Raw genomic sequence first — 57671 nt, 5'->3', positions numbered from 1 at the left:
ATCGCCTCCAGCCCCTCGGCGTGGCCGGGGAAGGAACGCTCCAGGACGTACGGCGGGCCTTGCCCGTTGCGGTGCGTGAGCCGTCCGCGTTCCTCCCCGACTCGCTCGACCAGCCCTCTGGCGGCGCGCGTACGGGTGTGCGGGTCCACGAGTTCGTACTTGATGGAGGAGGATCCCGTGTTCAGCACGAGAATGGGGTCGGCCATGTCCCTGAGCCTAATTCCGGCCGACTCCGGCGAGGGACTCGGTGGCGTGCTCGGGACAGGGGTCGCCGTCGTACGGCCGCCAGTCGCCCAGCGGCACCAGCCCGGGGTCGAGGAGGGTGAACCGGACCTCGGCCTCCGTGCGCGCACGCACCGGGTTGGCCGTCCGGGCGTGGACGGCCTTCCCCGCTTCCTGCGCGGGCTCCGGGACGGTGTCCGCGCAGACATGGCTGATCGCCAGATGGCTGCCGGACCCGTGGGCAGCCGCGTCTTGAACGCCTCGGCCGCCTGCCGGTCCACCGGATGGTTGTCCGTGCATGCGTGCCCGGCTGATTCCCGGTGCGTACGGCGCCAGAACGAGGCCGGATTCCGGTCATGGGAGGAATAGCTGTTATTTCAACTATTTCCGGAAGAGGCGAACCCAAGTCCATGATCACACGGGCGCGGTCCGTCCGGCGAGAAGGGATCACGCCGGGCCGCCCGCGAGAGGCCGGTGAACTTAGCGTGACCATTCGATGAACGGCCTTCCAGTGCTGGTCAGGCCGTCTTTTCCGAGCCCGCCCGACCGGGCTCCCGCCTTGGGAACGTTCCGAATTCTCCGGCGGAAAAGCGGAGCGATCTTGTCTATTGACCCGGGTGATCGCGCATGTAAGGCTTCGCTCCGAATGATCAAGCGCGGCCCCGCGAACTGCCATGAAAGGCTAGGGCTTAATGGCGCATTTATCCTCTTTCCGGACCGTCAAGAACGCCTTCCTCCATCTTGAAGTCGAGGACTCCGAGGCCGCCTCGCTGGCCTCCTGGACCGGTCACGTCCGCTACACCCCCAAGTACGGGGCGCGGAAGACCACCGCGGAAACCTGGGGACTCGAACTGGCTCCCCTGTCCTCCCTGACCGCGGGCGTCAACTCGGTCCGCGGGCGAGAGCGTGAGCGCTTCTCGCTGGCCGGCGGAGAGGTCGTCGTCTACGACTGCGAGGACCCGTCCGACGCCAGGTGGGCGGCCTGGCTCGGCCCGTGGCACATGGCCCACGGGCTCTTCTACGCCCCCGAGTGGGAGTCGGCCGACATCGTCGACATGTTCAGCCGCGTGGCGTGGCACGACACCCCCGAGGGCATGACGACCGACGGAGGCCGGCGTTTCGACGTCTCCATGGAGCTCTACGCGATCTCGATCGCGGGCGTCGGCACCATGACGGTCGAGCCGAAGCAGGCGGGGATCAACCGGATCCCCAAGTGGCGGGGCTTCGGCGCACCGTCGGGCGAGCTGTGGCGGCTGCCCGCGCCTCCCACGGACCAGGCGACGCCGTTCCTGCTGGTCACCGACACCGCGATCGTCACCCTGCACCCCTGGAACGCCCCGAGCTACAACAAGGCCGGGCTGGCCGCCCGCGCCGCGGCGGGCACCCCCGAGACCGCCGCCGACTTCCTGAACAAGGTCAAGCGCGTCGAGTGGCGGGCCTGACGTGGAACCGATGACCGCAGTGGTCATCATCCTGGCCGTCCTGGTCGCCCTGCTGTTCGCGGCGGGCGCCGGACTCTACCGCCGGGTACGCGAACTCGAACTGGCCACCTACAACGGCGTCGGCGTACGCTTCGCCGCCGCGGGCCCCGAGGCCCGGGCGAACGCGCTGGCCGTCCCCGGTGCCACGACCATGGTCATCAAGGTCAACCGTCGCTGCCCCATCTGCGACGACGTCCTGCTTGCTGCCGCCGCGATGGCGGCCGGCCTTCCCTCGGACCTGTCGTTCACCGTGTTGTCCGACGACCCCGGGTTCGACAAGTCCCTTCCCGACTCGATCCGGGTCATCAAGGACCCGGCCATCTGGCGCGCGACGAGCGTGCCGTACGCCCCGGCCCTGCTCGTCGTGGACGAGAACGGCGTCGCGGTGTTCACGGCCCCGGTGGGGTCGGGAGAGGCGCTCACGGAGATCGTCGAGCGAGCGGTAGCGAACAAGAAGGAAGTGAAGCTGTGAAGGCAGAGAAGCGGACCTCGATACTCGACCAGATACCCAGCGCCGAGGAGATGCCCGAGCAGGCGTTGCCGACGCTCGTCGGCGCCAAGCGGGAAGGCTGGAGCAGGCGGCGCGTGCTCGGCCTGGCCACCGGCGCCGCGGTGGCGACGGGGCTGGGCGTTCTCGACCTGCTGCCCTGGTCGAAGCCGCGCGGCGCGACGGCCGCCGCCTACGCCGTGTGGGAGACCTGCCACGGCTTCGCCGACGCCGGTTCCGTCTGCGTGCCCTCGTCCGCGCTCTACTCGGGCAACTGCTCCGGCTCGTGGCACCGCAACGACGGCGCGTCCGGCACCTGCTACAACCTCCGGTACACCCACAACCCCTCCAGCTGTGACGGCAACAACGCCTGGAAGTGGTACGGCGGTGGCACCACCAGCACCCGCCGCATGTGCTCCGACGGCTGGTATGAGTACCACGACTGCGGCGGCGGCAACGTCTCCCGCTTCTCCATCTGCCGCACGGCCATCTGACCCGGGTCCATGAGCGACTCCGCCACCAGAACGTCCGTCCGCCTGCTGGTGCCCGGTCTGGCACTGATCGCGGCGGCGGAGGCCCTGGTGCTGTATTCGAGGGTTGTGGGCGGGGACACGAAGGGCTTCACCTGGCTGGTGGCCGCCCTCGTCGCCGGCTTCTCCCTCTCGGGCTCCGTTTGAAGCCTGAACAGCGCCTGGGTGCTGTCCTCGTCGGTCCGGCGGGGTGCTGATGTCGCCGGCTTCATCGCCGGATTGTTCGTGGGAGCGGGCGCCGTCACGTTCGTGCTGGTGGTCCTCGGCTCCGTGCTGCGGGCTCCGTTCCCGGCAGTGGCTCTGCAGATCCTGGTCGCCGTGACCGCGATGATCTTCCTGCTGCGCGAGCTGGACGTGTTGTCCTTCCCCTTGCTCCAGAACGCGCGGCTCGTGCCGCAGTTCGTCACCAGAATTCCCTTCTGGGGCGCCGTGCAGTTCGGCGCCGAGATGGGCACGGGGATGCGCACGTACTCTCCGACGGGGCTGCCGCACATCATGGCGGTCGCGATCCTGTTCCTGGCGTCCTGGGAGGAGGCGCTCCTCGCGGGCGTCGGCTTCGCGGCGGCGCGGGCGATGATGCTCCTGACCTTCGCCCTGGCACGGGACAGGATGCAGGCGGACACGGCGTTCTCCTTCACGCTGCCGAAGATGAAGGTCCTGTTCGTCGTTCTCGCGCTGCCCATGGTGGCGTTGCTGGTGATCGGGTGACCGGGTGATCGCCTTCGTCGCCCGCTACGGGTTGGGCGTCGTCCTGGCGCTGGCGGTGCTCGGGAAGGCGCGCGACTTCGGCGCCTTCCGGAGCAGCCTGGCGACCTTCGGGCTGCATGGACGGACCGCCCAGGTGGGCGCCTTCACGGTGGTGACCGTGGAGGCGCTCGCCGCGCTGGCCGCCTTCTCCTTCCTCGCCGACGACCTGGTCGTGGGCGTGGCGGGGACGTGCCTGGGCCTGTCGTTCACGGCGGCCCAGACGTATCTCCTGGTCATGGGCGAGCAGGCGGCTCCCTGCCTGTGCTTCGGCTCGGCGGAGCGGGCCTCGGCCCGCACGTTCGGCAGGGCCGCCCTGGTCCTGCTGCTGGGGCTGGCACTGTGGGGTGCCGCGGTCTGAAGCGGAGGCGTGCGCTCATGAACCGGGCTCTCGGCGGGGCCTCGGCCGCCCTCATGATGATCGTCGGCGGGGTCGCCGCCTGTCAGGCGCGTTCCCCCGCCGAGCCGGACGCCGCGGTGATCGTGGCGTCACCGGCGTACGCCGTCGAGCCGCCCGACCAGGCGCCGACGCTGCCCTCCACCGGCCCGGTCGGCCGGGGCGCCTTGGTGTACACCGCCTGCCCGTCGCGGTGCCCCACCTTCCTGCTGCTCGCGGACGGCCGGCAGTACCTGCTGGGCGAGCGGACCGTCAGCCCGCCGGGCAACCTCACGCTCTCCCCCGACGGCCGCTGGCTCGGACGGCCCGCCGACGGCGGGTACGAGGTCAGGGACCTGCTGGGCGGCGCGGTGCACAGACTCGAACCGCCGACCGGCGGCGACGCGGACAGCGCGTACAGCCCATGGGCCTGGTCCGCGGACTCCCGGCGGCTGATCGTCGGGTACCACGCCAGCGGGGACGTCCGTTCGTATCAGGCGCTGGAGTTCCCCGGCGGCCGCACCGGCGCGCTCGACCTGCCGCGCGGGCAGGAGCCGGTCGGCCTGCTGCCCTCCGGCGAGCCGCTCCTCCTCGACGTCGCCCGTCACGACAGGCGGCCACTCAAACGCGTCACGCTGACGCAAGCGGACACCGGCCGCGCCCTCACCCTGACGTCCGGGGCTGGAGTGCTCGCCGACGCGGACCACGGGTTGACCGTCCAGGTGCGCGGCGAGCGCGTCTACACCCTGGAGTACTCCGGCGACCGGATCGCGGTCCTGGAGTTCGACGTCACGGGCAGGCAGGTGGGCCGCCTGCCGCTGCCGTCCGGCCAGTTCCCGGTCGGACCGGTGGACGGCGGCTTCGCCGTCGTCCAGGTTCCCCAGGACCAGGCCCGTGGGCGGCAGAAGCTGGGGGCCGTCTCCCCTTCGGGCCGCCGTCCGCTGTTCGACGTCCCGGGCCTGGCGGCCGTCGTCCTGCCGGGAGGAGCCCGCCACTAGCCGGCGGCTGCTCCCTACAATGGCCGGGTGAATCGGGATCGGGTCGTGAGCGGCACATGCTGAGCGCGGCGGGGCTGGGCGCGGAGGAGGAAGCCGCCTACCGGCTGCTGGTCAGGACCACCGAGGTCGAGTCCGACGCCCTGGCCGAGGAGCTGGGCGTGGCGGTCGAGGTCGCGCGGCAGGCGCTCGGCTCGCTGCTGGCCAAGGGGCTGGCGCGGGCCGTGCCGGGAGATCCGGGCCGGTTCACGGCGGTCGCGCCCGACGTCGCGCTCGCGGCCCGGCTGCACCGGCGGCAGGCCGAGATCGACCGGGCGCGCCACGTCATGGAGCAGCTCACGGGAGAGTATCTCGCGCACGCGCGGCGCCGCGAGGCGGCGCAGCTCATCGAGGTGATCACCAGCCGTACGGCCCTGCGCGAGCAGCTCCGCCTGCTCCAGGACGGCGCCCGCCACGAGGTGCTCAGCCTCTGCCGGGCCGGGCACGTGGCGATGACCTCGCAGGAGAACACCGAGGAGCTGGCGGCGCTGCGGCGCGGCGTCGGCTTCCGCGTCATCTACGAAGGGGCGTTGCTGGAGGAACCCGGCATGCTGGTCAACCTCGCCGACGGCATCACGCTGGGCGAGCAGGCCCGCGCGCTGCCCGTCCTGCCGGTACGGATGATCATCGCGGACGGCGAGCTCGGGGTGCTCCCGCTCATCCAGCACACCGACGGCCTGACCCAGCTCACCGCCGCGCTGATCAGGCCCAGCAGCCTGCTCGACGCCCTCAAGGCCCTGTTCGAGAGCCTGTGGGAGCGGGCCACGCCGATCAGCCTCACCAACCCGGGCAGCCCGCTCGACGCCGACCATCTCTACCTGCTGTCGCTGCTGGTCGCCGGCGTTCCGGACAAGTCGATCGCCACCCAGCTCAAGATCTCGCAGCGTACGGTGCAACGCAGGATCGCCTACCTGATGGAGCGGGCGGGTGCGCAGACCCGGATGCAACTGGCCTGGCACGCCGCCCGCGAGAACTGGCTCTGACCGATCAGTAGGCCTTGATCACCGTCTGGCGGACCGAGTTGCCGGCCGAGTCGGTGGCGGTGACCCGCAGCGACGGGTGCTGACGCAGGACGACCGCGGTGTAGCGTCCGCCGCCGAGCGCGACCACCGGCTGCGCCCGCCACGTCGCGCCGTCGTCGTACGACAGCTCCAGCTTCAGGTCCTTCGCGCGCGCTCCGCTGACGCCCCCCTGATGCCGTACGGCGAAGCCCACCAGACCGGGGCGCTCCGGACGCACGTCGTAGTCGATCTGCAGCAGCGGCAGCACCCCGTCGCCCGGCTTGGAGCGGAACGTCCAGGCCGTCTCGGTCGCGGTCGCCGTGGTCCACTCCTCCGAGGTGCGCCTGGTGGACAGCTCCAGCCGGTAGGCGGCCTCCTGCGGCGCGGCGGGGAACGCGCCCCAGGCGGCGTCACCCTCCGCCACCAGCTTGCCGTCCCGGTAGAACCGGGCCGACGCGGTGTCGTTGTCGACACCCGCGCGGGAGACGTGCCCGGAGGAGTCCACGAACTCGGGGATCCGGATGTCCATCGCGTCGCCCTCGCGGGTGGAGGGCTTGAGCCAGGCGGGGATCGCCGGGCGGACCACCGGGGCGTGCCAGCTCTCGCCGGTCCGCGTGCCCGGCTGGTAGGTGCGCGGCTGCTCGGTCATGCCGTCGAGCAGCCGGCCCATGTCGTCCCAGACGTACTGGTGGTTGACGAGGTGCTGCCAGTAGGAGCCGTTGGCGCTGACGTACTCGGTGCGGCGCAGCGGGGTCTTGACGATCCGCTGGGTCTCCATCTGCTGGCCGAGCGAGTACGACTGCCAGGGCCGCCAGCCGAAGCGCTGCTCCTTGGCCCAGGCGAAGCCCCCGTTGTCGGCATATGTCGTGTCGACACGGGCGGTATTTCGATCGTTCACCTCATACACGATCTTGTCCGGCACGCGCCCCTCGGAGACCTGCATGACGTCGTAGAGGTAGGGCGAGTCCATCTGCCCGGTGACCTCCAGTTTGGCGTTGCCCTTCGTCATCCGCTCCAGCATCCGCCGCCCGTCGTCGTTCGCGACCACCAGCGCCGGGATCGGCAGGTCGGCGCCGAGCGGCCGCCACCCGTGCCCGAACGCGTCGTCGGGGGACAGCACCAGGACCACGGCGGCCGCACCCGCCTTGATCGCGGCCCCGGACGGGTCGGCCCAGTCGATGTCCTCGCTGCGGATGACGGCGGCCTTGCCCTTGGACCCGGCCGCCCCGTCGGAGAGCCGCCACATGTGCCGCCCGTCCACGCCCGGCGACCTGCCCAGGAACCCCATCGGGAACGACTCCGCACCGGGCACCCGGGCGGTGAGCTTCGGCGCGACGAGCTGCCAGCGCGAGGCGAACTCGAACGACCCGTCACGTACCGGCTGGGTCGGCGAGACGTTGAGCCCCTCGATGACGTCGAAGTTCATGACGCCCTGGGAGATCTTGCGCGAGCCGAACGCGCGATAGGTGAAGTAGGTGTAGATGCCCACCTGCTCGGTGGGTTCCTTCGTCCTGATGGTGACCGGGGTGGTCTTGCGGAAGTCGAGCACCACGTCCAGGTCGCGGTCGACCTTGAGCTCGGGGATGACGACCATGCCGTCACGCGGGTGCATCCGGCCCCAGCCGCTGCCCAGGTTGAGCGACTGCGTCATGTACGTGCCCTCGGACACCTCCACCGTCAGCCCGTCCTCGGGCAGCCAGGTGAAGACGTCGTCCAGCTGCGACGCGCCGAACATCGACAGCGTGTCGGCGCCGGTCCGGTCGCCCGCGGCGTCGATGGCGGTGAAGCGGACCTTGTGCTGCGGTCCCTTCCAGGTCAGCGCCAGCGTGGTGTGCACCTGCTCCGCGCCCCCGGTGGCGGCGGCCGTGGCGGTGACCAGCCCGCCGTACCGGCCGAAGGAGAGCGCCGCCAGGTTCACCGTGACCTTGACGTCGGCGGTGCCGCCCGCCGCGACCGTCACGGACCTGGCGCTGAGCTCGGCCCCTTCGAGGGTGGCGGCCAGCTCCAGCGTGACCGGCGCGGCCGTGCCGTTGGTGTACGTGATCGTGCCCCCGGCCGTGGCCGGGCCGTCGCCCTGCTGGTGCTTGCCGAGGTCGACCACGCCGGTCGCGGTCACGCCCTGGCGCACCGCGCGGGCCACGTCCAGGCGGCCGGCGCCGGCGTCGTCGATCGGCTGGCCCGCGATGGGCTTGGCCGAGCCGACCAGCGCGTCCTTGATCTGCCTGGCCGTCCAGTCGGGGTGGCGCTGCTTGACGATCGCGGCGGCCCCGGCCACGTGTGGCGTGGCCATCGAGGTGCCGGAGGCGGCCGTGTAACGCTCGTCCACCGGCTCGCCCATGCTGGTGCCCGCCGCGCGGGCCGCGACGATGGCCACGCCGGGGGCGGTGAGGTCGGGCTTGGGCGCGTCGTCCAGGCGCGGGCCCCGGCTGGAGAACTCCGCGAGCGCGTCCTTGCCGTCGACCGCGCCGACGGTCAGCGCCGAGGTCGCCGCGCCGGGCGTGCCGATGGAGTAGGCCGCGCCGTCGTTGCCCGCCGCGACCACGAACAGCACGCCGGTGCGCTCGGTGAGGGTGTCGACGGCGAGGCTGAGCGGGTCGGTGCCGTCGGTCGCGCCGCCGCCGAGGCTCATGTTGATCACCGACGCGCCTTCGGCGGCGGCCCACTCCATGCCCTCGATGACGCCGGACAACATGCCCGAGCCGTCGTCGCCGAGCACCTTGCCGACCATCAGCTCGGCGCCGGGGGCGACGCCCTTCCTGCCGTCGCCGCCCGCGATGGTGGCGGCCACGTGCGTGCCGTGCCCGTTGCCGTCCTGGACGCTCGGCTCGCCGGTGAACACCTTGCTCTGCTTGACGCGTCCGGCCAGGTCGGGGTGGGTGGCGTCGACGCCGGTGTCCAGCACGGCGACCTTGACGCCCTTGCCGTCGAACCCGGCCTGCCACGCCTCCGGCGCGCCCACCTGCGGCACGCTGTGGTCGAGCGTGGCCTTGACCTTGGCGTCCAGCCAGATCTTCGTCACGCCCTGCGACAGGGTGGCCCGCGGCTCGTCGAGCGACTTCCACAACTGCCCGATCGTGCGCTTGTCGGCGGCGACGGCCCGGCCGTTGACGCTCTCCAGCTCGGGCGCGGTCGCGGTCTTGGGCGCGGAGCCGTCGTAGAGGAACAGCAGCGGCAGCTTGTCCGTCTTCGCGTCGTCGTACCCCTGGGCGATCAGCCGGGTGACCGAGAACAGGCTCGGGTCCAGCCGCTTGGCCGCCAGGAAGGGGACGATGTCGCTGGGCAGGACCCGCAGCTCACCGTTCTCCTCGGTGGTGCTGAACGCCATGCGTTCCCGGCCCGGCCCGGGCTTCACCTCGACCGCGCGCCGGCCCGCCTCGGCCTCCCTGACGGTCACCACGTCCCCGGTGATCAGCGTGACGCGGTGGACGCTCCCGCCGGCGGGCTCGGGCGCGGATAACGGGGAGCTCAGCAGGGCTGCGGTGGTGACTCCTGCCACCGTCACATGGGCGGACCAGTGCATGGGGGTGAAACCTCTCGTAGCAACAACTAGTGCACACGAGAGTGGGTGACGGGGTGTCCGGCGCGCCAGGTGTCGGACGTGCCGTTTGTCCGCCATGTCGCGATTACGACACCGGACACCTCCCGCCGGACCTTGACCCGGGCGGCCCCGAACGTCCTGCCCGGTATTTCCGATATGTTCTCTTTATCGTGTCTTTGCACTGTCTTGGGGAAATTCTCGGTGCGCGCAATACCGCTGATCGCGGCTCTCGTCCTGAGCCTGGCCGGCTGCGGCGCGATCCCCGGACTGCCACTCCGGCCCGCCCCCACGCCGCCGCCCGCCGCCTCACCGGCCCCGACGCCGAGCGCCGCCCCTTCCGTGAGCGGCAGCCCCACCCCCTCCGCGACCAGGGCCGCCCTCACCGTCCCCCAGGCCCGCCAGGCGCTGCGGACGTGGCTGGGCACGTACAACGCGACGCTCGGGAAGCGCAAGTGGTGGCGGTCGAACGCCCGGCTCGACGCGCTGTTCATGGAGGGCGCCCTGTACGAGGGCGTGCTCGAACGCAGCCGGGAGGACCTCGGATGGCGGCCGGCCCACAAGCCGATCAACCCGGCCGGCACCCCGGTGATCTACCTGCCCAGACCGGAGCGGCAGCCCTCGGCCGGTGACTGGTTCATCGCGCAGGCCACCTACCAGGACACCAAGGGCCACAGCCGCCCGCACGTGCTCGCGTTCTTCCGCTCCCCCGGGCAGTCCTTCAGGCTGGCCGTCGTGACGCCGCTGCACTGGGGGCAGCGGATGCCCAGGCCGCTGCTCGACGCCGACGGGTACGTCACCGACATGGACGACGCCGTGGCGGGCGCCGTGGCCGAGGAGTACCGGAACTTCTGGAACGGCGAGAAGAAGAAGGAAGGCGACTCCGGCTACCGCCTGGCCAGGAACAGCTACAGCCGCCAGGCGTTCCCCCGGGTCAACAAGGGGATGTACGTCGGTTTCGCCGGCCACGGCTCCGTCTTCGGCTTCCGATCGGCGGACGGCGGCATGTTCTTCCTCTTCGCGCTGCTCAACGACGCCAAGAGCGTCAACAACGTACTGAGCGAGGCGCTGCTCGTCCCCAAGGGCAGCAGGACCATCCAGGAGCTCGGCGGCAGCTGGTTCTCCTGACGTCGCCGCCTCAACGGGCCAGGAAGGCGTCACCTTCTCGATAGGCCACTCTAGGTAATCGCACGCCTACTTTGTGTATGCACTACCGGCCCGCAAACGTGGAGGAGTCCCCATGCCCGTCAGTCCCCTCGCCCGCCTTCTGGCCACGTCCGCAGTCGCCGTGGTGGCCGTGGCCGTCGCCCCGGCCGCCGCCTCCACGGCTCACGCCGCCCAGGCCGGCCCACCCGTGTGCCTCGACGCCACCAACAGCCGCGCCGACAACACCGTCGTCCGCCTGTGGACCTGCCTCGACCACCCCAACCAGAAGTGGGTCATCCAGAACGGCCACATCAAGGTCGAGGACACCATCGGCACCGGACGCGAAGTCTGCCTCGACGCCACCAACAGCCGCGCCAACAACACCAACGTCCGCCTCTGGACCTGTCTCAACCACCCCAACCAGAAGTGGGTCATCCAGAACGGCCACATCAAGGTCGAGGACACCATCGGCACCGGACGCGAAGTCTGCCTCGACGCCACCAACAGCCGCGCCAACAACACCAACGTCCGCCTCTGGACCTGCCTCGACCACCCCAACCAGAGGTGGGTCGTCCAAGGCGGCCAGATCAAGGTCGAGGACACCCTGACCTGACCCTGCGCCCCCGCCGACGGCGGGCGGCACGGAGGAGCAGCCGACCGGGCCCCGGCGCGGGTCCGGCGGCAAGGCTCCGACCCGGGTGCTTCGCCATGACGACGACCTGCGGCGGGCGACCGGCTCACCGGTCCGGGGAGGACCCCGTCAGCCCGTCGCGGAAGGCGATGGCCGCCGCCTCCGTGCGGGTGGTCGCGCCCAGTTTCGCCAGGATGTGGGAGACGTGCACACCCGCCGTACTCGGCGAAATGTGCAGCCGGGCGGCGATCTGCCGGTTGCTCAGCCCCTCGGCGATCAGGGTGAGCACGTCGCGTTCGCGCTCGGTGAGCCCGTCCCGGGCCGGCCTGGGCCGTCCGAGCAGGGCGATCTCGCGGGCGAGCGGCGCGGCCCCCAGGTCCTCGGCCAGCCGCCCGGCCTCCCTGAGAAGGGCCGTTCCGCCGGGCCGGTCGCCCGCCGCCAGCGCGGCCCGCGCGCCGTGGAACAGGCTCAGCGCCAGCTCGTACGGCTGCCGCAGTTCCCGCCAGGCGGCCGCCGCGCCGTCCCAGCCGTCGTCCTCGACCAGCGCGCGCAACATCACCTGCCAGCCTCGGTCGAACGGCCCCTCCACGCCGAGCCGATCATCGACGGCGACGAGTTCGGCCTGCCAGGCCGCGACCCGCTCGCCGGGCGCGCCGCGGTCGAGCCGGGCCCGCTGCACCAGGGCGCCGGCGACCAGGACCGGCCGGGCGTCGCTGCTGTAGACCCGGGTGAGCGCCGGGTCGGCCAGCGCCCGGCCCAGCAGCAGGTCGGCCCGTTCCGGGTCGCCCTGGGCGACGGCGAGCAGGCAGAACAACTGGTGGCGGGAGAACAGGCTGCCGCTCCCCGCGTGCTCGACCGCCGCGGCGGCGTCGGCGGCGGCGGCCAGGTCCCCGCGCAGCAGCGCCAGGTGCCCGGCCAGGACGCGCAGGGCCTGGCGCGACAGCGGCGGCGGATCCTGCTGGAGGCTCTCCGCCAGCAGGGCGGACGCCTCGTCCCACCGCCCGGCCAGGATCAGGCCGTGCGCGGCGTGGCGGGCGAGTTCGGCGCCGCGGCTGCGGCCCAGCCCGTACCGGCGGGCGTGGCGGATGCCGTCGCCGGCCGCCTCGACGGCACGATGCTGGTCGCCGGCCTTGGTGTGCAGCGTGGCCTCGTACATGGGGACGGTCATGAGCAGGTCGGGGCTGTCCAGCCGCTCGGCCAGCGTACGGGCCTCGGCCAGCATCCCGAGGTCGCGCGTCATGGACCCGACCCCCAGCAGCCCGCGGACGGTGACCGTCGCGTCGCCGGTACGCCGGCCGATGCCGAGCGCCTCCACGAACAGGTCGCGCGCCCTGTCCACCTCGGGCAGCAGGCCCATGGCCAGCACCCCGAGCAGCCGCCCCCGCTGGACGCCACCGGGTGCGGCGGCCAGCAGGTCCAGGGCGCGTTCCCAGTCGGAGACGCCGGTCGCGTTCAGCCGGTGCGACAGCCTGCCCCGAAGCTCCAGGAGGCGGGCGGCCCGCTCGGGTTCGCGCCGTTCGTCCACGGCGGCCAGTCCCGCGGTGGCGTGGTCGATGCCGCGGGCGTACTCGCCGCTGAGCATGGCGGCCTCGGCCGCGTCGGTCAGGACGCCGACCCGGTCGACGCCCAGCCGCGCCCGCGGGTCCCACAGTTCGAGGACCTGGTCGAGCATGCGGACCTGTTCCTGGTAGGCGTAGGACCTGCGCGCCTGCCCCGCGGCCAGGTAGGCGGCGGACAGCGCCAGCCTGCGGTCACCGGCGGCGTAGGCGTGCGCGGCCAGCTCGGCGTGGGCGTTGCCGTCGCGCAGGGCCTCGGCGTAACGCGCGTGCAGGCGTGCCCGCTCGCCGGGCAGCAGATCCTCGTAGACGGCGTGCCGGATCAGCGCATGGCGGAAGTCGTAGCCGTCCCCTGCCGTGACGATCAGGCTGCGGTCCACGAGCTCGCGCAGCAGGGCGTCCAGCTCGGTCCCGTCCTGCCCGGCGACCTCCGCCAGCAGCCGGTGGGCGACCCGCCCGCCCGCCACCGAGGCCAGGCGCAGCAGCTCACGGGCCGGGCCCGGCAGTGAACGCGGGCCGTGCAGCAGCAGGTCGCGCAGGCTGTCCGGGGTGCGCTCGCCGGCGCGCGCGAGCGCCTCGACGAACAGCGGATTGCCGTCGCTGCGTTCGTGGACGCGGAGCACGGCGTCGGCGTCCGGTTCGGCGCCGAGGATGGCGGCCAGCTGGCGGCCCACGTCCTGCCGGTCCAGGCGGTCCAGCCGCAACGCGGTGGCGCGCGGGCGGCGGGCGAGCTCGGACAGCAGCGGCCCGTCGGCGGTCTCGTGCGGCCGTTAGGTGATCAGCAGGAGCACGCCGGGCCGGGTCAGGTTCCTGGCCAGGAAGCCGAGCAGCTCGCGGGTGGCGGCGTCGGCCCAGTGCAGGTCCTCGACTGCGAGGACGACCGGCTGGTCCGCGGCCGCCCGCTCGACCAGCGTCAGGACCTCCTCGTACAGCCGGTGCTTGCCGCCCTCCGCCTCACCGGCCTCCCCCAGCTCGGGGAACCAGCGGGCCAGCTGCCGGTACGGCCCGGGCAGCACCCCCTCGACGCGGATGAGCCGGCGCAGCACCGTCACGAACGGCGCGTACAGCAGGCCGTCGCTGCCCAGCTCGGCGCAGGCGCCCTCGACCACCCGCGCCCCCGGGCCCAGCGACCGCGCGAACTCGGCGAGCAGCCGCGACTTGCCGATCCCGGCCTCCCCGGCCACCAGCGCCACCGCGGGCCCCTGCTCGACGGCGGTGTCCAGGGCCGCCACCAGGGCCGCCAGCTCCTCGCCCCGGCCGACGAACACCGGGCTGACCACACGCTCCGCCACCACCGCGCCAGCATATAAATACCTGGATCACCCGATATGCGGCGCCTGTTTACCCGGCCACCCTCGAAACATGACAGCCACCTACCCGCTGCGGACCATCGCCGCCCACGAGCTCGACACCTGGGCCCGCATGATCACCACGACGTACGGCCAGAACTGGCGCGAGGGCGGCCTCCGGAACGCCGCCGTCTCCATCGAGCCCGAACGCACGATCGCGGCCTTCGACGGCGAGGAGATCGTCGGCGGCGCGTCGATCTACGGCCGCGTCATGACGATCCCCGGCGCGGCCGTCCCCGTCGCCGGCATCACGCTCGTCGCGGTCCTGCCCACGCACCGGCGCCGCGGCATCCTCACCGCGATGATGCGCAAGCAGCTCACCGACCTGCACGAGTCGGGCGGTGAACCGATCACCGCGCTCAACGCCGCCGAGGCCACCATCTACGGCCGGTTCGGGTACGGCATCGCCAGCCACGTCGCCGAGATCCAGGCGGACAAGAGGCTCATGGCCCTGCGGCCCGGCACGGACCTCGGTGACGGGAGGATCCGTCTGCTCGGCCGCCAGGAGGCCCGCCCGCTGCTGGAGAAGGTCTACGACACCGTCCGCCGCGGCGCGGTCGGCTGGGTGGACCGCACGGAGAAGTTCTGGCAGGCGCGCCTGGCGGACGGCGAACGCGTCCGCGACGGCGGGACGGAGCTGCGCTTCGCCGTCCACGCCGAGCCCGGCGGCGAGGTCACCGGCTACGTCCTCTACCGCTCCAGGCAGGCGCTGGTGCAGGTCATCGAGGTCGCGGCCACCACCAGGCAGTCCTACGCCGCCCTGTGGCGCTACCTGATCGACCTCGACGCGCACTCCGGCCTCACCTACGACGGCGCCGTCGACGAACCGCTGAAGCACCTGCTGACCGACCCGCGCGCCGCCCGCACCGCCTTGATCGACAACCTCTGGGTCCGCCTGGTGGACGTCGACCGGGCTCTGACGGCACGCCGCTACTCGACCCCGCTGGACCTCGTCCTGGAGGTCCAGGACCCGTTCTGCCCGTGGAACGCCGGACGCCACCACCTGCGGGCCGACGGCGACTCCGTCACCTGCGAACGCACCGAGGCCCGGCCCGACCTGCGGCTGACCTCCGCCGAACTCGGCGCGGCCTATCTGGGCGGCACCACCCTGTCGTCCCTGGCCGCCACCGGCCGGGTCGAGGAACTGCGCCCCGGCGCGGTCATCGCCGCCTCGCTCGCCTTCCGCGGCGAGCGCGCGCCCTTCCACCCCTCGGGCTGGGCCTTCCCCGCCTTCTGAAGGGGCCGCCAGGTGGGTGCGGCGGCTTCCGAGGCCGCGCGGCGGTGAGGGGGAGCGGCCAGAATCGAGGCATGCCCGATGCCACGCTTCTCCCGGCCGTCGTCTCCGCACTCGGTGGCGTGATCGGCGCCCTCAGCGCCCTGGGCGGCGTCACCCTGACCAACCGCGCCGCCGCCCGCAAGGAGGAGCGGGAGGCCCGCCGCCGCCGCGAGGAGCAGCGGGAACAGCAGCGCGACGAAGCCTGCGCCAACCTGCTGGGCGGCGCCCGGAAGCTCCGGCTGCAGATCGAGGTCGCCGCCCACCGCCCCTGGGAGGACATGAACCAGCGGCTGGCCGCCATCGAGACCCAGGCGGCCCTGCTCGGCGACCTCGCCGCCCGCGTCGCCGTGCTCTCCCCCGGCCCGGCCGCCACCGCCGCCCGCAGGCTCGCCGACGCCACCTACGAACAGGCCAGCCGCGCCGCCCAGGCGACGAAGCTGACCTACGACGTCGAGGGCCAGTTCCTGAAGGGGGAGATGGTCGGGCCGCTGGCCTTCGAGGAGCTGGACGCGAGCTGGGAGGCCTTCAACCGGGCGACGTCGGACCGGGAACCGTCGGATCAGAAGGCGCTGGACCCGCCGCCCAGGAGCTGAAGCGCCGCCTGGTGCTGGTGGGGCGCCAGCGCCGGCGCGGTGGCGGCCAGCGAGAGCCGGGCGAGGTCGGCGGCGCCGGTGCGGTTGCCGCCCAGCTCGCGGACCCGGGCGGCGTACAGGAGGGCGGGCCCGTTGCCCGAGCCGGCGGACAGCGCGGCCTGCACGTCCTCCTCGGCCTCGCCGGGCCGCCCCATGGTGCTGAGTGCGAGCGCGCGGGCGGCGCGGCCCTCCGGGCGCAGATGGCGCCCGACCTGGTTCAGGTCGCGCAGCGCCGCCTCGGGCTGGCCGAGGTCGGCGAGCATCTCCCCGCGCGTGCGCAGGGCCTCGGGGGCCCGGGAGTCGGCGTTGAGGACGTCCGTGAGCACCGTCACCCCGGCGCGTGCCTGGCCGACCAGCCACAGGACGCGGCCCAGCTCGGTCTGCAGGGCGGAGTCGGCCGGCGTGCGGTCGACGGCCGACCGCATGGTCTCCACGGCCTCGGCGTCCTTGCCCTTGGCCAGCAGCGAACGCCCGATGGCCGCCAGCAGCCGGGCCACGGCCGAGTTCTCCTGCACGGCCTCGAACAGCGCGGCCGCCGTGCGGTAGTGGTCGACGGCCTGGGCGGGATGGCGGCGCAGGTGCGCGACGTCGCCGAGCCGCGACTCGGCCACGGCCCGGATCGACAGGTCGTCCTCCTCGGCGGTGGCCAGGGCGGCGTTGGCCAGGCGTTCGGCGGCGGTGAGATCGAGCCTGGACAGCGCGGACTCGGCCGACTCCAGATACCGCTCTGGGGTGATCTCGCCGGTCTGGAGCTCGGGCACGTCCACCCGCATCAGGGGGGCGGCCAGCAGCTCGTGCCGCAGCCGGTACGCCGTGCCGCCTTTGAGCACATGTTCGTCCTCCAGGGCCCGGAGCACCGCGGCGGAGAGCTCCTCGCGCGTGATCCCGCCGGTGCGCCCGGGTGCGAAGGCGCGCTGCAACGCCGAGGTCAGCCGCAGGGCCGACACGTTGTGGTCCCTGGCGACCTCCCTGATCGCCCGCCCGCACAACAGCGTGAGCGACCGCTCGACGCCCGGCCGGGTGCGCACGTCCTGGACGGTGATGCCCGGCGTGTCGGCGGGCAACGACGCCCACAGGTCCGAACACGCCGCCTGGAGCAGCACCGGATCGACCCCGCCCGGCCCTCCCGTGCGGGAGACGATCTCCTCGGCCGCGCCTTCGGCGAACCACCGCCCGCTGCCCCGGATCGGGCCCTCCACGGCCTCCAGCGCCTGCCGCTCCGTCAGCGGCCCCAGCCGGTACGGCTCCAGAGGCCCCAGCGCGCTCTCCAGATCACCGAGACGCTCCTCGCGGATGGACACCAGCATCCGCAGATCCGGCATCTCCTCGATGACCTCGCGCATCTGGGCGAGGAAGTCGTCGCGGTGGGCGCTCAGCTGCGGCGGCCCCTCGAACACCTGCTCAACCCGGTCGACGACCACGGACCGCACGGCGTTCCCGCGCAGGAACTCGTAGATCGACAGGCCCACGAGCCGATGCGGCGGCACGGCCGGGGACCACGTGGACAGCAGCGCCAGCGCGTAGGGATTGTGCTCGGGTACGGCGCCGAGCGGGAGCGGAGGTGCGCTCAGCGGGCTCCCGACGGGCACGGCGGCGGACACGATCCTCGCGTTGATCAGCGAGGTCTTCCCCACCCCCGACGCCCCGGCGAGGACGGTGACGCGATGCCGCGCCCAATGCCGGGAGAGCTCGGCCGCCACCTCGTCCCGCCCGAAGAATTGACTGGCCTCATCCGCACGAAAGGGACGACCGCCAACATATGGATGCCTATCGACATCATGGGACATCATGCTGATGGTCATCCCGATGGCCTCATTCGAATCCGGCGGGCGGCGCCCGGTTCGGCGTACGAGGCGATTTTAGGGTGGCCGAGAGAGTGGAAATGGCGCGACCCACCGCGCGGGACGCGGACGGTGTCCTGCATGGCGGTCGCCTCCCAAACGCAGTCGGCGAACAAAACGGGTCATATGGATTGATTGAACCCAGGGAGGAATCCACTCTGGGCGATCGCCCTCTTGACCGCCTCCGCGAAGACGGACGGGTCGTCGTCCGAGAGGGCCGCGATGTCTCGTAGTGACGCCTCAGAGAGGTCGAACGAGCCCTCGCCGCCTTCCTCTGGACTCTTGTGCACACCTTCCTCCTGTGTCCCCGCCGGGCGGACGGCCGCAAAGCTCACCCGCTACAGCATCGCCCATTGGGCGATCCTTGCCTAGATAGACGTAACCTTCCGGGCGAAAGATAAATATATCAGAAGGTTATACCGAGATGTCCTTTTTGCCGACACTGGTGTGGCGGTGCGCTCCACAAGCGGGTTATTGCTACGATCGGAAGCGTGACGGGTTCGCGGGCTGCGGCCATGCCCAAAATTTGGGGCGACAAGATACCACCGCGCAATAAGAATTTCACGGGCCGAGAAGCCCTTCTTGAACAACTTCACGCTGGAATCGCCTCAGATGTCACAGCGGTCGTGCCGCACGCCCTGCACGGCATGGGCGGCGTCGGCAAGACCCAGGTGGCGGTGGAGTACGCCTGGCGCTACGCGGCCGACTACGACATCGTCTGGTGGATCGCCGCCGACCAGGCCCTTCTGGTGCCCGCCGCCCTGGCCGCCCTCGCCCCGCGGCTGGATCTCCCGCCGGTCAAGGCCGTCGGCATCGAGGACACCGCGGCCGCCGTTCTCGACGCGTTGCGCCGGGGCGAGCCCTCCGACCGCTGGCTGCTCATCTTCGACAACGCCGACCAGCCCGAAGACATCAACAGGCTGATCCCGCGCGGTCCGGGCCATGTGCTGATCACCTCGCGCAACCAGGAATGGCGCAGCGTCGTGGACACCGTCCCGGTCGACGTCTTCACCAAGGGCGAGAGCGTCCAGTTCCTCCACAAGCGGGTGTCGAACAAGTTGCAGGAGGCCGACGCCCGGCGCCTCGCCGAGGAGCTGGGGCACCTGCCGCTCGCCCTTGAGCAGGCCGGCGCGCTGCAGGCCGAGGCGGGAATGTCGGTGGAGGAGTACCTCCAGCAGCTCGCCCGGCACATGCCCGACACCCTCCAGGACCCCAAGCCGCTCGACTACCCGCGCTCGATGACGGCCGCCTGGAGACTGTCGGTCTCCCAGCTGGAGCAGCAGATGGCCGAGGCGGTCGACCTCCTGCGCTGCTGCGCCTTCTTCGGCCCCGACCCCATTCCGGTCGACGTCTTCCGCTGGGGCGCCGAAGGAGCCGGCCCGGGTCTGCAGGATCTCCTCGACAAGCCGCTGATGCGCAGCAAGGCGATCCGGGTCATCGGCCGCTACGCCCTCGCCGGGCTCGACCCGGAGAACCGCACGCTCCAGGTGCACCGGCTGATCCAGGCGCTGCTGCGCGCCGACCTGAACGACGAGGAGCAGGACCGCTTCAGGAAGGTGGTCCACCGGCTGCTGGCCAGCGCCCGGCCCGGAGACCCGGAGAACGAGGCCAACTGGCCGCGTTACAGCGAACTGGTGCGCCACATCGTGCCCTCGGAGGTGGCCTTCACCCGCGACCCCGAAGTGCGTGACTTCGCCCTGAACATGGTCCGCTACCTCTACCGGTCCGGGCAGCACCAGCTGGGCCTGTCCTTCGCCGGCGACTTCCTGCGGCAGTGGACCATCGACTCCGGCCCCGACGACCGCCATGTGATCGCCGCCCAGGCCCAGATGGGAAGCGTGCAGCGCGAGCTCGGCGACTACCCGGGGGCCTACGAGACCGACAGCGCGGCGTGGGAACGCGCGAAGCAGGTCCTCGGCGACGAGCACGAGATGTCGTTGTTCATCGCCCAGGGCCTCGGGGCCGACCTGCGCGCGCGGGGCGACTTCGCCGACGCGACCCGGCACGAGGAACAGGTCCTCCAGGCGCACGTCTCCGCCCTGGGCCGCACCCACCTCGAAGTGCTCAACGCCACCAACAACCTGGCGCTCGACTACGCCCTGATCAGCAACTACACCCGGGCCCGCTCGATGCACGAGGACGTCTACAACGCCTCCAGCAAGCGCACCGACGTGAGCAAGGTCTCGCACCTGATCTTCTGGGGCAACCTCGTCCGGGTGGTCCGGCTCTGCGGCGACTACGAGGAGGCCTGCGACCTCGCCGAGGAGGCGCACGCCTTCGGCGTCAAGGAGCTCGACGTCGAGCACTGGGTGACGCTGCGCACGGCCAAGGACTGGTCGATCGCGCTACGGCGCTCAGGCCGCTACGACGAGGCCAGCGCCCTGGCCCAGGACGTGCTCGAACGCAGCACCCGGCTGTTCGGCCCGAGCCATCCCGACACCCTGGCCGCCGCCATGAACAACGCCAACGCCATGCGCACCACCGGCCGGATCAACGCGGCGTTCGACCTGGCCGCGCAGACCATGGAGCGCTACCCGGGGGCCTACCGTCCCGAGCACCCCTACAACCACGGCTGCGCCGGCAACCTGGCCCTCATGCACCGCGTGCGCGGCGACGCCGCCAGCGCCCGCAAGCTCAACGAGCAGTGCCTGGAGGCGCTCGACGCCAGGCTCACCCGCGACCACCACTATTCCCTCACCGTCGCCATCAACCTGGCCAGCGACCTGACCGCGCTCGGCGAGCTGCCCCTCGCGCAGCGACTCGGCGACGACACCCACAAACGAACCAGGCAGCTCCTCGGGGAGAGCCACCCGCTGACCCTGGGCTGCGCCGCCAACCTCTCCGTGATCCTGCGGCGGACCGGGTCCGAGGAGGAGGCCGACGCCCTCCTGTCCAGCACGCTCGTGCACTACGACCGCGTGCTCGGCCCCAACCACCCCGACGCGGTGGTGGCCAGGGAACAACGGCAGCTCGACTTCGACTTCGACCCGCCGCCGATCTAGACCCGCGGCTCGCCGTTCGCCAGCCGCCACCGGGTGAGGTGCCGCTCGGCCTGGTGGCGGGCGTTGGCCATGGCGGGTGCGGGCACGGGCTCGCCGAGCCAGGAGAGCAGCACCCGGCCCATGCCGGTGACGAAGCGCCGGCCTGCCGGGGTGAGCAGGCCGCTGTCCATCAGCGTGTCCACCGCCTTGCTGGTGCCGTCGCGCCAGCGCGCGAACTCGGCGTCGGCGTACAGGGCTATCTGCTGGTGCCGGCGCTGTCGCCGCCAGAACCCGCTGACGCCCAGGAACGCGTACGCGCCCTGGAGCAGCGCGGCCACGGGCCGTGGATCGTCGCGCCAGGGGGCGTAGAAGCGGCTGCGGTCGTCCGGCTCGGTCAGGCGGACGACCTCCTGCAGCGCGCCGAGCTTGGCGTGCTGGACCTCGTGGGCGAGCGCGGCGGCGAGCGTCAGGCCGTCCGGTGGGGCCGACACGCCGACGGCGCCGAAGGTCTCCGACGCCGTCCCGCTCACCTGCCCTCCTCGTTCGGGTTCGCGCAGCGGAGTGACCACGCGGTAGGCGAGCCGGATCTCGTCCGCCGTGGCGGGATGGTGGGCGGTGAGGATCTGCCACGCCTCGCGCAGCGCGGCCCGCCACCAGGGGAGCTCCTCGTCCGGCAACCGGCCCGCCACGTCGGCGGCCATCCGGTGCGGGTCGAGGTCGTCGACCATCAGTTCGAGCGTGTGGCCGTTCGCGGAAGCGGTCAGCCGGCGCAGCCCCCGCCAGCCCGGGGCGTCGCCGGAGGGCATGATCACGACATCTCCGACCCGCGCCCCCTCGGGCGTGGAACGCACCGTCACCCTGTCCTCCGCCACGGACGCCACGCCCAGCGACGGGAGCACCAGGGAACCGTCATCGGTGCTCACCTCGACGGACAGCGGGGCCCGCGCCCTGATCGCCGCGGCCGCCGCCAGCGCCGCCAGGCCGTCCGGACGGGCCCGCGCCGGGTCCCGTTCCAGCTCCATCACGGTCGTCCGCAACCAGGCTCCCACGGACGGGTAGCACAACACCGCCTCGACGGCCGCGGGCGCCTTGTCCTGGACGGCGGCCAGCAGCTCGTAGGCGTCTGCGGCGTCGCGCGCGCCCGGATGGCCGGCGGTCCGGGCGCCGAGCACGACTCCGCGCAGCAGCAACAGGTGTTTACTGCGTTCGATGGCGGCCAATTGGCGCATGGCCTCGGCCCCGCCTCCGCCGGACGCCATCAACGTGAACAGCTCGTCGGATATGCGATGCCTCCTGAAGCTCATCTGAACCTTTCCAGATCGGCTGCCACGGCTTTCCTGACGTGCCCGATGAGTTTCAACAAGTCAGGGCAGTAGACGGACGGATTCGCAAAACCCCGGCCCCGGTCGTAACGATGCGCGTAATAACCGCCGCCGCAAACGCTGCGCACCCGGCAGGAACGGCATTCCGGCGCCAGCGCCCGCTCCCCGATCTGCCGGGCGGCGGCGTCGGGCAGGAGCAGCGCCTCGTCGAAGGTGTTCCTGGAGACGTGCAGCCCTGTCGCGGGCGAGTCCGGGCGCAGGGATTTGACGGTGTCGGACAGCTCGATCGCGCCGTCGGTGTCTATCACCACGACGGTCACCGGCATCAGCCCGATGGACTCGTTGACCGACCGCCCGCCGAGCAGGAGCTGGATGATCTCGCTGAACAGGCGGATCTCGGTGTCCTTCCGGGGGGCGGCGTACCAGCGGTCGAAGACGGCGACGAGCCAGTCGGCGTACGGCGTGCGCGCGGATCCGCGGACCCGCCCCGGCGGCGGGGACGACCAGTCGCCCAGGGGCAGCAGGAAGTCCATCTTCGGCGGCTCGTGGCCGAGCAGCGCCTCGTAGGTGGTGACCGGGTCGTTCGCGAGGTCGACGGTGCACAGCAGGCCGCTGAACAGGTGCGGGAACGAGCCGCGCAGCAGGGCCAGCGAGCGGGCGACGGCGTCGTGGCTGCCCTTGCCGTTGGCGTACCGGCGGTGACGGTCGTGGGCGGCCCGGTCGCCGTCCAGGCTGACCGCCACCTTGATGTCCAGCTCGTCGAACGCGCGAAGGGATCGGGCGTCTAGCCGGACGCCGTTCGTCTGCACGCGGGCGTTCACCCGGGCCGTCCCGCCGACGGCCTCGCGCACGCCGGCGACGACGGCGCACAGGCGGTCGGGGCCGGCCAGGAGCGGTTCGCCTCCGTGCAGGATCAGCTCGACCGAGCGCAGCCCGTGGGTCTCGGCGTGCTCGGCGATCCGGTGGGCCGTCCAGGCCGCCGTCGAGGTGGACATGCGCATCGGCTGGTCACGCCAGCTCTGGTCGGCCATCTCGTACACGTAGCAGTAGTCGCACGCCAGGTCGCACCTGCTGTTGACCTTGACCACGAACTCGCCGAACGGGGTGGGCGTCCATCCGCCGGCGACGAGCGCGGGCACGTTCAGCGTCGCGGGCCACTCGGGTCGGCCGTCGCGCGGCATCGATCCGGAGTCCACTGCCACGCCTCGATCAACTCCCGAAGTGAGCATCCGGCCGCCGTCGCGCATTTGACCGACGTGCATAACCACTATGAGCGGGTAAAGCTGCGCAGTCAAACGATGTCACGGTCCATCCGGCACCCCGGAATACGGTGGCGAATTTGGAAAAGGAGGGCACGGGAGCGCGATTTGGCGCGGCGAAAGTCGCCGCGAAAGGCCCGGCCCGGCGGCGGGCCCAAGGCGGCGCTCGGCACAGGAATCGATCTCACCTCGCTAGGTGACTTCAGCACATACTGTACCGACTTACTTACCGTACGTGTGCATCTCTTGCTATACCGGACACCGTGGGCCCGGATGACACCTTCGACAGCGTCCGCGCGATCGCCGACGCGATCCTGTACGAGGGGTACCTGCTGTACCCCTACCGCCGCTCCTCCGGCAAGAACCGGGTCCGGTGGCAGTTCGGCGTGCTGCTGCCGCCCGCCTGGGCGCGGGCCCGGGGGCTCATCGGCGCGGGCGTGGCGGGCTCGGCCGAGTCGTGGTGCCAGCAGACGGAGTGCCTGCTCGAAGCGGCCGGTGAGGCCGCGGTCGAGCTGCGCGTCCGGTTCTTGCACCAGCAGCGGCGGCAGGTGCAGCGCCGGGACGCCGACGGCGCCTGGCAGCCGGTCGACTCCCTGGGGGACGGCCCCGCGCTGGAGCTGAGCTTCGACGAGGCCGTGCCGCGCGAGTTCGAGCTGCGTACCGGGACGGCGGAGCTGCTCGAAGGCGAGAGGCGGATCACCGTCGAAGTGCCGGCGGGCGAGGAGATCCGGCCGCTGGACGGCGGCCGGGTCCACGTCAGCCGGTCGGCGATCCGGGCGACGGTCGTCGTCTCGGTCACCCCGTGCGCGACGGCGTCCCCGCTCCTGCGCCTGCGCTGCCGCGTCGAGAACGACGACCCGGCCACCCCGGCCGACGCCTCCCGCGAGGACGCGCTGCGCGCCTCGCTCCTGGGCTGCCACACCCTGCTCGCCACGCGCGGCGGCTCGTTCGTCTCGCTGCTCGACCCGCCGGAGTGGGCCGCGGCGGCGGCCCGCGGCTGCGTCAACGCGGGCACGTTCCCCGTGCTGGCCGGTGAGCCGGGCGGGCGGGACGTGGTGCTGTCCTCCCCGATCATCCTGTACGACCACCCGCGTGTGGCCCCCGAGAGCCCCGGCGACCTGCACGACGCCACGGAGATCGACGAGATCCTGTCACTGCGCACCCTCACGCTGACCGACGCCGAGAAGCGGGAGGCCCGCGCCACCGACGCGCGGGCCGCGGAGATCATCGACCGGGTCGACTCCATGCCGCCCGCCGCGCTGTCGCGGCTGCACGGCGCGGTCCGCTCCCGCCGTCCCGCGGCGGGCGCCCACGGCGTGACGGTCGCCGGGGTGGAGGTCTCGAAGGGCAGCCGGGTCAGGCTCCGGCCGCGACGGTCGGGCACCGACCCCCAGGACATGTTCCTCGACGGCAGGACCGGCCTGGTCGAGGACGTCCTGCAGGACGTGGACGACAGCTGGCACCTGGCCGTCACCGTCGAGGACGACCCGGGCGCCGACCTGAACCGCTGGTACGGGCGCTACCGCTACTTCACCCTCGACGAGGTCGAACCTCTGGAGACGACATGAGCATGGAGGCGACATGAGCGCCGACGGCTCCCGGAACGTGCTGGTGGCCGGCATCGGGAACGTGTTCCTGGGCGACGACGGCTTCGGCGTCGAGGTGGTCAGGCGTCTGGACCGGGCGGAGCTGCCCGTGACGGCCGACGTCGCCGACTACGGCATCCGCGGCGTGCACCTCGCCTACGAGCTGCTGGACGGCCGCTACGACACCCTGATCCTGGTCGACGCCGTCCCGCTCGACGGCCCGCCGGGGACGCTGGCCGTCATCGAGGCCGACGACCGGCCGGCCGGGGGCGACGTGGCGATCGACGGGCACGGGCTGCACCCGGACGCCGTGATCCGGCTGCTGAACCACCTCGGCGGCGGCGTCGAGCGGGTCCTGATCGTGGGCTGCCGGCCCGCGGTCCTGGACGAGGTGATGGGGCTGTCCGAACCGGTGGCCGCCGCCGTGGAGGAGGCCGTCCGCCTCGTCGCGGAGCTGGCCCGGCAGGAGGCGGCGGGAAAGATCGAGAAGGAGACCACCGATGCATGAACTGGGACTGTGCGACGCGATCGTGGAGGCCGCGCTGGGACGGGCCGGCGGACGCCGGGTGGACGCGGTGCGCGTCCGCGTCGGCGGGCACCCGGTGGACCCGCGGGTCATCGACACGGGCTTCCGCCTGGCCGCCGCGGGCACCCTCGTCCAGGACGCGACCGTCGAACTCGTCACCGCGCCGTACGTGGTGCGCTGCGCGGGATGCGAGGCCGAGCAGGAGGCCCGGACCGCCACGGACCTGCTCGCCTGCCGGAGCTGCGGCGGGATGGACGTGGAGAGCGTCACGGACGAGAGCGTCGTGGTGGAGTCGATCACGTTCGCACCGGCCCCCGGGACCGCCTGACGGGCCTGCCGGCACCGGCCGGTGAACAGGCCGCCGACGTGAAGGAGAGAGGCGACATGGCCGACCAGACCAACGGATTCGACGAGATGCACATCTTGTGGATCTCCGAGGGCATGAGCTGCGACGGCGACACCGTCTCCGTGACGGCCGCGTCCCAGCCCGCCATCGAGGACGTCGTCACCGGACTCGTGCCGGGGCTGCCGAAGGTGCATCTGCACAACAAGGTCCTGTCGCCCACCGTGGGCGGGGAGGACTTCCTGGCCCCGTTCCGGGCCGCGGCGCGCGGCGAGCTGGAGCCGTTCATCTTCGTGCTGGAGGGGTCCGTCCCCAACGAGAGGATCAACGGAGAGGGCTACTGGACGTCGTTCGGCAACGACCCGGACACGGGCGAGCCGATGACCCTCAACACCTGGATCGACCTGCTCGCGCCCAACGCCTGGGCGGTCGTCGCGATCGGGACCTGCGCCACCTACGGCGGCATCCACGCCATGGCGGGCAACCCGACCGGCGCCATGGGCCTGGCCGACTACCTGGGCTGGGACTTCCGGTCGGCCGGCGGGCTGCCCATCGTCAACGTGCCGGGCTGCCCGGTGCAGCCGGAGAACTTCATGGAGACCCTCACCTGGGTCCTGCAGCACGCGGCCGGTTCGGCGCCGCCGCCGCCGCTGGACGCGCTGCTGCGTCCCCAGTGGCTGTTCGGCAGGACCGTGCACGAGGGCTGTGACCGGGCCGCGTACTACGAGCAGGCCGACTTCGCCAAGGACTACAACTCGCCCAAGTGCCAGGTGAAGGTCGGCTGCTGGGGCCCGGTCGTCAACTGCAACGTGCCCAAGCGCGGCTGGATGAACGGCGTGGGCGGCTGCCCGAACGTCGGCGGGATCTGCATCGGCTGCACGATGCCGGGCTTCCCCGACAAGTTCATGCCGTTCATGGACATGCCGCCGGGCAGCAGCCTGTCGTCGATGCTGATCAAGCCCTACGGGGCCTTCATCCGCCGCATGCGCGGCATCACCAACAACACCGCGAACGCCGAGCCGCGCTGGCGGCACAACCGTGACGCGCTGACCAGCGGCTTCGATCCGCGGTGGCGCCCGTAAGGGCCCACGACGCCAGAGAGGACACATCAGCACATGGCCATCTCCGAGCAGGAAGCGCCCGACCGGCGACCACCGGGGGAGCTCGTCGAGATGTCGTGGGATCCCATCACACGCATCATCGGCAACCTGGGCATCTACACGAAGATCGACTTCGCCAACCGGCGGGTCGCCGAGTGCCACAGCACCTCGTCGCTGTTCCGCGGCTACTCGGTGTTCATGAAGGGCAAGGACCCCAGGGACGCGGGCTTCATCACCAGCCGGATCTGCGGCATCTGCGGTGACAACCACACCACCTGCTCGGTGTACGCCCAGAACATGGCGTACGGCATCAAGACGCCGCCGATGGCCGAATGGATCGTCAACCTCGGCGAGGCGGCCGAGTACATGTTCGACCACACGATCTTCCAGGACAACCTCGTCTTCGTGGACTTCTGCGAGGCGATGGTCAAGGAGACCAACCCGACGCTGCTGGCGCGGGCCAGGACCACCGAGGCGCCCGGGGCGGCGATCCACGGCAAGCGCACGATCGCCGACATCATGGAAGCGTTCAACCCGTTCGAGGGCGACATCTACAAGGAGGCGCTGCGGGTCAGCCGCGTCACGCGGGAGATGTTCTGCCTGATGGAGGGGCGGCACGTGCACCCGTCGACGGTCTATCCGGGCGGGGTCGGCACGATGCCGGAGCCGACGTTGTTCACCGACTACCTCTCGCGGCTGCTCGGCGTGGTGGACTTCGTCAAGAAGGCCGTCGCTCTGAACAACGACGTGTTCGACTTCTTCTACGAGGCGCTGCCCGGCTACGAGGAGGTCGGCCGCCGCCGGATCCTGCTCGGCTGCTGGGGCGCCTTCCAGGACCCGGCCGTGGTCGACTACCGCTACGAGACGATGAACGACTGGGGCAAGGCCATGTTCGTCACCCCGGGCATCGTGGTGGACGGCGAGCTGGTCACCAACAACCTCGTCGACATCAACCTCGGCATCCGCATCCTGCTCGGCAGCTCGTACTACGAGGACTGGACCGGCGAGGAGCCGTTCGTCACCCACGACCCGCTCGGCAACCCGGTCGACATGCGGCACCCGTGGAACCAGACGACCCTGCCGGCGCCGCAGAAACGCGACTTCGACGGCAACTACAGCTGGGTCATGAGCCCCCGGTGGTTCGACCGGCGCACCGGCGACCACCTGGCGCTCGACACCGGCGGCGGCGCCTTCGCCCGGCTGTACGTCACCGCCCTGTCGGGCATCGTGGACACCCCGTATGTGAAGGCGACGGGCTCGTCGGTGCAGATCTCGCTGCCGAAGGGCCGCGACCTGCCGGAGACGACCCTGGAGTGGCGCATCCCGCCCTGGTCCAACGCCCTGGAGCGCAACCGGGCCCGGGTGTACTTCGTGGCCTACGCCGCGGCCATGGCGGTGTACTTCGTCGAGCAGGCCATGGAACGCATGCGCGCCGGGGACACCAAGGTGTTCACCGACTTCGCCGTGCCGGAGGAGGGCATCGGCGTCGGGTTCCACGAGGCGGTGCGCGGCGTGCTCTCCCACCACATGGTCATCCGGGACGGGAAGATCGCCAACTACCACCCGTACCCGCCCACGCCCTGGAACGGCAGCCCGCGTGACAGCTTCGGCACGCCCGGCCCGTACGAGGACGCCGTCCAGGACATGCCGATCTTCGAGGAGAACGGCCCGGACGACTTCAAGGGCGTCGACATCATGCGCGCGGTGCGCAGCTTCGACCCCTGCCTGCCCTGCGGCGTGCACATGTACGTCGGCAAGGGACGCACGGTGAAGAAGCTGCACTCGCCGATGTTCGGCGCGAGCCATGGCTGAGCCGGACCGCCTGGACGACCAGGCGGTGGCCCGCCTGCTGGAGCGGCTGGAGGAGACCCTGGGGCGGCTGGAGGGCACGCCCGGCCCGACGGCGGAGACGGCGCTCGACGCCGTCGCGATCCTCGCCGAGGTCTACGGCGAGGCCCTGGCCCGGGTCATGGACCGGGCCCCGGCCGGGTCCGCGGTCGCCGCCGCCCTGGCCGACGACGAGCTGCTCGGCCACCTGCTGGTCCTGCACGACATCCACCCCGAGCCGCTCCGGCGGCGGGTCGAGCGCGCGCTCGACGGCCTGGCCGGCGCCCTGCGCGCCCAGGGGGTGGAGGCGCGGCTCGCCGACGTGACGGACGACGTCGCGCGGGTGCGGCTGACGGGCGGCTGCTCGTCCGGGTCGGAGCCCGTACGGCGGGCCGTCGAGCAGGCGGTGCGCGCCGTCGCGCCGGAGGTGGGGACGGTCGAGGTGAGCCGCGCCGCGCCGGTCGCCTTCGTCCCCGCCGACGCGCTGCTGGTCCGGCCCGGCGGCGCCGCGTGAGCACGTCCGCGCACGGCCGGCTGCTCAGGCGGACCGCGCGCCGCCGGGACGCGGGCGCGCGCTGCGAGCTGTGCGAGGCGCCGGTCCAGGGCGGGCACGGGCACGTCGTGGACACGCGTTCGGCGGAGGTGCTGTGCGCGTGCCGGGCGTGCGCGCTGCTGTTCGAGCCGGACGGCGACGGCCACTTCCTGCGGGTGCCCGAACGGCGGCTGCGGCTGACCGGGGTGCGGCCGGCCGACCTCGGCATCCCGGTCAGCCTGGCGTTCTTCGTGACCGCGCCCGACGGCTCGGCCACCGCGCACTACCCGAGCCCGCTGGGCGGCACCCGCAATGACCTGGACGCCGCGGCCTGGCAGGCGGTCGCCGCCCGCGCCGCGGAGCTGGGCACCATGCGGCCGATGGTCGAGGCGCTGCTCGTCAACGGCGTACGGGGGGCCGGTGAGTGCTGGCTGGTACCGATCGACGACTGCTACCGGCTGATGGCCCTGGTACGAGGTGAATGGACCGGTATGTCAGGCGGCGATCAGGTATGGGCAAAGATCGCGCAGTATTTCGCCCAGCTCGACGACGCAGGGCATCGCCGGGGGTAGGACCCGCACCATGGCACACATCAAGGTGGGCAAGCCCGACGTCGCACCCGACGCGACGGCGCACGTCAAGGGTGTCGAGCAGGGCAACCGGCCCGGCGCGTACGAGCAGCAGGCGGGACACCACCGGGACGGCACGGCCGACGCCCGGCGCTCGACGGGGATCAGCCCCAAGAAGCACGACCCGATCCTGCCCGTCATGCCCAACCTCCCGCCAGGCTGAGAAAGAGGGAACAGACATGCGGCGACCACGTACGACGCTGCTGGCCGGGCTGGCCGGGGCGGTGCTCCTGGGGATGTTCTGGAAGGAACTCCCGGCGCTGAGGCGCTACATCAAGATCAAGCAGATGTGATCCCGGAACGATGTGTCTTGGCATCCCCGGAGAGATCGTCGAGCTGCTGCCGGACCGGGCCGACCTGGCCACCGTCGAGGTCGCCGGCGTACGCCGCGCGATCAGCGTCGGCCTGCTGGACGGGCCGGTCCGGCCCGGTGACTGGGTCCTGGTGCACGTGGGCTTCGCGATGTCCAGGATCGACGAGAGCGAGGCCGCGGCGACGCTGGCGCTGCTGAACGGCCTCGGCCCCGCCTACACCGACGAGCTCCAGGCGCTCGCCGAATCCGACATCACGTGAAAGGCGCCGGCATGCGCTTCGTCGACGAGTACCGCGACGCCCGGACGGCACGGGCCCTGGCCGCGCGGATCGCGGAGCTGTGCGAGCCCGGCCGCCGCTACACCTTCATGGAGGTGTGCGGCGGGCACACCCACACGATCTACAAGCACGGCGTCGAGGACCACCTGCCGCCGAACGTGAACCTCGTCCACGGGCCCGGCTGTCCCGTCTGCGTGATCCCCATGGGACGCGTCGACGACGCGATCGCCATCGCCCGCGAACCGGACGTGATCATGACCTCGTTCGGCGACATGATGCGGGTGCCCGGCGGCGAGGGCTCCTTCCTGGACGCCAAGGCCGCCGGCGCGGACATCCGCATGGTGTACTCCCCGCTCGACGCGCTGCGGATCGCCCGCCAGAACCCCGGCCGCCGGGTCGTCTTCATGGCGATCGGCTTCGAGACCACCGCGCCGTCCACGGCGATGACCGTGCTGCGGGCCGCGGCCGAAGGGCTCGCCAACTTCTCCGTCTTCTGCAACCACGTCATGATCATTCCGGCGATCAAGGCGATCCTGGACTCGCCGGACCTGCGGCTCGACGGCTTCATCGGGCCGGGCCACGTCTCCACCGTGATCGGCTGCCGGCCGTACGCGTTCATCGCCGAGGAGCACGGCAAGCCGCTCGTCTGCTGCGGGTTCGAGCCGCTGGACGTGCTGCAGTCGATCCACATGCTGCTGCGGCAGCTCGCCGAGGGGCGGGCCGAGGTGGAGAACCAGTACACGCGGGTGGTGCCCTGGGAGGGCAACGGCCGGGCGCTGGAGGCGATCGGGAAGGTGATGGAGCTGCGCCCGTACTTCGAGTGGCGCGGCCTCGGCTTCATCTCCCACTCCGCGCTGCGCCTGCGCGACGCCTACGCGGCCCACGACGCCGAACGCATCTTCCAGGTGCCGGGCGTACGGGTGGCCGACCCGAAGGCGTGCCAGTGCGGCGAGGTGCTCAAGGGCGTGCTCAAGCCGTGGGAGTGCAAGGTGTTCGGCACCGCGTGCACGCCGGAGACGCCGATCGGCACCTGCATGGTGTCCTCCGAGGGCGCCTGCGCCGCGTACTACAACTTCGGCCGGTTCACCCGCTCGCGGGCCAAGGAGGCGACCACGGCATGACGACCGAGCGCACCGCCGGATGGGCCGAACGAGCCGTCCGCGAGGCGGGCGGGCCCGCCGGCACGGCGACCCGCGAGGAAGAGGTGCTGCTGCGCATCGAGCGTGCCCGGGGACGCCGGGCCCGGGTGCGGGAGGAGCGCATCACGCTGGCCCACGGCGCGGGCGGGAGCGCCTCGCACACGCTGGTCGAGGCCGTGTTCGTGGACGCGTTCCGCAACCCGATCCTGGAACCGCTCGGCGACGGTGCCGTGCTGGAGGTCGGCGGCGGGCGGCTGGCCTTCAGCACCGACTCCTTCGTGGTCTTCCCGCTGTTCTTCTCCGGCGGCGACATCGGCGACCTGGCCGTCAACGGCACGGTCAACGACCTGGCCGTCTGCGGGGCCCGGCCGCTGTACCTGTCGGCCGGGTTCATCCTGGAGGAGGGCTTCCCGGTCGCCGACCTGCGGCGGATCGCCGGCTCGATGGCCGCCGCCGCGGCCCGGGCCGGCGTCCATGTGGTGACCGGGGACACCAAGGTCGTGGAACGCGGCAAGGCGGACGGCTGCTACGTCACCACCGCCGGCGTGGGCGTCCTGGAGCGGGAGACGGAGCTGACGCCGTCGGCGATCAGGCCGGGCGACGCCGTCATCGTGTCGGGGCCGATCGGCGAGCACGGCGTCACCATCATGATCTCCCGTGGGGAGCTGGACATCGAGGCCGACCTGGCCTCCGACACCGCGCCGCTCAACGGCGTCGTCGCCGCGCTGCTCGACGCCGTCCCCGGGGTGCGGGTGCTGCGGGACGCCACGCGCGGAGGGGTGGCGACGGTGCTCAACGAGCTCGCCCGCGCCGCGCGGCTCGGCATCGTGCTGGAGGAGTCGGCGGTGCCGGTCCGGCCGGTGGTGAACGGCGCCTGCGAGCTGCTCGGCATCGACCCCCTGTACGTCGCCTGCGAGGGGCGGTTCGTCGCCGTGGTCGACGGCGAGCAGGCCGGGAGGGCGCTGGAGGCGCTGCGCGGCCATCCTCTCGGCGCGGAGGCCGCCGTCGTCGGCCGGGTGCGGGCCGAGGCCCCTGGGCTCGTGCTGCTCGACACGGCGTTCGGTGGCACCCGGATCGTCGACATGCTCGTCGGCGACCCGCTGCCGCGCATCTGCTGAGGTCCCGATTGTTGCGATGCGGCCCGTCCGGTGCGGCGGGGCTCATCCGGCGGGGTCGAGGGCGGCGGCGACGGCGGCCTGGCCCAGGCTGAGGCCGCCGTCGTTGGGCGGCACCCGTGAGTGCAGCAGCACCCGCAGGCCCGCCTCCCGCAGGCCCGTCTCCATCCGCTCCAGCAGGACGACGTTCTGGAAGACGCCGCCGGACAGCGCCACGTCCCGCAGCCCCGTCCGCTCGCGCAGCGCCTGCACCGCCCGCAGCAGGGCCCGGGCCAGGCCGTTGTGGAAGCGCGCGGCCACCAGCGGCGTCGGCACGCCCGCCAGCAGGTCCTCGACCGCGCCGCGGACCAGGTCGGTCCCGGACACGACCAGCTCCGGCCCGGTGGACAGCGCCGCCGGGTAGGCGGCCCGCTCGCCCGGATCGGCGAGCTGCTCCAGTTCGATCGCGGCCTGCCCCTCGAAGAGCACCCGGTCGCGCAGCCCGGCGATCGCCGCCACGGCGTCGAACAGCCGGCCCGCGCTCGACGTGACGGGCGCGTTCGTCCCGGTGCGGGCCAGCGCCGCCACCGCCGCCCACCGGTCCCGGTGCCGCCGGACGAAGGGCAGGTCCGGGGGCTCGTCGCCGTAGATCGCGTCGAGGTAGGACACGCCCATGCGCCACGGCTGCCGTACGGCCGCCGCCCCGCCGGGCATCGGCAGCGCCTCCAGGTGTCCCGCCCGCTCGAACCCCCGCAGGTCGGCGACCAGCAGCTCGCCGCCCCACAGGGTGCCGTCGGAGCCCAGGCCCAGGCCGTCCAGGGCGACGCCGATCACCGGGCCCTCCTCACCGTTGTCGGCCAGGCAGGAGGCGATGTGGGCGTGATGGTGCTGCACGCCGACGAGTTCGACGTCGTCGAGGCCGAGCGCGTACTTGGTGGACAGGTACTCCGGGTGCAGGTCGTGGGCGACGAGCCGGGGCCGGACGCCGAACAGCCGGCTCAGCCGGTCGATCCCCTCCGCGTACGAGCGCAGCGTCTCGTAGCCCTCCAGGTCGCCGATGTGCTGCGACAGGACCGCGTGGCGGCCCTTGACCAGGCAGAAGGTGTTCTTCAGCTCGCCGCCGCAGGCCAGCACGTGCCGGGACGGCGGCCGTCGCAGCGGCACGGGGGCGGGCACGTACCCGCGCGAGCGGCGTACGGGCAGCTCCCGGCCGCGGAACAGGCGCACCACCGAGTCGTCGGCCCGGACGTGGATGCGCCGGTCGTGGACGAGGAAGCCGTCGGCGATGCCGGACAGCCGTTCCAGGGCGTCGTCGTCCCGGTGCGCGATCGGCTCGTCCGACCGGTTCCCGCTGGTCAGGACCATGGGACGGCCGAGCCGTACGGCCAGGAGGTGGTGCAGCGGCGTCGCGGGCAACATCACCCCCAGCTCGCGGTTGCCCGGCGCGACCGCCTCGGCGACCGGCGCCCCGTCCCGGCGCGGCAGCAGGACGACGGGCCGCCGCGGACCGCTCAGGACGCCCTCGGCGGCCGGGCCGAGCAGGACCAGCTCGCGCGCCGCGGCCAGGTCGGCGGCCAGCACCGCGAACGGCTTGCCCTCCCTGCGCTTGCGGGCCCGCAGCGTGCCGACCGCCTCCTCGTCCCCGGCCACGGCCGCCAGGTGGTATCCGCCGACGCCCTTGACGGCCAGGATCCTGCCCTGCGCCAGCCAGAGCGCCGCCGTCCCGACCGGGTCGCCCGGTCGGGGCCGGCCGTCGGCGTCCAGCAGCCGCAGCGACGGCCCGCAGGCGGGGCAGCACACCGGCTGCGCGTGGAAGCGCCGGTCGCCGGGGTCGCGGTACTCCCGCGAGCAATGGGCGCACATCGCGAACGGGGCCATCGTGGTGTTGGGCCGGTCGTAGGGCAGGTCGGTGACGATGGTGAACCGGGGTCCGCAGTCCGTGCAGTTGGTGAAGGCGTAGCCGTGGCGGCGCGCGGCCGGGTCGGCGATCTCCGCCGCGCAGGCGTCGCACGGGGCCGTGTCCGGCGGCACGCACACCTGGCGGGCGCCCTCGCCGCGGCTGGGCACGATCCGGAAGCCCGACTCCGCGACGGGCTCGGCGTCCGCCACGGTGACGCTCTCGACCAGCGCCGCGGGCGGCGCCCGCCGTTCCAGCTCGGCGACGAAGGCCCGCAGCGCCGACGGCTCGCCCTGGGCCTCGATGAACACGCCGCGCGGATCGTTGCCCACGAACCCGGCCAGCTCGTGCCGTCCGGCCAGACCGCTGACGAAGGGCCGGAAGCCGACGCCCTGGACCAGCCCCTCGACCCGGACCCGGATGCGGCCGGGCCCCTCAGCCGTCACCGGTCAGCGCCCGCTGCACCAGCTCCCACAGGACGTGGTAGAGGGTCACCTGGGCCTCCTGGATCCGGTGCACCGACGGCGACGGCACGACGAACAGGTGATCGACCAGGCCGTCCGCGGCCATCCGTCCGCCGTCGCCGCCGGCCAGGCCGACGGTCAGCGCGCCGCGGCGGCGCGCCTCGGCCAGGGCGTGCAGCACGTTCGCCGAGCCGCCGCTGGTCGACAGGCCCACCACGACGTCGCCGGGCCCGGCGAAGGCGGCGACCTGACGGGCGAAGGCCAGGTCGTAGCCGACATCGTTGGACAGGGCGGTGACGACGGCGGCGTCCACGGCCAGGCAGGTCGCCGCGAGCGCCCGGCCGCGCGGCGGGTGGGCGAAGAGCTGGGCGAGCGCCTGCGCGTCCGTGGCGCTGCCGCCATTGCCGACGGCGAACAGCCTGCCGCCGGACTCGAAGGCCGCCGCCGTCCGCGCAGCGCAGCGCGCCAGCTCCTCGCCGTGCAGCCCGGCGACGGTCTCCCGCAGGGCGACGATCTCGTACGCCTTGTCCGCGCAGGAGCGGCGCACCTCCGCCAGGAGGGCGTCCGGGTCGGTGGGCCGGACGTACAGGAAGGGGTAGAGGGCCTCGACGCCGGTGCCTTCTGTCGTGCTCATCCGCATTCTCCTCCCACCGCGATGGCCTCCCCGGCGTGCACCAGGACGACGTCGCCCGGCCCGGCCTCGACCAGGGCCACGCTGATCTCCTGGGGACCGCCGGCGTCCGCCCGCGCGATCGCCATCCCGTCGCCGAGCAGCTCGACGACGCGCATGGGCACGGCGAGGTCGGAACAGGTCAGGCACACCGGCTCCGCCGGCTCCATCGGCTTCTCGGTCATCGGGCCTCCTCCGGCTGGTCGAGGAAGACGTGCACCAGCTCCCACAGCAGGTGGTAGACCGTCATGTGGATCTCCCGGACCACGCACGGGTCGCCGGACCGGGCGGCGAGCACGTGGTCCACGGCCGGGCTGCGGCCGATCGCGCCGCCGTCCCCGCCGCCGTCCCCGCCCACGAGCGCGACGGTCAGCAGTCCGAGCCCGCGGGCCGCCTCCAGCCCGCGCAGCACGTCCGCGCAGCCGCCGTCCCAGGAGAACCCGAGCGCCATGTCGTGTTCGGCGGCCAGCAGGCGCACCTGCTCGGCGTAGATCTCCTCGAACCCCCTGCGCGCGGCGACGGCGGTCAGCCGGGCGGCGTCGTGGCTCAGGGAGAGGGCGGGCAGGGCCCTCTTGCCGACGATGACCGGATGGACGAACTCCACGGCCACGTGCTGGGCGTCCGCCGAGGCACCGCCGTCGCCGAAGACCAGCAGCCGGCCGCCCCGTGCGAACCGCAGGGCCATGGCCCGGCAGGCCAGGGCGATCGGGGCGGCCTCCTCGGCGAGCGCCCGTCCTGGCGCGACCCGGCGCTCGAAGGCTGTCGACACAAGCGTCATCTCACCTCTCCTTGCCACGCCTCTCCCTGCCATGGGGCGGCGTCATGGGACGGCGGCCGGTGCCCCTCGTCCCACAGGGACGCGCAGGCGCGGAGGACGTCCTCCAGGTCCCGCAGCCGGATCATGGCGGCCTTCAGCTCGCTCAGGCCCGAAGCGGTGATCTCGTACCTCCTGCGCGGCGGTCCCGTACGCGAGGCGGTCCACGAGGAGACCAGGCACCGGTCGCGTTCGAGGGCGCGCAGCAGCCGGTAGACATGGCCGGGCTCCGCCCCCGCAACGCCCAGCTCCGCCAGCCGGTCGATCAGGTCGTAGCCGTGGCCGGGCCGCTGCCAGACCAGGAGAAGCAGGAGCGGGGACAACAATCCTCGCCTCTCGCCGCCTTCCATACGATCTCCCCCGCCGGCGGAACGCACACTCCAAGGGGTAGTAGAACGTGCACAGGGGGCGATTCCGTAGCTCCGCACGCCGTCCTTGCCAACTTCTGACAGAAGCCAAGCCAAGGGTTAGGTCTCCGGCGGTCGGCACCGCGCCGAGCCGACGGTCTCAGCGCCGCTGTCAGGGAGACGTCGGCCGCGAAGTAACACGAGTAGTTCAAGTAGTTCGTGCTGCGGAACGGATGATCACGGTAAGTCGGATTTGCCGTCCGACACCGTCGCCCGGGCCATTCCTTCAGTCGGAATGGATGACCCGACACCCTGGACCACCCGTCCCACCAGGGCTTTCGCGGCGTCCCGCCGCAGGACTGCGCCTGTTCGCCGTCCTCGCACTCGCGCCGACGAATAAGTGATCGGCCGTGTTTCGTCGAATCCGTCAAAACGATGAGCGCCGCCGGAATGGGGGGCGCCCCACCCTCACGGCCTCCGTCGTCGTCCGGACGCGGGACGGCGGCTGTCAGGAGGGCGCAAGGCCGGCTGTCAGCCGGATCGCCGCAGATCTGACCCTTATACCGAATCGGTCTCGACTCAATCCGTCAATAGGGACAGACACCCCTGCCGATCGGATGACCGAAACCCTGATTACGGGCATTCCATAGAGGGACAAGATCATCACGCAGAGTGGCAAAACCCCAGCATGCGCGGGGCGACGGAGATCATCCGCCCAGCGGGAGCGCCCTACCGGCCGCCGGCGGCCCCGCAGGTGACGGGTTTTTTCGATGCCCGAAACCAGGCTTCCAACGTTGGTTTAAATTTCATCCCTTGACTGACTTTCGGACAAAATAATAGGAATGGCGTGGCCTCAGCCGAGAGCCGCCCCTCGCCAGGCCGAACCCTGACGAGCGGCCCATACTTCCTGCTGCCCGCGTGACGACCTCGCCCGGAGCAGTGGACCTGCCGGGGGGGTGACTTCGCGTGGCGATGCCGGATGAACACATGCCGTCCGAGACACCGTTCGCCTCGCTGACGCGATACCCGCCCGGCGCCCGGACCCTCTTCTGCCTCCCCTACGCCGGTGGGGACGTCACCGCCTTCTGGGCGTGGCGGCAGGCGTTCGACGGCGTCCTCGACGTGCGGGTGGCGATGCTCCCCGGACGTGAGGGCCGGATCGCCGAACCCGGAGCCCTCTCCCCCGAGCTGATCGCCCGGTCCATCGCCGCCCACCAGCGCACGTCGTACTCGATCTACGGGCACAGCATGGGCGGCCGGGTCGCCTTCGAGGTGGTCCGCGAGCTGCGGCGGCTCGGCGTACGGGCGCCCGAATGCCTCTACGTCGGCGCCGCGCACCCGCCGGAGCGCCAGGAGACGCTGGGACGGTGGACGGGCCTGGGCGACGAGGACCTCCTCGACGAGGTGATCGCCCGGCTGGGCGCGCCCGCGGAGTTACGGACGCAGCCCGAGATCAAGGCCCTGCTCCTCCCCGCCCTGCGGACGGACATGGAGTGGCTGCGCCGCTACCGCTTCACCCGGCAGGAGCCCCTCGACGTCCCCATCGTCGCCTTCGCCGGCGCGCACGACCAAGAGGTCACCCACCCCACCATGCTCGGCTGGGCCCGCCACACCTCCTCGACCTTCCGCCTGCACACGCTCGACGCCGCCCACCTCTTCCTCGCCACGCACGGCGACCAGGTGGCGCGGACGATCGCGGCGGCCCCCCGGCCGAGCGTGACCGCGGACGAGGTGCACGTGTGGCTGGCCGACCTGGACGAGCTGCCCGAGATGTGCGCGGCCGTGGACGAGCTGTCGCCGCGGGAGGCGGCACGGGCGGCCAGGTTCCGGCAGGAGGACCACCGGCGCGGGTTCGTCGGCGGGTCGGTGCTGCTGCGGCGGCTGCTCGCGGAGTACGGGGTCGAGCCGGGCGTCGCGCCCGCCCGGTCCGGCGGCGTGCCGTACGCCGGGACCGAGCTCGCCTACAGCCTCAGCCGATCGGGCGGCCTGGTGCTGGTCGCGCTGACGGCGGGCCGCGAGGTGGGCGCCGACCTGGAGCGCTTCCGCCCGCCGGCCGACGAGCAGGCGTTCTTCGAGCGGGTGCTGGACGAGCGGGAGCGCGACGAGTACGCCGCGCTGCCCGAGGAACTGCGGTTGCACAGCGCGCTGCGCACCTGGACGGCCAAGGAGGCGCTGCTGAAGGCGATCGGTGACGGGCCGCGGGTGGATCCGGCGCTGTTCGGGTTCGCCGGGCAGCGTCCGGGCGCGACCTGGGTGCCCGAGGCGGCCCCAGAGGCCGCGCATACGGCGGAGTGGCAGGCGGAACGGCTGGCAGAGTGGCGGGTGACGCACCTGCCGCTGGGTCGGGCGCTCGCCGCGATCGCCGTCCGCGCGCCGCGCTTCCTGCTGCGTTTCGAGACGGTACGGCAAGGCCGGCTGGTACGGCCGGGTGTGGAGGCCGCAGGATGACACTCCTCAGCAGTCTGATCACGGCTCAGGCCGCGAGGACTCCGGACGCCCCGGCGGTCCGGCAGTGGGAGAACGTGCTCACCTACGCCGAGCTGGTCGAGCGGGCGTGGGCGCTGGCGGGACGGCTCCGCGAGCTCGGCGTCGGGCCGGAGGCGCGGGTGGGACTGTGCACCCGCCGTACACCGCTGATGCCGGTGGCGTTGCTGGCCATCCATCTGGCGGGCGGCGCGTACGTGCCGCTGGATCCCGGGCATCCGCGGCAACGGCTGGACGAGGTGCTGGAGGACGCCGGGATCGCGGTGGTCGTCGTGGACGAGCGCGGCCAGGAGCTCCTGGACGGCTGCGCCGCCGCGCTCGTGCACGCCTTCCAGCCGGGGCCGGCGGAGCGGCGGGACGGCGACGCCGTGGCGGGCAACGCGGCGTGGGTGATCTACACCTCCGGTTCCACCGGACGGCCCAAGGGCGTGGTCGTGAGCCACGCCAACGCGGTCTTCTTCGTCACCTCGACCGTCGCGCACTTCGGCCTGGACGCGAGCTGCAGCTCGATGGCCTTCTCCGCGCTGGGCTTCGACGCCTCGATCATGGACATGGTGCTCCCGCTGACCATCGGCGGCTGCGTGCAGCTGGTGCCGGACGAGGACCGCGTCGACCCGGCCCGGTTGCAGCACTTCCTGGAGGAGCACGACGTCACCTGGGGGTACCTCCCGCCCGCGCTGCTCCCGTTGGTGGACCCGAGCCGCCTGCCGTACCTGAGGGACGTGGTGACGGCGGGCGAGCCGCCCCCGCCCGAGCAGGTGGCGCGGTGGTCGGCGCACACGCGTTTCCACAACCTGTACGGCCCGACCGAGCTGACCGTCGTCGTCGTGGGCGGCGAGTTCCACGGCGTGTGGGAGCGGCCGCTGCCGATCGGCCGGCCGCTGCGCGGCTGCCGGGCCTACATCGTCGACGAGGACATGAACCCGTGCCCGCCGGGCGTCCCCGGCGAGCTGCTCATCGGCGGCCCGCAGGTCAGCCGCGGGTACCTGGGCCGTCCCGGGCTGACGGCCGAGCGGTTCGTGCCCGACCCGTTCTCGGACGAGCCGGGAGCGCGGCTGTACCGGACCGGCGATCACGTGGCGTGGCAGGAGGACGGCCAGATCGCGTTCATGGGCCGCCTGGACCGCCAGGTGAAGGTCCAGGGGCAGCGCGTGGAGATCGGTGAGGTGGAGACGACGCTGCGCGCGCATCCGCGGGTGCGGCAGGCGGTGGTGGACTTCGCGGGCGAGCTGGTCGCCTACGTGACGCCCGAGGACGCGCCCGACCTGGCCGAGCTGCGCGAGGACCTGGCGGTGCGGCTGCCGCCGTACATGCTGCCGACCAAGCTGGTACGGCTGGCCCTCCTCCCGCTGAACGCCTCGGGCAAGGTCGACCTCGCCGTCCTGCGGGCGGGGTCCCGGCGGGAGCAGGGGACGGGGACCGGGCTGGCCGGGATCTGGGCGCGGGTGCTGGAGGCGCCCGTCCCGGACGACGAGGACGACTTCTTCCAGCGCGGCGGCCACTCACTGCGGGCGATGCGCCTGGTGGCCGCGATACGCGCGGAGCTCGGCCGGGTCGTGTCGGTCCAGGACGTGTACGAGGGGAGGACCTACGGCGCGCTGCGCGCGCTCGTGGAGGGCGCGCGGCGGGCGACCACCGCCGCGCCGCCCACCGGGAGCCCGGCCGCCTTCTCCCCCGCCCAGCGCCGGATGTGGTTCGTCGAGCAACTGGCGCCCGAGTCGGCCGCGCACAACATCGCGATGGCCGAGCGGATCCGCGGCCCGCTGGACGTCGCCGCGCTCCGGCGCGCGCTGACCGCCGTCGTGGCGGCGCACGAGGCGTTGCGCTGGCGGGTGGGCTCGCGCGACGGCATCCCCGACGTGACGGTCGCGCCGCCGGATGAGGTGCCGCTGCCGGTGGACGACCTCTCCCCCGCCGACCTGGCCGCGGCGCTGCAGAAGGAGGCGCGGGAACGGTTCGACCTGGCCGCCGGGCCGCTGTTCCGGGCGCGGCTGATCCGGCTGGCGCCCGACGAGCACGTGCTCTGCCTGACCGCGCACCACCTGGTGTTCGACGGCTGGTCGCAGGACGTGCTCTACCGGGGCCTGTCCGCCGCCTACCGCGGCGAGCCGGTCGAGGTGAGCGAGCACACGTTCGCCGACTACGTGCGCTGGCTGCGCGGCAACGGCGACGCCGAGGCGCTGGGCTGGTGGCGGGAGCGCCTGCGCGACGCGCCGCTGGTGCTGGACCTGCCCAGGGACGCGGCCAGGCCGCCCGCGCAGACCTTCAACGGCGCCGCCTGCCAGGGCGAGCTGGACGCGGCACTGGCCGGCCGGGTGGCCGAGCTGGCTGCGCGGCTGGGCACCACGCCGTACGCGGTGCTGCTGGGCGCCTTCGGACGCCTGCTGGCCGGGCTGGCGGGACGTGACGACCTGGTGGTGGGGTCGGCCTACGCGGACCGGCCGCACGTCGCGTTCGAGTCGATGGTGGGGATGTGCGTGCAGGTCCTGCCGGTGCGGCTGCGCCCCCGGGGGGACTTCGCCGAGCAGGTGACGGCGTGCGCGGCCGAGCTGAACGCGGCGATCAGGCACCGGGACGTGCCGCTCGGGCAGCTCCTGGAGTCGCTGCGGCTGCCGCGCGACCTGAGCCGCAACCCGATCACTCAGGTCATGTTCAACATGTACAACTTCGCCCAGGCCCGGCTGGACCTGGCCGGTTGCGCGAGTGAGACGTTGCGCCCCGGGCTGCCGGGAGCGCTGTTCGACCTGACCATGTACGTCGGCGAGCAGCGCGGCGGTTACGCGCTGGAGCTGGTCTACAACCCCGACCTCTACACCGCCGAACGCATGGCGGCGCTGGTCGACGGCTATGTCGAGCTGCTCGACGAGCTGCTGACCGGACGGGCCGAACCCGACGCGCCCGACGAGGAGCTCCCGGCCTGGGACGGGCCGGGACTGCTGGAGCTCGTCGGCGACGCGTACGCGGGGGCACGGCGGCGGACCGAGGCGACGCTCAGGCGGGCGGGTGTCGGGCCGGGGTCCGTGGTGGCCGTCGTCGCCTCCCGGGTGCCCGAGCTGCCGGGGACCCTGCTCGGCGTGCTGGCGGCGGGCGCGCGGTGGGCGGTGATCGACTCGACGTATCCGCCTGCCGTGCAGGAGAGGCAGATCGCCGCCGCGGGAGCCCGGGCGGTGCTCCGGGACGGCGAGGTCGAGCTGCGCGAGGGCGGCGTCGAGGTGCCGGGGACCGGCTATCTGTCGATGACCTCGGGCACCACGGGCGATCCCAAGGCGGTCGTCACCGCCGACAGGCCGCTGGCCCACTTCGTCTCCTGGTACGTCCGCACCTTCGCCGTCGAGCCGCACGACCGGTTCGCGCTGCTGTCCGGGCCGGCCCACGATCCGGCGCTGCGCGACATGTTCGTCCCGGCCGCGGCGGGCGCCGAGTTGTTCGTGCCCGAGCAGGAGCTGGTGCGCGACCCGGGCAAGCTCGTCACCTGGCTGCGCGAGCACGCCATCACCGTCCTCCATCTGACGCCGCAGCTCGCGACGATGCTGGCGGACACCGGCGCCACGCTGCCCGACGTGCGGCTGGCCGGCGTGGGCGGCGACCTGTTCACCGGCGCCCAGGCGGCCCGGCTGCGCGCGCTCGTGCCCGGCGCCCGGCTCGTCGCCTTCTACGGCACGACCGAGACGCCACAGGCGCACGCCTGGCACGAGCTGACCGAGCCGTACCCGGAGATCGTGCCGATCGGGCGGCCCGTCGAGGGCAGCGAGATCATCGTGCTGGCGCCGGACGGCGGGCGGGCCGGGGTGGGCGAGCTCGGCGAGGTGGTCGTCCGCAGCCGCCACCTGGCCTCCGGCTACCTGGACCCGGCGCTGACCGGCCGGCGCTTCGCCGGTGACCGCTTCCACACCGGGGACCTCGGCCGGCGCAACCCCGACGGCACGGTCACCCCGGCGGGGCGCGGGGACGACCAGGTGAAGGTGCGCGGATTCCGGGTCGAGCTGGGCGAGGTGGAGGCCGCGCTGGCCGCCTGCCGGGACGTGCGCGCCGCCGCGGCCAGGGTCGAGGGCGGCACCCTCGTCGGCTACGTGGTGCCCGCCGGGCCGGGGGCGGCGGCGCACCGGATCTTGGAGGACCTGCGCCGCGCGCTGCCCGAGCACGCCGTCCCCACCGAGGTGGTGACGCTGCCCGCGCTGCCGCTGACGCCCAACGGCAAGGTGGACCGCGCCGCGCTGCGCGGGCGGCCGGTGGAGCAGCCGAAGGCCGTCGGCGGCCTCGACGGCCCCACGCAGAAGACGGTCGCCCAGGTGTGGCGCGCCGTGCTGGGCGTGCCACGGCTGGGCCCCGACGACAACTTCTTCGAGATCGGCGGCCATTCGCTGGCCGTGGCGGCCGTGCAGGCACGGCTGAAGGCGGCGACCGGCCGCGAGATCCCGATCACGGAGCTGTTCAGGCATCCCACCATCCGGACGCTCGCCGCCCACCTCGACGGCGCGGGCGGCAGTCCGGGACTGGACCGGGCGGCACGCCGCCTGGCTTCACGACGAGACAGGTTGAGGAACCGTAACGAGAAGGGGATTGCCCCATGACGGACGAGCCCACGGCCGAGCCGATCGCGATCATCGGCCTGTCGTGCCGGGTTCCGGGAGCGGGTGACGCGCAGCAGTTCTGGCGCAACCTCGCCGACGGCGTCGAGTCGCTGACCACGTACACCCTGGAGGAGCAACGGGCGCTGGGCACGGCGGAGAGCCTGCTGGCCGACCCGAACTTCGTGCCGGCCGCCATGGCGCTGGACGACTACGAGGGTTTCGACGCGGCGTTCTTCGGCATGTCGATCAGGGAGGCCGAGGTCCGCGATCCGCAACATCGGCTGTTCCTGGAGCTGTCGCACACGGCGTTGGAGGACGCGGGCTACGACCCGTTCCGCTACCCGGGCGAGATCGGGGTCTACGCCGGCACCGGGACGGACACGTACCAGTGGCGGAACATCCGCAGCAACTCCCAGGCCCACAAGAACGCCGGCTGGCTGGCGGTCATGGTGGGCAACCACGTCGACTACTGCGCGACGCTCACCTCCTACAAGCTCGACCTGCGCGGCCCCAGCTACACCGTGCACACGGCGTGCTCGACCGCGCTGGTGGCCTTCCACATCGCGTGCGAGGCGCTGCGCAACGGCGAATGTGACATGGCGCTGGCCGGCGCGGCCATGCTGGACCTCCCGCAGGGCGAGGGGTACATCTACGACCAGGACGGCATCGTCTCCCCCGACGGGCACACCCGCTCCTTCGACGCCGACGCCGGCGGCACGACCTGGGGCAGCGGCGGCGGCGTCCTCGTGCTGAAGCGGCTGTCGGAGGCGATCGAGGACCGCGACAACATCCGCGCGGTGGTCCTGGGCAACGCGATCAACAACGACGGCGCGGGCAAGGTCGGCTTCTCCGCGCCCAGCCTGGACGGCCAGGCCGCGGTCATCGCGCAGGCGCTGGGCGTCGGCGGCGTGGACCCGCGGACGGTGACCTACGTCGAGGCGCACGGCACCGGCACGGCGCTCGGCGACCCGATCGAGGTGGCCGCGCTGTCCAGCGTGTTCGCCCAGCACACGAGCGACACCCAGTGGTGCGGCATCGGCTCGGTCAAGAGCAACATCGGCCACCTCGGCCAGTCGGCCGGCGTGCCCAGCCTGATCAAGGCGGTGCTGTCGCTGGAGAACAAGCTGATCCCGCCGACGTTGCACTTCAAGAGCCCCAACCCGAAGATCGACTTCCCGGCGAGCCCGTTCTACGTCGTCTCCTCGCCGACGAAGTGGGAGCGCGAGGACTTCCCGCGCCGCGCGGGGGTCAGCTCGTTCGGCATCGGCGGCACGAACGCGCACGCCGTGCTGGAGGAGGCGCCGCCGCGTCCGCCGCTGCCCCGCGAGCGGCCCGCACACCTGCTGAAGCTCTCGGCCAGGACGGAGTCGGCGCTGGCCGCGGCGCGGGAACGGCTGGCCGCGCACCTGGCCGCGCACCCCGAGACGGACCTGGCCGACGCGGCCTTCACCCTGCGCGTGGGCCGCCGGGAGCTCAAGCACCGGGCCACGGTCGTCGCCACCTCACCGGGCGACGCGGTGGCCGCGCTGTCCGACCCCAAGCGGATCGTCACCGGCGCCAAGCCGAAGCGCCCCGCGCAGGTGGCCTTCCTCTTCTCCGGTCAGGGCTCCCAGTACGGCGGCATGGCCGCCGAGCTGTACCGGAACGAGCCGATCTTCCGCGAGGCGGTCGACGAGTGCGCGGCCGTCCTGGACGTGCGCGAGCAGATCTTCGCCACCGGCGAGGAGGCCGACGAGGCGCTGCGGCAGACCTCGCTCACCCAGCCCGCCCTGTTCACCGTCGAGTACGCGCTGGCCAGGCTCTGGCTGTCGCTGGGCGTCGAGCCCGCCGCGATGATCGGCCACAGCATCGGCGAGTACGCGGCGGCCACCATCGCCGGCGTCTTCACGCTGCCCGACGCGTTGCGGCTGGTCGCGGCGCGCGGCCGGCTGATCCAGGCCCTGCCGCCCGGCTCCATGCTGGCCGTGCAGCTCATGCCCGACGAGATCGCGCCGATGCTGCCCGACGACGTCTCCGTGGCCACCGTCAACGGCCCCGGCACCTGCGTCGTGTCCGGCCCGTCGGAGTCGATCAGGGAACTGGCCGAGATGCTGGAGGAGGAGGGCATCGGCTGCACGCCGCTGCGCACCTCGCACGCCTTCCACTCGGCGATGATGGAGCCGATGCTGCGCGAGTTCCGCGAACTGGTCGCGGCAGCCGGGCCGGCCGCGCCGAGCCTGCCGTTCCTGTCCAACGTGACCGGCACCTGGATCACCGCCGCCGAGGCCACCGACCCGTCCTACTGGGCCAGGCACGTGCGCGAGCCCGTCCGTTTCGGCGACTGCGTCTCGACGCTCCTGGCCGACGGCGAATGGATCATGATCGAGTGCGGGCCGGGACGGCAGTTGTCCGGCCTGGCGAGCACCCAGCTGGCCACCGGTGCGATCGCCCCGTTGCCGTCGCTGCCCGGCCCGCGCGACCGGGCCGGTGACGTCGCGGTCTTCTCGCAGGCCGTGGGCGCGCTCTGGGTCCACGGCATCGAGCTGAACGACTTCGGCGCCCCCGGCTTCCGCGTCTCGCTGCCGGGTTACCCGTGGGAGCGGCAGCGTGCCTGGATCGACCCCGATCCGCAGGGCGCCTTCACCGGTGGCGTGGCCGCCCCGCGGCAGGCCGACGGGCCGCTGCCGCCCGAGCGGTGGTACGGCGTCCCCGTCTGGCACCAGGCGCCCGTCCGTCCGGCGGCGGCGTCGCCGATCGCCCGCTGCCTGGCCTTCGTGGACGAGGACTCGGCCGCGCTGGCCGACGCGCTGCGTGCCTCGGGGGCCGAGGTGCTGGAGGTGCGGCCGGGCACCGCGTTCGGCGCCTCCGACGGAGGTTTCACGGTGCGGCCGGCCGTCCGGGAGGACTACGACGCGCTGCTCGAAGCGATCGGCGACATCCCCGAGCGGATCGTGCACGCCTGGGCCCTCACGGGCGGCGACGAGACGTGGGCCGCACAGGACCGCGGCTTCTTCGGCGTCCTGGGGCTCGTGCAGGCGCTGTCGGCGGCCCAGCCTCCGGGCGGGGTGCAGCTCGACCTGGTGACCGCGGGCACGATGGACGTCGTCGGCGCCGACCTGACCAGGCCGGAGCACGCGACGCTGGCCGCCTTCGCCCGGGTCGTCCCGCTGGAGACGCCGTGGCTGCGCGTCCGCCACATCGACGCGGCCGACGGGGACGCCGTGCGTGGTGTCGCGACCGAGCTGGGCCGCGCGGCGGAGCCCGGCGAGGCCGGCCTGCTGGCCCCCGTCGCCCTGCGCGGCGGGAAGCGGTGGCTGCTCGGGTACGAGCAGGTGGAGGTGGCGAGCGAGCCGGGCGAGCCGCGCGACGGCCAGGTGTACGTGATCACCGGCGGTCTGGGCGGCATCGGCGTCTCGCTGGCCGAGGACCTGGCGGCGCGGGCCCGCGTCAACCTCGTCCTGCTGTCCAGGACCGGCCTGCCCGCCGGCCCGCCGCGGTCGGCCCGCGAGGCGCGCGCCGCCGAGGCGATCCGCCGGATGGAGGCCGCCGGGGCACGGGTGCTGACCCTGGCCGCCGACGTGACCGATCCGGCGGACATGCGCCGGGTCAGGGACGAGACGCTCGCCGCCTTCGGCCGGGTGGACGTGCTGGTGCACGCGGCCGGCCTGCCCGGCGGCGGCATGGCCCAGGTCAAGGAGAGGGAGGCGGCCGAGGCCGTACTCCGTCCCAAGGTGCTCGGCACGCTGGCGCTCCAGGAGGCGTTCGGCGACCTGGAGCTGGAGGCCGTGGTGCTCTGCTCGTCGATCACCGCGGTGGCCGGCGGGTTCGGGCAGATCGACTACTGCGCGGCCAACAACTTCCTCGACGCGCACGCCCGCGCCGGACGAGGCTGGAACGCCGCCCAGATCGTCAGCGTGAACTGGGGCAGGTGGCTGGAAGTCGGCATGGCGGCGGAGACCGCGGCGCCCGCCGGATTCGTCGCGTTGCAGCGCGGCGACCGGATCAAGGCGATGGACCACCCGGTCCTCGACGCGCGGCACGCCGCGGACGCGGTCAACGGCCTCGACTGGTGCAGCGGCACGCTCTCGCCCGGCACGCACTGGGTGCTGGACGAGCACCGCATCGCCGACGTGCCCGTGCTGCCCGGCACCGGCCACGTCGAGCTGGCCAGGACGGCCACCGAGGTGGTGCTGCCCGGCAGCGGGCTCGTCGAGCTGCGGGACGTGGTGTTCGTCGAACCGTTGTCGGTCGCCGACGGCGCGACCGCCGAGGTACGGGTGATCTTCACCCCGGAGGCGGACGGCGCCGAGTTCCAGGTGCAGAGCATCATCGGCGGATCGCACCGCACCCATGCCAGAGGCACGGCGGCCAAGGTGAGCCCGCCGCCCGCCGACCGCGTGGACCTGCGCGCGATCATGGACCGCTGCGTGTCCTCGGCGGACGAGCAGGGCGGCGTCCCGCTGTCGGGCCTGCTCACGCTGGGCGGGCACTGGCACCGGACCCTGACCGCCACGCATGTCGGTCAGCAGGAGGCGCTCGGCCTGTTCGAGGCCAACGACGTGCTGATGGTCGACCTCGACCGCTGGGGGCTGCACCCGGCGCTGCTCGACGCCGCCACCACCTTCAGCTGGGTCGCGGTCGAGGGCCACTACCTGCCGCTCGGCTACGGCCGCATCACCGTGTTCGGGAGCCTGCCCGAGGCGTTCTGGAGCCATCTGCGCATCACCAGCACCGACACCGACGAGGTGCTGGTCGTGGACGTCACGCTGATCGCCCCCGACGGCACGGTGCTGGTGCAGATCTCCGACTACGTCCTGCGCAGGATCGACACCGAGGCCGTGGTGTCCGGGGTCGTCACCAGCGCCGACTCACAGCGCGCCGCTCCGGCGTCGGCCGCGGCCGACGACGAGGTCGGCATCAGGCCGGCCGAAGGGGCCCTCTCCCTGCGCAGGCTGCTCGCCGCACCGCTCGGCCCCCAGGTCGTGGTGGCGGCCAGCACGGTGGCCGAGCTCGTCGCCGGGGTCGGCTCGCTGACCCAGGAGACCGTCGAGACCGAGCTCGACCCGGCGGCGGTCGCCGACCGGCAGGACAAGGCGCCCGCCGAGGGCTACGTCGCCCCGCGCAACGACGCCGAGGCCACGATCGCCCGCCTGTGGGGCGAGGTGCTCGGCGGCGACCACATCGGCGTCGACGACGACTTCTTCGAGCTGGGCGGCAACTCGCTCATCGCGGTCCAGCTCATCGCCCTCATCCGCAAGGAGCTGGGGGTACGGCTGCCGATGCGCAACCTCTTCGAGGAGCCGACCGTGGCCGGGGTCGCAGCCCTGCTGGACGCCGCCACCGCCGCCACCCCCGAGCCCGCCGCCGCTGGGCCCGCCACCCAGACCATCCCCCGTCTCCCCCGGAGTTCCGCATGAGCGCAGACACCAAGGTCGTACTGAACGACGAGGAGCAGTACTCCATCTGGCCCGCCGACCGGGACAATCCCTCCGGCTGGCACGACGCCGGCTTCTCCGGCACCAAGGACGCCTGCCTGGACCACATCGAGCAGGTGTGGACCGACATGCGGCCGAAGAGCCTGCGAGAGGCCATGGACAGTGAGTGATGCCTTCCCCGCATCCTCCGGCCAGGAGCGGATGTGGTTCCTTTCGCGCTTCGAGCCCGATCTGGCCGTCTACAACATCGGCATGATCATGCCGATGGCGGCCAGGCAGCCGGTGGACCCCCGCCGGCTGGAGCGGGCGATCGATCTGGTCGTGCGGCGCCATGAGGCGCTGCGCACCACGTTCGAGTTCCGGGACGGGCAGGTGGTGCAGATCATCAGCCCCGGCGCGCCGCCCACGGCGCTGACGGAGACGGACCTGTCCCACCTCCCGCGGGCCGCCGCCGAGGCGGAGCTGGCCCGCCTGGCCAGGGCGGACGCGGTGCTGCCGTTCGACATGGAACGGGCGCCGCTGTACCGGGGCCGGCACGTCAAGCTGGCCGAGGACGATCTGCGGCTGGCCGTCGTCTTCGACCACACGATCTTCGACGGCGTCTCGTCCATGGTCTTCATGGACGAGGTGGAGGAGTGCTACGACGCGCTCGGCGAGGACAGGCCGCCGAAGCTGCCCGACCTGCCGATCCAGTTCGCCGACTTCGCCGTGTGGCAGCGCGGCCGGTTGTCCGGCGAGTTCCTGGAGACCGAGCTCGTGCACTGGCGCGAGCGGCTGGCCGGAGTGCCCGCCGACCTCGCCCTGCCGGGTGACCGGCCGCGGCCGGCCCGCCGTACCTACCGGGGCGGGATCCGGCTCGGCGCCTACTCCCCCGAGTTGTCGGCGAGCGTCGAGCGGCTGGCCAAGGACCTCAACGCCACGCTGTTCACGGTGATGCTCACCGCGTACGCCGCCGTGCTGTCGCGCTGGTCCGGCATCGACGACATCGTGGTGGGCACGCCGGTCGCCGGACGGCTGCTGCCCGAGACCGAGCCGGTCATCGGCATGTTCGTCAACGCGGTGCCGCTGCGCGTGGACCTGTCGGGCGCGCCCAGTTTCCGCGAGGCCGCCGGCCGCGTGCGGGCGACGGTCGCCGAGGCGCTGGACCATCAGGAGCTGCCGTTCGAGCGGCTCGTGGAGGACCTGCAACCGGCCCGGGACCTGAGCGTGCCGCCCATCTACCAGGTGATGTTCAACCTGGCCATCCGCACCAACGAAGGGCAGATCGCCAACGGCACCGCGAAGGTGGACATCCAGCTCGACGTCAACATGCGCGACGGGCTGCTGCACACCCGGCTGGAGTACGCCACCGACCTGTTCGATCCGGAGACGATCGAACGCTTCGAGGCGAACCTGCGGACGCTGGTCGAGTCGGCCATCGCCGACCCCGACCGGCCGGTCGACCGGCTCCCCGTGCTCACGGCGGACGAGCGCGGACGCGTGCTGGCCCTCGGGACCGGCGCGCCCCAGGCCGCGCCCGGAACCCTGCACGCGCTGGTCGAGGAGCGGGCCGCGGCGACCCCTGAGGCCTCCGCGGTGCTCTTCGGCGACGTCACGCTCACCTACGCCGAGCTCAACGGCCGCGCCAACCGGCTCGCCCGGCGGTTGCGGCACCTCGGCGTGGGACGCGGCGAGCCCGTCGCGGTCTGCGCGGAACGATCGCCCGAGCTGGTCGTCGCGCTGCTCGCCGTCCTCAAGGCGGGCGGGGCGTACGTGCCGCTGGATCCGGAGTACCCGCGGGACCGGCTGGAGTTCATGCTCGCCGACTGCGGCGCGCGGGTGCTGCTCACCCAGCGCCACGTGCCGTCCCCCGGGACGATCGAGACGGTGCTGCTGGAGGACGACCACGACCTCGACTCCGGCGATCTCGACCCGGTGACCGGACCGGACGACGCCGCCTACCTCATCTACACCTCGGGCTCGACCGGCCGGCCGAAGGCGGTGGTCAACACCCACCGCGGCATCGTCAACCGGCTCGCCTGGATGCAGGACGCGTTCGGCCTGACGGCCGGCGACGTGGTGATGCAGAAGACGCCGACCAGCTTCGACGTGTCGGTGTGGGAGTTCTTCTGGCCGCTGCTGCAGGGCGCCTGCCTCGTCCCGGTACGGCCGGGCGGCCACCGCGACCCCGCCCACCAGCGTGACCTGATCAAGCGGCACGCGGTGACCACGATGCACTTCGTGCCGTCGATGCTCGCCCTCTTCCTGGAGGAGGCGAACATCGAGTCGTGCACATCCCTGCGTCGCGTGGTGTGCAGCGGCGAGGAGCTGCCCCCCAGGATGGCGGCCCGCTTCTTCGAGCGGCTGCCCGGCGTGGAGCTGCACAACCTCTACGGCCCCACCGAGGCGGCCGTGGACGTCTCCTGGCATGCCTGCCGGCCGGGCGAGACGGTGATCCCCATCGGCCGTCCGATGCCCGGCTGCCGCCTGCACGTCCTCGACGAGCAGCTTGAGCCGATGCCCATCGGGGTGCCCGGTCAGCTGCACATCGGCGGCGTCCAGGTGGCCCGCGGCTACGCGGGACGGCCGGGGCTGACGGCCGAGCGCTTCGTCCCCGACCCGTACGGCGCGCCGGGCGCGCGCCTGTACGCCACCGGCGACCTGGCCAGGCTACGCGCCGACGGAGAGCTGGAGTTCCTCGGCCGCATCGACGACCAGGTGAAGGTGCACGGCTGGCGGGTCGAGCTGGGCGAGGTCGAGACGGCGCTGGCCGCCGACCCCCGGGTGCGCCGGGTCGTGGTCGCGCTGCGCGACGACGCGCCGGGCGGCCGCGGGCTGGTGGCCTACGTGGACTGGACGGGCGAGCCGAGCCGGCTGTCGCACGAGATGCGCACCGGACCGGCGCGCACGTTGCCGGCGGCGCTGGTGCCGCAGGCGTTCGTGCAGGTCACCGAGTTCCCCTCGGGGCCGAGCGGGAAGCTCGACCGCGCCGCGCTGCCGCCGCCCACCGGGCCCGGCCGCGGCGACCTCGGCACCACCTACGTCGCGCCGGAGACGCCGCTGGAGGAGGAGCTGTGCGCGCTCTGGGGCGAACTGCTGGGCCGTGACCGGGTGGGCGTCGAGGACGACTTCTTCGCCCTCGGCGGGCACTCGCTGCTGGCCGTCCTGCTGATCACCCGGTACCGGGAGGCGTACGGGATCGAGATGGACCTGCGGGTCTGCTTCGAGGTCACCACCGTGGCCGAGCACGCGCTGGCCGTACTGGAGCTCCAGCTCGGCGACGTCGAGCTGGACGATCTCCTGGCGGAGGACGCGGACGGATGAGCGAGGTGAGAGGGCGGCTGGCCCGCCTCAGCCCGGAACAGCGTGCGGCGCTGGAGCGCAGGCTCCAGCGGCAGCCGAAGGCCCGGCCCGCCGGCATCCCCGCGCGCAGCGACCCGGACGCGCCGGCGCCGCTCTCCTACGGGCAGGAGCGGCTGTGGTTCCTGCAGCGGCTCGACCCCGCCGACGCCTCCTACAACATGTACATGGTGCAGCGGCTGCGCGGCGCGTTGTCCGTCCCGGACCTGGCCGGGGCGCTGAACGCCGTCGCGGCCCGGCACCCGATGCTGCGGGCCCGCTTCCCCGCCGTGGAAGGCAGCCCGGTCCAGGTCGTCGAGCCGGCGCTGACGCTCGATCCGGTGCTGGTGGACCTCGCGGACCTGCCCGCGGCCGAACGGGAGGCGCGCGCCACGGCGATCGTGGCCGAGCTGACCAACACGCCGTTCGACCTGGCCACGGGCCCGCTGGTGCGGGTGCACCTGATCACGCTGTCGCCGACCGATCACGTGCTCTGCCTGGTCCTGCATCACCTGGTGGCCGACGGCTGGTCGCTCAAGCTCGTCTTCTCCGAGCTGGTCGCCTGCTACACCGGGAACGCGGCCGGGCTGGGCACCCCCGCGGTCGACTACCGCGACTTCGCGGCCTGGCAGCGTGGCCGCGAGCCGTCACAGGAGTCCCTGGACTACTGGCGCGCCCGGCTCGACGGCGTGCAGCCGCTCGACCTGCCCACGGATCGGCCGCGGCCGGCCGTCCGGGTGCCCAGCGGCGACTACTGCGCGCGCCGCATCGGCCCCGAGCTGACGGCCCGCCTGGAGCAGCTGGCCAGGGACGAGCGCGGCACGCTCTTCATGGTCCTGCTGGCCGCCTACCAGCTCCTGCTGGGCGCGCACTGCGGCACCGACGACCTCACGGTCGGCTCGGTCATCGCCGGGCGCGACCGTCCGGAGCTCCAGGACGTCGTCGGCTTCTTCCCCGAGACGCTCGTGCTGCGCGGCGACCTGTCCGGCGACCCGTCCTTCCGCACGCTGCTCGCGCGGACCAGGGCGACGGTCCTGGACGCGTTCGCGCACCAGGACATCCCCTTCGAACGCCTGCTCAACGACCTCGGCATCCGCCGCGACCTGAGCACGACGCCGCTGTTCCAGGCGATGTTCGTGATCCAGGACAAGGAGGCCGCCGCCCTGCCGCTGCCCGGCATCGAGGCGGAGATGTTCGACCCCGGGGCGACGCAGGCGAAGTTCGACCTGATGCTGGACGTCACCCAGTTCGACGGCTCCCTCTGGGCGATGTTGTCCTACGCCCGCGACCTGTTCGAGGAGGAGACCGCGACGCGGTTGCTGCGACGGTGGGAGCGGGTGCTGGAGACGGTCGCGGGCGACCCGGACGCGCCGCTGTCCGCGCTGCGCGCGGCCATGCTGCTGCCCGAGGACCGGCCGCCGGTCCTCGACACCGCGCAACCGCCCGCGCGCGACGTGCTCGACCTCTTCCAGGAGCGCGTACGGCTGGCGCCCGGCGCGCCGGCGGTGAGCCACGGCGCCCGCCGGGTCACCTACGCCGAGCTGGACGCCCTGGTCGCCGCGCTGGCCGGTCGCCTGTCCGCGGCCGGGGTCGGCCCGGACACGGTCGTGGGCCTGCGGGCCGCGCGCTCGGTGGAGCTGATCGCCGGGATGCTCGCCGTCGGCCGGGCGGGCGGCGCCTACCTGCCGCTCGACCCGGCCTACCCGCCGGAGCGGCTGCGCCGGATGGCGGCGGACGCGGGCGCGGCCCTGGTGCTGGACGAGGACGATCTCCGCGAGCCGGGGCGGCCACCCGCGCTCGACGTCGCGGTGCCGGGCTCGCTGGCCTACGTGATCTACACCTCGGGCTCGACCGGGCGTCCCAAGGGCGTGGAGGTGCCGCGCGAGGCGCTCGCGTCGCGGGTGAGCTGGATGCGGGACCACTACGAGCTCGGCCCGGGGGACCGCGTCCTGCAGTTCGCCTCGCCGAGCTTCGACACGCACGCCGAGGAGGTCTACCCGGCGCTGACCGCCGGCGCCGAGCTGGTCCTGTGCCCGGACGAGCCGCTGCCCGACTTCCTGAAGACCCCGGAGGGCTCCGCGCTCACCGTGCTGGACCTGCCGACGTCGTACTGGCAGGAACTGGTGGCCATGGGCGTCGAATGGCCGGCCGGTCTCCGGCTGCTCATCCTGGGCGCCGACCTGCTGCCCGGCCCGGTCCTGGCCACCTGGTACGAGTCGGGCCCCCCGGGCGTCCGCCTGGTCAACAGCTACGGCCCCACCGAGGCCACGATCATCGCCGCCACCGCCGACATGGACCCCGCCGAGGCGCTGCGCCGCCCGACCGTGGGCGTCGCCCTGCCCGGCACCACGCTCCAGGTGCTCGCGCCCGACGGGCTGCCCGTCCCGCCCGGTGTCGCGGGCGAGCTCCACATCGGCGGCGTCGGCCTGGCCCGCGGCTACCGGGGCGCGCCGGCCCTCACGGCCGAACGCTTCGTGCCCGGCCCTGACGGCTCACGCCTCTACCGCAGCGGCGACCGGGCCCGCTTCCGCCTGGACGGCAGGCTGGAGATCCTCGGCCGCCTGGACCGGCAGGTGAAGGTGCGCGGATACCGCGTGGAGCCGGGCGAGGTGGAGTCCGTGTTGCTCGCCCATCCGTCCGTGCGGCAGGCGACCGTGGTGGTCCGCGACGACCGGCTGGTCGCCTACGCCGTCCACGACGCCGGGGACGCCTTACGCGATCACCTGGCCGCCGAGCTTCCCCCGCACATGATGCCCAGCGCGATCGTCCCGCTCGACCGCATCCCGCTGACGCCCGGCGGCAAGGTCGACCGGGACGCCCTGCCCGACCCGGGCCGGCCGCGGGGCGCGGCGTACGAGCCGCCGGCCAGTGCGGCCGAGGAGCTCGTCTGCATGGTCTGGGCCGAGGTCCTGGGGCTGGAGCGGGTGGGCGCGCTGGACGACTTCTTCCAGCTCGGCGGCCACTCGCTGCTGGCCACCAGGACCACGGCCCGCCTCGCCGCGGCCACCGAGCTGGAGGTGCCGCTCAAGCTGGCCTTCACCCGTCCGACGCCGCGCCTGCTGGCCGCGGCCCTGGAGCACCTGGCCGAGGAGGCCGACGAACGTGGATGAGCGGCAGGCCCGCGTGCAGGCCCGCTTCCGCAAGGCGATCGCGGGCCTGGGCGCCGCGGAGCAGATCCCGCGACGGGCCGAGGGCAGCGATCCGCCGCTGTCGTTCGCGCAGGAGCGGCTGTGGTTCATGGAGCAGTTCGCCCCGGGGACGAGCGCCTACGTGCTGCCCGCGTCGGCCAGGCTCCGGGGCCCGCTCGACGCCGAACGGCTGCGGCGCTCGCTCGACGCCGTGGTGGCCCGGCACGAGAGCCTGCGCATGACCTTCCCGGCCGGCCCCGACGGGCGGCCGGAGGTGCGGGTGGCGGACCGGGTACGCGTCCCGCTGCGCGTCGTGGAGGTGACGACGGAGGCGGCGGCCAGGCAGGTGCTCAGCGCCGACGCCGCGCAGCCCTTCGACCTGGCGGACGGTCCGCTGCTGCGCGCCACCCTGGTACGGCTGGCGCCCGACGACCACGCGCTGCTGATCGCCGTCCATCACATCGTCGCCGACGGCTGGTCGGCCGACCTCGTCCTGCGCGAACTCCTGACGCCGCCGCAGAGCGGACCGCCGCTCGGTTTCGGCGACTACGCGCTGTGGCAGCGGGAGCGGCTGAGCGGCGACCGGCTGGCCGGTGACCTGGCGTTCTGGCGCGCCGAGCTGGACGGGTTGCAGGTGCTCGAACTGCCCCTGGACCGGCCGCGTCCGCCCCGGCAGGGCTTCCGGGGCGGCTGGCACGACCTGGAGCTGGACGTCGCGGAGTTCGGCGAGCTGTGCCGGGCCGAGGGCGCGACGCTCTACATGGGGCTGCTCGCCGCCTTCCAGGTGCTGCTGGCCCGCTGGTCCGGCATGACCGGCTTCGCGGTGGGGTCGCCGGTGGCCGGGCGGACCAGGCCGGAGTTCGAGGAGATGGTCGGGCTGTTCGTCAACCTGCTCCCGCTGCGGGCGCGGCTGACGGGCGATCCCGGGTTCGCCGAGCTGCTGCGCCGTACGCGGGACGGCGCGATCGACGTCTACGGCCACCAGGAGCTGCCCTTCGAGAAGCTGGTCGCCGAGCTGGACCCCGAACGCGACGTCAGCCGCCCGCCGCTGGTGCAGGTGCTGTTCGCGTTGCAGAGCTACCGCGACGGCGGCGAGGGCTTCGAGCCGGACAGCACGACCACCCGCTTCGACCTGGAGCTCTACGCCACCGAGCGTGGCGAGCGGGTGGAGGGGCGGTTCGTCTACAACGCCGAGCTGTTCCGGCCGGAGACGATCGAGCGGCTGGCCCGGCGGTTCGCCGCGCTCCTGCGTGCGGTGGTGGCGGCGCCCGACGTGCCGGTGGGACGCCTGGACATCCTGCCGGCCGAAGAGCGGGAGCAGCTCTCGCGGTGGAACGCCACTGCCCGCGAGCATCCCGGCGGGCTTCTGCACGAGCTGGTCTTCGAGCAGGCCGAGCGCACCCCGGACGCGACGGCGCTGGTCTTCGAGGGCGACCGGCTGACCTACCGTGAGCTGGCCGAGCGGGCCCGCGGAGTGGCGGCCGCGCTGGGTCCCCGGGTGGACCAGCCGGTCGGCGTCCGCATGGAACGCGGGCTCGACCTTCCCGTCGTGCTCCTCGGCGTGCTGGCGGCCGGCGGCGCCTACCTGCCGCTCGACCCGGGCCATCCGGCGGAGCGGACCCGCGGCATGCTGGCCGACGCGGGCGCCGACCTGGTGCTGACGGCGGCGGACGTGCGTACGGGCCCGGCGCCCGTCGTACGGGTGCGCGAGGACAACCTGGCCTACGTCATCTTCACCTCGGGCTCCACCGGACGGCCCAAGGGCGTCGGCGTCTCCCACCGGGCGATCGTCAA

General features: G+C 72.9%; 45 protein-coding genes (1 of these 45 running past the window's edge). 31 read left to right on the top strand and 14 right to left on the bottom strand.

Annotated elements, in window-relative coordinates; genetic code table 11:
• Positions 1-206, bottom strand: partial view of an acetate kinase gene (locus tag ABZ815_RS44235; protein ID WP_357707680.1) — the beginning only. It extends 976 nt beyond the left edge of the window; only the first 206 of its 1182 coding nucleotides appear in the window; its start codon is at positions 204-206; the stop codon falls past the left edge of the window.
• A 10-nt stretch (positions 207-216) separates the two neighbouring features.
• A complete protein-coding gene (locus ABZ815_RS44230; RefSeq protein ID WP_357707679.1) occupies positions 217-522 on the bottom strand; it encodes an SAM-dependent methyltransferase in 306 nt (101 codons plus the stop codon).
• Positions 523-914: 392 nt separating this feature from the next.
• On the opposite strand from ABZ815_RS44230, the gene ABZ815_RS44225 reads away from it, so the two are divergent.
• Genes ABZ815_RS44225 through ABZ815_RS44190 form a run of 8 tightly spaced genes read left to right on the top strand, consistent with a single transcriptional unit; the run spans position 915 to position 5857 of the window.
• Positions 915-1664: a hypothetical protein gene (locus ABZ815_RS44225; RefSeq protein WP_357707678.1), complete on the top strand. Its 750-nt coding sequence runs from the start codon at positions 915-917 to the stop codon at positions 1662-1664.
• Positions 1665-1674: 10 nt separating this feature from the next.
• The gene (locus ABZ815_RS44220) at positions 1675-2175 is read left to right on the top strand and encodes a hypothetical protein (protein ID WP_357707677.1); all 501 of its coding nucleotides are present in this window, start codon (positions 1675-1677) and stop codon (positions 2173-2175) included.
• Positions 2172-2684 carry a hypothetical protein gene (locus ABZ815_RS44215; RefSeq protein ID WP_357707676.1) on the top strand — a complete coding sequence of 171 codons (513 nt, stop codon included), beginning with the start codon at positions 2172-2174 and terminating at the stop codon, positions 2682-2684. Before ABZ815_RS44220 ends, ABZ815_RS44215 begins: the two co-directional genes overlap by 4 nt.
• Before the next feature lie 9 nt (positions 2685-2693).
• On the top strand, positions 2694-2867 hold the full coding sequence (locus ABZ815_RS44210) for a hypothetical protein (RefSeq protein ID WP_357707675.1): 174 nt from the start codon (positions 2694-2696) through the stop codon (positions 2865-2867).
• Between the two features lie 18 nt (positions 2868-2885).
• Positions 2886-3428: a hypothetical protein gene (locus tag ABZ815_RS44205; RefSeq protein ID WP_357707674.1), complete on the top strand. Its 543-nt coding sequence runs from the start codon at positions 2886-2888 to the stop codon at positions 3426-3428.
• Between the two features lie 4 nt (positions 3429-3432).
• Positions 3433-3825, top strand: a complete 393-nt coding sequence (locus ABZ815_RS44200) for a MauE/DoxX family redox-associated membrane protein (protein ID WP_357707673.1) — start codon at positions 3433-3435, stop codon at positions 3823-3825.
• 17 nt (positions 3826-3842) lie between these two features.
• Positions 3843-4838: a hypothetical protein gene (locus ABZ815_RS44195; RefSeq protein ID WP_357707672.1), complete on the top strand. Its 996-nt coding sequence runs from the start codon at positions 3843-3845 to the stop codon at positions 4836-4838.
• Positions 4839-4894: 56 nt separating this feature from the next.
• Positions 4895-5857 carry a helix-turn-helix domain-containing protein gene (locus ABZ815_RS44190; RefSeq protein WP_357707671.1) on the top strand — a complete coding sequence of 321 codons (963 nt, stop codon included), beginning with the start codon at positions 4895-4897 and terminating at the stop codon, positions 5855-5857.
• Between the two features lie 4 nt (positions 5858-5861).
• Here the strand turns inward: ABZ815_RS44190 and ABZ815_RS44185 are convergent, their stop codons facing one another.
• On the bottom strand, positions 5862-9395 hold the full coding sequence (locus ABZ815_RS44185; RefSeq protein WP_357707670.1) for a S8 family serine peptidase: 3534 nt from the start codon (positions 9393-9395) through the stop codon (positions 5862-5864).
• Between the two features lie 219 nt (positions 9396-9614).
• On the opposite strand from ABZ815_RS44185, the gene ABZ815_RS44180 reads away from it, so the two are divergent.
• On the top strand, positions 9615-10538 hold the full coding sequence (locus tag ABZ815_RS44180) for a hypothetical protein (RefSeq protein WP_357707668.1): 924 nt from the start codon (positions 9615-9617) through the stop codon (positions 10536-10538).
• Positions 10539-10650: 112 nt separating this feature from the next.
• Complete coding sequence (locus tag ABZ815_RS44175) at positions 10651-11169, top strand: RICIN domain-containing protein (RefSeq protein ID WP_357707667.1); 519 nt, start codon at positions 10651-10653, stop codon at positions 11167-11169.
• A 124-nt stretch (positions 11170-11293) separates the two neighbouring features.
• On the opposite strand, the gene ABZ815_RS44170 is transcribed toward ABZ815_RS44175, so the two are convergent.
• Entirely contained in the window at positions 11294-13447 is a 2154-nt protein-coding gene (locus ABZ815_RS44170; protein ID WP_357707665.1) for a LuxR C-terminal-related transcriptional regulator, read from the bottom strand.
• A 66-nt stretch (positions 13448-13513) separates the two neighbouring features.
• Positions 13514-14038 carry an ATP-binding protein gene (locus ABZ815_RS44165; RefSeq protein ID WP_357707664.1) on the bottom strand — a complete coding sequence of 175 codons (525 nt, stop codon included), beginning with the start codon at positions 14036-14038 and terminating at the stop codon, positions 13514-13516.
• Between the two features lie 67 nt (positions 14039-14105).
• Between ABZ815_RS44165 and ABZ815_RS44160 the strand changes: the two genes are divergently transcribed.
• Both ABZ815_RS44160 and ABZ815_RS44155 read left to right on the top strand, forming a co-directional pair.
• On the top strand, positions 14106-15329 hold the full coding sequence (locus ABZ815_RS44160) for a GNAT family N-acetyltransferase (protein ID WP_357707663.1): 1224 nt from the start codon (positions 14106-14108) through the stop codon (positions 15327-15329).
• Positions 15330-15400: 71 nt separating this feature from the next.
• Positions 15401-15961 (top strand): hypothetical protein, encoded by a 561-nt coding sequence (locus ABZ815_RS44155; protein ID WP_357707662.1) that lies wholly within the window; start codon positions 15401-15403, stop codon positions 15959-15961.
• On the opposite strand, the gene ABZ815_RS44150 is transcribed toward ABZ815_RS44155, so the two are convergent.
• Together ABZ815_RS44150 and ABZ815_RS44145 are read right to left on the bottom strand one after the other, a co-directional pair.
• On the bottom strand, positions 15928-17787 hold the full coding sequence (locus ABZ815_RS44150; protein WP_357707706.1) for a hypothetical protein: 1860 nt from the start codon (positions 17785-17787) through the stop codon (positions 15928-15930). The two genes, ABZ815_RS44155 and ABZ815_RS44150, sit on opposite strands and share 34 nt — an antisense overlap.
• Positions 17788-17963: 176 nt before the next feature.
• Positions 17964-18176, bottom strand: a complete 213-nt coding sequence (locus ABZ815_RS44145) for a hypothetical protein (protein ID WP_357707661.1) — start codon at positions 18174-18176, stop codon at positions 17964-17966.
• A gap of 180 nt (positions 18177-18356) precedes the next feature.
• Here ABZ815_RS44145 and fxsT point away from each other — a divergent pair, with 180 nt between their 5' ends.
• The gene (fxsT, locus tag ABZ815_RS44140) at positions 18357-20843 is read left to right on the top strand and encodes an FxSxx-COOH system tetratricopeptide repeat protein (RefSeq protein WP_357707704.1); all 2487 of its coding nucleotides are present in this window, start codon (positions 18357-18359) and stop codon (positions 20841-20843) included.
• Here fxsT and ABZ815_RS44135 read toward each other — a convergent pair.
• A complete protein-coding gene (locus ABZ815_RS44135) occupies positions 20840-22126 on the bottom strand; it encodes an HEXXH motif domain-containing protein (protein WP_357707660.1) in 1287 nt (428 codons plus the stop codon). The genes fxsT and ABZ815_RS44135 overlap by 4 nt on opposite strands.
• Positions 22123-23346: an FxsB family cyclophane-forming radical SAM/SPASM peptide maturase gene (locus ABZ815_RS44130; RefSeq protein ID WP_357707659.1), complete on the bottom strand. Its 1224-nt coding sequence runs from the start codon at positions 23344-23346 to the stop codon at positions 22123-22125. The genes ABZ815_RS44135 and ABZ815_RS44130 overlap by 4 nt, the downstream gene beginning before the upstream one ends.
• 320 nt (positions 23347-23666) lie before the next feature.
• On the opposite strand from ABZ815_RS44130, the gene ABZ815_RS44125 reads away from it, so the two are divergent.
• From ABZ815_RS44125 to hypE, 11 genes are all read left to right on the top strand, one after another.
• The gene (locus tag ABZ815_RS44125) at positions 23667-24971 is read left to right on the top strand and encodes a hypothetical protein (protein WP_357707658.1); all 1305 of its coding nucleotides are present in this window, start codon (positions 23667-23669) and stop codon (positions 24969-24971) included.
• Between the two features lie 13 nt (positions 24972-24984).
• The gene (locus ABZ815_RS44120) at positions 24985-25497 is read left to right on the top strand and encodes a hydrogenase maturation protease (RefSeq protein WP_357707657.1); all 513 of its coding nucleotides are present in this window, start codon (positions 24985-24987) and stop codon (positions 25495-25497) included.
• Positions 25490-25843 (top strand): hydrogenase maturation nickel metallochaperone HypA, encoded by a 354-nt coding sequence (locus ABZ815_RS44115; RefSeq protein WP_357707656.1) that lies wholly within the window; start codon positions 25490-25492, stop codon positions 25841-25843. Before ABZ815_RS44120 ends, ABZ815_RS44115 begins: the two co-directional genes overlap by 8 nt.
• A 56-nt stretch (positions 25844-25899) precedes the next feature.
• Positions 25900-26940, top strand: a complete 1041-nt coding sequence (locus ABZ815_RS44110; protein ID WP_357707655.1) for a hydrogenase expression protein HypE — start codon at positions 25900-25902, stop codon at positions 26938-26940.
• Positions 26941-26973: 33 nt separating this feature from the next.
• Complete coding sequence (locus ABZ815_RS44105; protein WP_357707654.1) at positions 26974-28770, top strand: nickel-dependent hydrogenase large subunit; 1797 nt, start codon at positions 26974-26976, stop codon at positions 28768-28770.
• On the top strand, positions 28763-29299 hold the full coding sequence (locus ABZ815_RS44100) for a NifU family protein (RefSeq protein ID WP_357707653.1): 537 nt from the start codon (positions 28763-28765) through the stop codon (positions 29297-29299). Before ABZ815_RS44105 ends, ABZ815_RS44100 begins: the two co-directional genes overlap by 8 nt.
• A complete protein-coding gene (locus tag ABZ815_RS44095; protein ID WP_357707652.1) occupies positions 29296-29889 on the top strand; it encodes a DUF5947 family protein in 594 nt (197 codons plus the stop codon). The genes ABZ815_RS44100 and ABZ815_RS44095 overlap by 4 nt, the downstream gene beginning before the upstream one ends.
• Before the next feature lie 10 nt (positions 29890-29899).
• Positions 29900-30109 carry a hypothetical protein gene (locus ABZ815_RS44090; protein ID WP_357707651.1) on the top strand — a complete coding sequence of 70 codons (210 nt, stop codon included), beginning with the start codon at positions 29900-29902 and terminating at the stop codon, positions 30107-30109.
• Between the two features lie 140 nt (positions 30110-30249).
• Positions 30250-30519 carry a HypC/HybG/HupF family hydrogenase formation chaperone gene (locus tag ABZ815_RS44085; protein WP_357707649.1) on the top strand — a complete coding sequence of 90 codons (270 nt, stop codon included), beginning with the start codon at positions 30250-30252 and terminating at the stop codon, positions 30517-30519.
• Between the two features lie 11 nt (positions 30520-30530).
• On the top strand, positions 30531-31658 hold the full coding sequence (gene hypD / locus ABZ815_RS44080) for a hydrogenase formation protein HypD (protein WP_357707647.1): 1128 nt from the start codon (positions 30531-30533) through the stop codon (positions 31656-31658).
• Positions 31655-32794 (top strand): hydrogenase expression/formation protein HypE, encoded by a 1140-nt coding sequence (hypE, locus tag ABZ815_RS44075; protein ID WP_357707646.1) that lies wholly within the window; start codon positions 31655-31657, stop codon positions 32792-32794. Before hypD ends, hypE begins: the two co-directional genes overlap by 4 nt.
• Before the next feature lie 42 nt (positions 32795-32836).
• Here the strand turns inward: hypE and hypF are convergent, their stop codons facing one another.
• The 5 genes from hypF to ABZ815_RS44050 are packed head-to-tail and all read right to left on the bottom strand — an operon-like array spanning position 32837 to position 36965.
• On the bottom strand, positions 32837-35113 hold the full coding sequence (gene hypF, locus ABZ815_RS44070) for a carbamoyltransferase HypF (protein ID WP_357707645.1): 2277 nt from the start codon (positions 35111-35113) through the stop codon (positions 32837-32839).
• Positions 35103-35765, bottom strand: coding sequence for an SIS domain-containing protein (locus tag ABZ815_RS44065; RefSeq protein ID WP_357707644.1), 663 nt, complete (start codon positions 35763-35765; stop codon positions 35103-35105). Before ABZ815_RS44065 ends, hypF begins: the two co-directional genes overlap by 11 nt.
• Positions 35762-35986, bottom strand: coding sequence for a HypC/HybG/HupF family hydrogenase formation chaperone (locus ABZ815_RS44060; protein WP_357707643.1), 225 nt, complete (start codon positions 35984-35986; stop codon positions 35762-35764). The genes ABZ815_RS44065 and ABZ815_RS44060 overlap by 4 nt, the downstream gene beginning before the upstream one ends.
• Positions 35983-36579 (bottom strand): SIS domain-containing protein, encoded by a 597-nt coding sequence (locus ABZ815_RS44055; protein ID WP_357707641.1) that lies wholly within the window; start codon positions 36577-36579, stop codon positions 35983-35985. Before ABZ815_RS44055 ends, ABZ815_RS44060 begins: the two co-directional genes overlap by 4 nt.
• Positions 36576-36965: a helix-turn-helix transcriptional regulator gene (locus tag ABZ815_RS44050; protein ID WP_357707640.1), complete on the bottom strand. Its 390-nt coding sequence runs from the start codon at positions 36963-36965 to the stop codon at positions 36576-36578. Before ABZ815_RS44050 ends, ABZ815_RS44055 begins: the two co-directional genes overlap by 4 nt.
• Before the next feature lie 984 nt (positions 36966-37949).
• On the opposite strand from ABZ815_RS44050, the gene ABZ815_RS44045 reads away from it, so the two are divergent.
• The 7 genes from ABZ815_RS44045 to ABZ815_RS44015 form a co-directional block, all read left to right on the top strand.
• Positions 37950-39410, top strand: a complete 1461-nt coding sequence (locus tag ABZ815_RS44045; protein ID WP_357707639.1) for a thioesterase domain-containing protein — start codon at positions 37950-37952, stop codon at positions 39408-39410.
• Positions 39407-44017, top strand: a complete 4611-nt coding sequence (locus tag ABZ815_RS44040; RefSeq protein ID WP_357707638.1) for an amino acid adenylation domain-containing protein — start codon at positions 39407-39409, stop codon at positions 44015-44017. Before ABZ815_RS44045 ends, ABZ815_RS44040 begins: the two co-directional genes overlap by 4 nt.
• Positions 44014-49413 carry an SDR family NAD(P)-dependent oxidoreductase gene (locus ABZ815_RS44035; protein ID WP_357707637.1) on the top strand — a complete coding sequence of 1800 codons (5400 nt, stop codon included), beginning with the start codon at positions 44014-44016 and terminating at the stop codon, positions 49411-49413. Before ABZ815_RS44040 ends, ABZ815_RS44035 begins: the two co-directional genes overlap by 4 nt.
• Complete coding sequence (locus ABZ815_RS44030) at positions 49410-49601, top strand: MbtH family NRPS accessory protein (protein ID WP_357707636.1); 192 nt, start codon at positions 49410-49412, stop codon at positions 49599-49601. Before ABZ815_RS44035 ends, ABZ815_RS44030 begins: the two co-directional genes overlap by 4 nt.
• Positions 49594-52734: an amino acid adenylation domain-containing protein gene (locus tag ABZ815_RS44025; protein WP_357707635.1), complete on the top strand. Its 3141-nt coding sequence runs from the start codon at positions 49594-49596 to the stop codon at positions 52732-52734. Before ABZ815_RS44030 ends, ABZ815_RS44025 begins: the two co-directional genes overlap by 8 nt.
• On the top strand, positions 52731-55859 hold the full coding sequence (locus tag ABZ815_RS44020; RefSeq protein ID WP_357707634.1) for an amino acid adenylation domain-containing protein: 3129 nt from the start codon (positions 52731-52733) through the stop codon (positions 55857-55859). Before ABZ815_RS44025 ends, ABZ815_RS44020 begins: the two co-directional genes overlap by 4 nt.
• Positions 55852-57671: condensation domain-containing protein (locus ABZ815_RS44015; protein WP_357707632.1), on the top strand; the 1820-nt coding region annotated here is incomplete at its 3' end. The genes ABZ815_RS44020 and ABZ815_RS44015, both read left to right, overlap by 8 nt.

This window comes from Nonomuraea sp. NPDC047529 (assembly GCF_040642995.1).
Classification (GTDB): Bacteria; Actinomycetota; Actinomycetes; order Streptosporangiales; family Streptosporangiaceae; genus Nonomuraea.
Note: the sequence above shows the minus strand (reverse complement) of the source record. Positions and strands in the feature narration are given on the sequence as shown.

Coding starts and splice junctions, on each gene's coding strand:
- ABZ815_RS44230 (WP_357707679.1), bottom strand. CDS start 522: ATGCACGGACAACCATCCGGTGGACCGGCAGGCGGCCGAGGCGTTCAA.
- ABZ815_RS44225 (WP_357707678.1), top strand. CDS start 915: ATGGCGCATTTATCCTCTTTCCGGACCGTCAAGAACGCCTTCCTCCAT.
- ABZ815_RS44220 (WP_357707677.1), top strand. CDS start 1,675: ATGACCGCAGTGGTCATCATCCTGGCCGTCCTGGTCGCCCTGCTGTTC.
- ABZ815_RS44210 (WP_357707675.1), top strand. CDS start 2,694: ATGAGCGACTCCGCCACCAGAACGTCCGTCCGCCTGCTGGTGCCCGGT.
- ABZ815_RS44195 (WP_357707672.1), top strand. CDS start 3,843: ATGAACCGGGCTCTCGGCGGGGCCTCGGCCGCCCTCATGATGATCGTC.
- ABZ815_RS44190 (WP_357707671.1), top strand. CDS start 4,895: ATGCTGAGCGCGGCGGGGCTGGGCGCGGAGGAGGAAGCCGCCTACCGG.
- ABZ815_RS44185 (WP_357707670.1), bottom strand. CDS start 9,395: ATGCACTGGTCCGCCCATGTGACGGTGGCAGGAGTCACCACCGCAGCC.
- ABZ815_RS44175 (WP_357707667.1), top strand. CDS start 10,651: ATGCCCGTCAGTCCCCTCGCCCGCCTTCTGGCCACGTCCGCAGTCGCC.
- ABZ815_RS44160 (WP_357707663.1), top strand. CDS start 14,106: ATGACAGCCACCTACCCGCTGCGGACCATCGCCGCCCACGAGCTCGAC.
- ABZ815_RS44155 (WP_357707662.1), top strand. CDS start 15,401: ATGCCCGATGCCACGCTTCTCCCGGCCGTCGTCTCCGCACTCGGTGGC.
- ABZ815_RS44150 (WP_357707706.1), bottom strand. CDS start 17,787: ATGTCCCATGATGTCGATAGGCATCCATATGTTGGCGGTCGTCCCTTT.
- fxsT (WP_357707704.1), top strand. CDS start 18,357: ATGCCCAAAATTTGGGGCGACAAGATACCACCGCGCAATAAGAATTTC.
- ABZ815_RS44135 (WP_357707660.1), bottom strand. CDS start 22,126: ATGAGCTTCAGGAGGCATCGCATATCCGACGAGCTGTTCACGTTGATG.
- ABZ815_RS44120 (WP_357707657.1), top strand. CDS start 24,985: ATGAGCGCCGACGGCTCCCGGAACGTGCTGGTGGCCGGCATCGGGAAC.
- ABZ815_RS44115 (WP_357707656.1), top strand. CDS start 25,490: ATGCATGAACTGGGACTGTGCGACGCGATCGTGGAGGCCGCGCTGGGA.
- ABZ815_RS44110 (WP_357707655.1), top strand. CDS start 25,900: ATGGCCGACCAGACCAACGGATTCGACGAGATGCACATCTTGTGGATC.
- ABZ815_RS44105 (WP_357707654.1), top strand. CDS start 26,974: ATGGCCATCTCCGAGCAGGAAGCGCCCGACCGGCGACCACCGGGGGAG.
- ABZ815_RS44100 (WP_357707653.1), top strand. CDS start 28,763: ATGGCTGAGCCGGACCGCCTGGACGACCAGGCGGTGGCCCGCCTGCTG.
- ABZ815_RS44090 (WP_357707651.1), top strand. CDS start 29,900: ATGGCACACATCAAGGTGGGCAAGCCCGACGTCGCACCCGACGCGACG.
- ABZ815_RS44085 (WP_357707649.1), top strand. CDS start 30,250: ATGTGTCTTGGCATCCCCGGAGAGATCGTCGAGCTGCTGCCGGACCGG.
- hypD (WP_357707647.1), top strand. CDS start 30,531: ATGCGCTTCGTCGACGAGTACCGCGACGCCCGGACGGCACGGGCCCTG.
- hypE (WP_357707646.1), top strand. CDS start 31,655: ATGACGACCGAGCGCACCGCCGGATGGGCCGAACGAGCCGTCCGCGAG.
- ABZ815_RS44065 (WP_357707644.1), bottom strand. CDS start 35,765: ATGAGCACGACAGAAGGCACCGGCGTCGAGGCCCTCTACCCCTTCCTG.
- ABZ815_RS44060 (WP_357707643.1), bottom strand. CDS start 35,986: ATGACCGAGAAGCCGATGGAGCCGGCGGAGCCGGTGTGCCTGACCTGT.
- ABZ815_RS44055 (WP_357707641.1), bottom strand. CDS start 36,579: ATGACGCTTGTGTCGACAGCCTTCGAGCGCCGGGTCGCGCCAGGACGG.
- ABZ815_RS44050 (WP_357707640.1), bottom strand. CDS start 36,965: ATGGAAGGCGGCGAGAGGCGAGGATTGTTGTCCCCGCTCCTGCTTCTC.
- ABZ815_RS44045 (WP_357707639.1), top strand. CDS start 37,950: ATGCCGTCCGAGACACCGTTCGCCTCGCTGACGCGATACCCGCCCGGC.
- ABZ815_RS44040 (WP_357707638.1), top strand. CDS start 39,407: ATGACACTCCTCAGCAGTCTGATCACGGCTCAGGCCGCGAGGACTCCG.
- ABZ815_RS44035 (WP_357707637.1), top strand. CDS start 44,014: ATGACGGACGAGCCCACGGCCGAGCCGATCGCGATCATCGGCCTGTCG.
- ABZ815_RS44030 (WP_357707636.1), top strand. CDS start 49,410: ATGAGCGCAGACACCAAGGTCGTACTGAACGACGAGGAGCAGTACTCC.
- ABZ815_RS44020 (WP_357707634.1), top strand. CDS start 52,731: ATGAGCGAGGTGAGAGGGCGGCTGGCCCGCCTCAGCCCGGAACAGCGT.